General features: G+C 64.8%; 50 protein-coding genes and 2 tRNA genes (2 of these 52 cut by a window edge). 11 read left to right on the top strand and 41 right to left on the bottom strand.

Features of this window, described 5'->3' with window-relative positions; all coding sequences use genetic code 11:
* From GGR61_RS12410 to GGR61_RS12355, 12 genes are all read right to left on the bottom strand, one after another.
* Positions 1–342: the start of a DUF5597 domain-containing protein gene (locus GGR61_RS12410; RefSeq protein WP_260287732.1), read on the bottom strand. The gene continues 1,236 nt to the left of window position 1, outside the view; only the first 342 of its 1,578 coding nucleotides appear in the window; the start codon lies at positions 340–342; the stop codon falls past the left edge of the window.
* A gap of 59 nt (positions 343–401) precedes the next feature.
* The gene (locus GGR61_RS12405) at positions 402–2,738 is read right to left on the bottom strand and encodes a S9 family peptidase (protein ID WP_184621662.1); all 2,337 of its coding nucleotides are present in this window, start codon (positions 2,736–2,738) and stop codon (positions 402–404) included.
* Positions 2,728–4,314 (bottom strand): APC family permease, encoded by a 1,587-nt coding sequence (locus GGR61_RS12400; RefSeq protein WP_184621661.1) that lies wholly within the window; start codon positions 4,312–4,314, stop codon positions 2,728–2,730. Before GGR61_RS12400 ends, GGR61_RS12405 begins: the two co-directional genes overlap by 11 nt.
* A 61-nt stretch (positions 4,315–4,375) precedes the next feature.
* Positions 4,376–6,247 (bottom strand): DUF885 family protein, encoded by a 1,872-nt coding sequence (locus tag GGR61_RS12395; protein WP_184621660.1) that lies wholly within the window; start codon positions 6,245–6,247, stop codon positions 4,376–4,378.
* The gene (locus tag GGR61_RS12390; protein ID WP_184621659.1) at positions 6,244–8,061 is read right to left on the bottom strand and encodes a DUF885 family protein; all 1,818 of its coding nucleotides are present in this window, start codon (positions 8,059–8,061) and stop codon (positions 6,244–6,246) included. The genes GGR61_RS12395 and GGR61_RS12390 overlap by 4 nt, the downstream gene beginning before the upstream one ends.
* Before the next feature lie 142 nt (positions 8,062–8,203).
* Positions 8,204–9,403 (bottom strand): Xaa-Pro peptidase family protein, encoded by a 1,200-nt coding sequence (locus tag GGR61_RS12385; protein ID WP_184621658.1) that lies wholly within the window; start codon positions 9,401–9,403, stop codon positions 8,204–8,206.
* The gene (locus tag GGR61_RS12380) at positions 9,400–10,995 is read right to left on the bottom strand and encodes an aldehyde dehydrogenase family protein (RefSeq protein ID WP_184621656.1); all 1,596 of its coding nucleotides are present in this window, start codon (positions 10,993–10,995) and stop codon (positions 9,400–9,402) included. Before GGR61_RS12380 ends, GGR61_RS12385 begins: the two co-directional genes overlap by 4 nt.
* A 180-nt stretch (positions 10,996–11,175) precedes the next feature.
* Entirely contained in the window at positions 11,176–12,084 is a 909-nt protein-coding gene (locus tag GGR61_RS12375) for a dihydrodipicolinate synthase family protein (protein ID WP_184408377.1), read from the bottom strand.
* A complete protein-coding gene (locus GGR61_RS12370) occupies positions 12,081–13,394 on the bottom strand; it encodes an FAD/NAD(P)-binding oxidoreductase (RefSeq protein ID WP_184621654.1) in 1,314 nt (437 codons plus the stop codon). Before GGR61_RS12370 ends, GGR61_RS12375 begins: the two co-directional genes overlap by 4 nt.
* Positions 13,387–13,632, bottom strand: coding sequence for a 2Fe-2S iron-sulfur cluster-binding protein (locus GGR61_RS12365; RefSeq protein ID WP_184408375.1), 246 nt, complete (start codon positions 13,630–13,632; stop codon positions 13,387–13,389). The genes GGR61_RS12370 and GGR61_RS12365 overlap by 8 nt, the downstream gene beginning before the upstream one ends.
* Positions 13,629–14,780 carry an FAD-dependent oxidoreductase gene (locus tag GGR61_RS12360; RefSeq protein WP_184621754.1) on the bottom strand — a complete coding sequence of 384 codons (1,152 nt, stop codon included), beginning with the start codon at positions 14,778–14,780 and terminating at the stop codon, positions 13,629–13,631. Before GGR61_RS12360 ends, GGR61_RS12365 begins: the two co-directional genes overlap by 4 nt.
* Before the next feature lie 38 nt (positions 14,781–14,818).
* The gene (locus tag GGR61_RS12355; RefSeq protein WP_184408374.1) at positions 14,819–15,757 is read right to left on the bottom strand and encodes a proline racemase family protein; all 939 of its coding nucleotides are present in this window, start codon (positions 15,755–15,757) and stop codon (positions 14,819–14,821) included.
* Positions 15,758–15,917: 160 nt separating this feature from the next.
* Here GGR61_RS12355 and GGR61_RS12350 point away from each other — a divergent pair, with 160 nt between their 5' ends.
* The 5 genes from GGR61_RS12350 (at position 15,918) to GGR61_RS12330 (ending at position 20,178) form a co-directional block, all read left to right on the top strand.
* The gene (locus GGR61_RS12350) at positions 15,918–16,634 is read left to right on the top strand and encodes an AraC family transcriptional regulator (protein ID WP_184408455.1); all 717 of its coding nucleotides are present in this window, start codon (positions 15,918–15,920) and stop codon (positions 16,632–16,634) included.
* Between the two features lie 205 nt (positions 16,635–16,839).
* Complete coding sequence (gene ftsY, locus GGR61_RS12345) at positions 16,840–18,459, top strand: signal recognition particle-docking protein FtsY (RefSeq protein WP_184621651.1); 1,620 nt, start codon at positions 16,840–16,842, stop codon at positions 18,457–18,459.
* A complete protein-coding gene (locus GGR61_RS12340; RefSeq protein ID WP_104536945.1) occupies positions 18,460–18,723 on the top strand; it encodes a hypothetical protein in 264 nt (87 codons plus the stop codon). It begins immediately after the preceding gene.
* A gap of 62 nt (positions 18,724–18,785) precedes the next feature.
* A complete protein-coding gene (mutY, locus tag GGR61_RS12335) occupies positions 18,786–19,859 on the top strand; it encodes an A/G-specific adenine glycosylase (protein WP_184621650.1) in 1,074 nt (357 codons plus the stop codon).
* Positions 19,860–19,899: 40 nt separating this feature from the next.
* Complete coding sequence (locus tag GGR61_RS12330; RefSeq protein WP_184621649.1) at positions 19,900–20,178, top strand: oxidative damage protection protein; 279 nt, start codon at positions 19,900–19,902, stop codon at positions 20,176–20,178.
* 733 nt (positions 20,179–20,911) lie between these two features.
* Here the strand turns inward: GGR61_RS12330 and GGR61_RS12325 are convergent.
* Entirely contained in the window at positions 20,912–22,534 is a 1,623-nt protein-coding gene (locus tag GGR61_RS12325) for a hybrid sensor histidine kinase/response regulator (RefSeq protein ID WP_184408371.1), read from the bottom strand.
* Between the two features lie 307 nt (positions 22,535–22,841).
* On the opposite strand from GGR61_RS12325, the gene GGR61_RS12320 reads away from it, so the two are divergent.
* Positions 22,842–23,507 (top strand): methyltransferase domain-containing protein, encoded by a 666-nt coding sequence (locus GGR61_RS12320; protein WP_184621648.1) that lies wholly within the window; start codon positions 22,842–22,844, stop codon positions 23,505–23,507.
* Between the two features lie 107 nt (positions 23,508–23,614).
* Here the strand turns inward: GGR61_RS12320 and GGR61_RS12315 are convergent, their stop codons facing one another.
* Positions 23,615–23,872 carry a hypothetical protein gene (locus GGR61_RS12315; protein ID WP_184408369.1) on the bottom strand — a complete coding sequence of 86 codons (258 nt, stop codon included), beginning with the start codon at positions 23,870–23,872 and terminating at the stop codon, positions 23,615–23,617.
* A 437-nt stretch (positions 23,873–24,309) separates the two neighbouring features.
* Positions 24,310–24,385: transfer RNA gene (locus GGR61_RS12310), tRNA-Phe, on the bottom strand.
* A 179-nt stretch (positions 24,386–24,564) separates the two neighbouring features.
* Between GGR61_RS12310 and GGR61_RS12305 the strand changes: the two genes are divergently transcribed.
* The 5 genes from GGR61_RS12305 to dxs all read left to right on the top strand — a co-directional run bounded on the left by GGR61_RS12305 (position 24,565) and on the right by dxs (position 30,605).
* A complete protein-coding gene (locus GGR61_RS12305; RefSeq protein WP_184408368.1) occupies positions 24,565–25,101 on the top strand; it encodes a lipocalin family protein in 537 nt (178 codons plus the stop codon).
* Positions 25,102–25,209: 108 nt separating this feature from the next.
* Complete coding sequence (locus tag GGR61_RS12300) at positions 25,210–25,686, top strand: LEA type 2 family protein (RefSeq protein ID WP_184621647.1); 477 nt, start codon at positions 25,210–25,212, stop codon at positions 25,684–25,686.
* 37 nt (positions 25,687–25,723) lie between these two features.
* The gene (locus tag GGR61_RS12295) at positions 25,724–27,517 is read left to right on the top strand and encodes an acyl-CoA dehydrogenase C-terminal domain-containing protein (protein ID WP_184621646.1); all 1,794 of its coding nucleotides are present in this window, start codon (positions 25,724–25,726) and stop codon (positions 27,515–27,517) included.
* Positions 27,518–27,708: 191 nt separating this feature from the next.
* Positions 27,709–28,374, top strand: a complete 666-nt coding sequence (locus GGR61_RS12290; RefSeq protein ID WP_184408365.1) for an HNH endonuclease — start codon at positions 27,709–27,711, stop codon at positions 28,372–28,374.
* Between the two features lie 314 nt (positions 28,375–28,688).
* Positions 28,689–30,605: a 1-deoxy-D-xylulose-5-phosphate synthase gene (dxs, locus tag GGR61_RS12285; protein WP_184621752.1), complete on the top strand. Its 1,917-nt coding sequence runs from the start codon at positions 28,689–28,691 to the stop codon at positions 30,603–30,605.
* 148 nt (positions 30,606–30,753) lie between these two features.
* Here the strand turns inward: dxs and GGR61_RS12280 are convergent, their stop codons facing one another.
* The 26 genes from GGR61_RS12280 to rplT form a co-directional block, all read right to left on the bottom strand.
* Positions 30,754–32,010, bottom strand: a complete 1,257-nt coding sequence (locus GGR61_RS12280; protein ID WP_184621645.1) for a glycosyltransferase — start codon at positions 32,008–32,010, stop codon at positions 30,754–30,756.
* Positions 32,000–32,608 carry a hypothetical protein gene (locus GGR61_RS12275; protein ID WP_184621644.1) on the bottom strand — a complete coding sequence of 203 codons (609 nt, stop codon included), beginning with the start codon at positions 32,606–32,608 and terminating at the stop codon, positions 32,000–32,002. The genes GGR61_RS12280 and GGR61_RS12275 overlap by 11 nt, the downstream gene beginning before the upstream one ends.
* Positions 32,586–33,740 (bottom strand): glycosyltransferase, encoded by a 1,155-nt coding sequence (locus tag GGR61_RS12270; RefSeq protein WP_184621643.1) that lies wholly within the window; start codon positions 33,738–33,740, stop codon positions 32,586–32,588. Before GGR61_RS12270 ends, GGR61_RS12275 begins: the two co-directional genes overlap by 23 nt.
* A complete protein-coding gene (locus GGR61_RS12265; RefSeq protein WP_184408361.1) occupies positions 33,731–34,690 on the bottom strand; it encodes an NAD(P)-dependent oxidoreductase in 960 nt (319 codons plus the stop codon). The genes GGR61_RS12270 and GGR61_RS12265 overlap by 10 nt, the downstream gene beginning before the upstream one ends.
* Positions 34,687–35,535 (bottom strand): MBL fold metallo-hydrolase, encoded by an 849-nt coding sequence (locus GGR61_RS12260; protein WP_184621750.1) that lies wholly within the window; start codon positions 35,533–35,535, stop codon positions 34,687–34,689. Before GGR61_RS12260 ends, GGR61_RS12265 begins: the two co-directional genes overlap by 4 nt.
* A 5-nt stretch (positions 35,536–35,540) precedes the next feature.
* The gene (locus GGR61_RS12255) at positions 35,541–36,572 is read right to left on the bottom strand and encodes a 3-oxoacyl-[acyl-carrier-protein] synthase III C-terminal domain-containing protein (RefSeq protein ID WP_184621642.1); all 1,032 of its coding nucleotides are present in this window, start codon (positions 36,570–36,572) and stop codon (positions 35,541–35,543) included.
* A 237-nt stretch (positions 36,573–36,809) separates the two neighbouring features.
* Positions 36,810–37,826, bottom strand: coding sequence for a TraB/GumN family protein (locus tag GGR61_RS12250; protein WP_184621641.1), 1,017 nt, complete (start codon positions 37,824–37,826; stop codon positions 36,810–36,812).
* A gap of 83 nt (positions 37,827–37,909) precedes the next feature.
* Positions 37,910–38,371: a cupin domain-containing protein gene (locus GGR61_RS12245; protein ID WP_184408358.1), complete on the bottom strand. Its 462-nt coding sequence runs from the start codon at positions 38,369–38,371 to the stop codon at positions 37,910–37,912.
* 88 nt (positions 38,372–38,459) lie between these two features.
* The gene (locus GGR61_RS12240; RefSeq protein ID WP_184408357.1) at positions 38,460–39,254 is read right to left on the bottom strand and encodes a WecB/TagA/CpsF family glycosyltransferase; all 795 of its coding nucleotides are present in this window, start codon (positions 39,252–39,254) and stop codon (positions 38,460–38,462) included.
* Between the two features lie 4 nt (positions 39,255–39,258).
* Positions 39,259–40,053, bottom strand: a complete 795-nt coding sequence (locus tag GGR61_RS12235; protein ID WP_184621639.1) for a polysaccharide pyruvyl transferase family protein — start codon at positions 40,051–40,053, stop codon at positions 39,259–39,261.
* Between the two features lie 37 nt (positions 40,054–40,090).
* Positions 40,091–41,290 carry a glycosyltransferase gene (locus GGR61_RS12230; protein ID WP_184408355.1) on the bottom strand — a complete coding sequence of 400 codons (1,200 nt, stop codon included), beginning with the start codon at positions 41,288–41,290 and terminating at the stop codon, positions 40,091–40,093.
* 67 nt (positions 41,291–41,357) lie between these two features.
* A complete protein-coding gene (locus GGR61_RS12225; protein WP_184621637.1) occupies positions 41,358–42,863 on the bottom strand; it encodes a lipopolysaccharide biosynthesis protein in 1,506 nt (501 codons plus the stop codon).
* On the bottom strand, positions 42,860–43,909 hold the full coding sequence (locus GGR61_RS12220; protein ID WP_184621635.1) for a glycosyltransferase: 1,050 nt from the start codon (positions 43,907–43,909) through the stop codon (positions 42,860–42,862). Before GGR61_RS12220 ends, GGR61_RS12225 begins: the two co-directional genes overlap by 4 nt.
* Complete coding sequence (locus GGR61_RS12215; protein WP_184621633.1) at positions 43,906–45,048, bottom strand: glycosyltransferase family 4 protein; 1,143 nt, start codon at positions 45,046–45,048, stop codon at positions 43,906–43,908. The genes GGR61_RS12220 and GGR61_RS12215 overlap by 4 nt, the downstream gene beginning before the upstream one ends.
* A gap of 67 nt (positions 45,049–45,115) precedes the next feature.
* Entirely contained in the window at positions 45,116–46,240 is a 1,125-nt protein-coding gene (locus GGR61_RS12210; protein ID WP_326520263.1) for an acyltransferase family protein, read from the bottom strand.
* A complete protein-coding gene (locus GGR61_RS12205; protein ID WP_184621630.1) occupies positions 46,218–47,312 on the bottom strand; it encodes an acyltransferase family protein in 1,095 nt (364 codons plus the stop codon). The genes GGR61_RS12210 and GGR61_RS12205 overlap by 23 nt, the downstream gene beginning before the upstream one ends.
* The gene (locus GGR61_RS12200; protein WP_184621748.1) at positions 47,309–48,601 is read right to left on the bottom strand and encodes a polysaccharide biosynthesis protein GumE; all 1,293 of its coding nucleotides are present in this window, start codon (positions 48,599–48,601) and stop codon (positions 47,309–47,311) included. The genes GGR61_RS12205 and GGR61_RS12200 overlap by 4 nt, the downstream gene beginning before the upstream one ends.
* A gap of 94 nt (positions 48,602–48,695) precedes the next feature.
* Entirely contained in the window at positions 48,696–50,150 is a 1,455-nt protein-coding gene (locus GGR61_RS12195) for an undecaprenyl-phosphate glucose phosphotransferase (RefSeq protein WP_184408348.1), read from the bottom strand.
* Positions 50,151–50,393: 243 nt separating this feature from the next.
* A complete protein-coding gene (locus GGR61_RS12190) occupies positions 50,394–51,833 on the bottom strand; it encodes a GumC family protein (protein ID WP_184621628.1) in 1,440 nt (479 codons plus the stop codon).
* A complete protein-coding gene (locus GGR61_RS12185) occupies positions 51,815–52,513 on the bottom strand; it encodes a polysaccharide biosynthesis/export family protein (RefSeq protein ID WP_184408346.1) in 699 nt (232 codons plus the stop codon). Before GGR61_RS12185 ends, GGR61_RS12190 begins: the two co-directional genes overlap by 19 nt.
* A gap of 474 nt (positions 52,514–52,987) precedes the next feature.
* Positions 52,988–53,064 (bottom strand) — tRNA-Pro (locus tag GGR61_RS12180).
* A 60-nt stretch (positions 53,065–53,124) separates the two neighbouring features.
* Positions 53,125–53,481, bottom strand: coding sequence for a MerR family transcriptional regulator (locus GGR61_RS12175; RefSeq protein WP_005995911.1), 357 nt, complete (start codon positions 53,479–53,481; stop codon positions 53,125–53,127).
* The gene (locus GGR61_RS12170) at positions 53,462–53,761 is read right to left on the bottom strand and encodes an integration host factor subunit alpha (protein WP_002811076.1); all 300 of its coding nucleotides are present in this window, start codon (positions 53,759–53,761) and stop codon (positions 53,462–53,464) included. Before GGR61_RS12170 ends, GGR61_RS12175 begins: the two co-directional genes overlap by 20 nt.
* A 21-nt stretch (positions 53,762–53,782) precedes the next feature.
* A complete protein-coding gene (gene pheT, locus GGR61_RS12165) occupies positions 53,783–56,161 on the bottom strand; it encodes a phenylalanine--tRNA ligase subunit beta (RefSeq protein ID WP_184621626.1) in 2,379 nt (792 codons plus the stop codon).
* A gap of 115 nt (positions 56,162–56,276) precedes the next feature.
* Positions 56,277–57,272, bottom strand: coding sequence for a phenylalanine--tRNA ligase subunit alpha (pheS, locus tag GGR61_RS12160; RefSeq protein WP_184621624.1), 996 nt, complete (start codon positions 57,270–57,272; stop codon positions 56,277–56,279).
* A gap of 296 nt (positions 57,273–57,568) precedes the next feature.
* On the bottom strand, positions 57,569–57,671 hold the final stretch of the coding sequence (gene rplT, locus GGR61_RS12155) for a 50S ribosomal protein L20 (protein WP_016903313.1). It continues 257 nt past the right edge of the window; only the last 103 of its 360 coding nucleotides appear in the window; the start codon falls outside the window, past its right edge — the gene reads right to left on this strand; the stop codon is at positions 57,569–57,571.

The raw sequence follows: 57,671 nt of genomic DNA, 5'->3' as shown, positions 1-57,671 counted from the left end.
GTTCTTCCAGCTGCCGAACCACAGCAACGCCACGCGCAGGCCGCGCTTGTGCGCGCCGGCAATCAACGCATCCACGTTGGTGGTATCAAAGCGCCCGGGCGCCGGCTCGAACTGCTCCCAGTACACCGGCGCTTCCACGGTGTTGGCATGCAGCGCGACCACCTCGTCCAATGCCTGCGGCAACACCGCCGGCCATGCGCTGGAATTGTGCAACTGCGCGGCCAGCATCGTATATGGCGCACCATCGACAAACACCGCATGGTGGCCGTTCTGGCTGACGAAGCGTGGCATGTCTTCCGCGCACGCTGCCGGTGTCATCGCGATTGTTAGCAACGACGACATACACAGGAAGACAACCGCGCGGCAACGCGGGCGCATGGCGGACAAACGGGCAAACAGCATCAGCGAGCCTCCGGGGCGGATGAATTCCAATGCGGCGTGGGCTGCCCGAGCAGGTGGCGCACGAAGAAGTCGTACTGGCGGCGTTGCACGTAATCGATCGGCCCGCTGGAGCGGCCCACCGAATGTTCGCCGCCCGGCACGTTGAGCAGGTCGAAGTCCTTGCCCGCCTTGATCAAGGCATCGACCACCTGCGCGGTGGACGCCGGGTCCACATTGCTGTCCTGTTCGCCGACGATCAGCAGCAGGTCGCCCTGCAGCTTGCCCGCATTGACCACGCCCGACGCAGCGGCATAGCTGGCATCCACCGGCCAACCCATCCACTGCTCGTTCCAGCTGATCTTGTCCATGCGGTTGTCGTAGCACCCCGCAAACGCCACGCCCACCTTGTAGAAGTCCGGGTGACGTTCCAGCGCGCCCAGGGTGCTCTGCCCGCCAGCCGAAGCACCGTAAATGCCGACCCGACTGATGTCGTAAGAGGCATCCTTGGCGGCCAGTGCACGATGCCAGGCGATGCGATCGGCAAAGCCGGAATCGCCGAGATTTTTCCACGCAATGTCGTGAAAGGCCTTGGAGCGATTGGCGGTGCCCATGCCGTCGATCATCACCACGATAAAACCCAGGTCCGCCTGCGCCTGCATGCCGATCTGCTTGTCGCCGCCGGCGTGATAGCCGAACGGCCAGAACGTCTTGGGCACGAAGGAGTCGTGCGGGCCGGCGTAGATGTTCTCGATCACCGGATAGCGTTTGCGCGGGTCGTAATCGCGCGGCCGCACCACCATGCCCCAGATGTCGGTGCGGCCGTCGCGGCCCTTGGCGACGAAGGTCTCCGGTGCATGCCAGCCTGCGGCCAGCAACTTGTCGATGTTGCCCTGCTCCACTTGCTGCAGCAGCCGGCCATCGATGGCGTGCAGCTCCATCACCGGTGGCAGATCCGGGCGCGAGTAGGTATCCACGTAATGCCGGCCGTCTTGCGCAATCGCCACATCGTGATCGGCATCGGTCGTGGTCAATCGGGTGAGATGCCGCCCATCGAAGTCCACGCTGTAGAGCTGCCGGTAGTACGGGTCCTTGCCCGCATCCATGCCGCTGGCGGTGAACCAGATGCGCCGCTGCGCATCGTCCACGCGCAGCACATCGCGCACGATCCACTGCCCGTGCGTGATCTGCCGCTTGCGCTTGCCGGTGCGACCATCGAACAGATAGAGATGCCGCCAGCCATCGCGCTCGGAGATCCACAGCACTTCATCGCCGCGCCCATCCACGTCGTGCCGAAAGCTGCGGTCGGCATACACGAAGCTGCGTGCGTCTTCGCCGACCGCCACATGCGCGGTGCCACTATGCGCATCCACCGCAATCACCCGCATGCGTTGAAAGCCGCGTTGCACATACTCGAACGCCACGCTGCGACCGTCGCTGCGCCATTGCAGGGGCGACAGCGCGTACGGGTTGGCGAACAACGCGGTCTGCACGTCCCGGTGCGTGCCATCCACCGCGAACAAGACCGGGCGCTCCACATCCACCGCATCGCCCGGCTTGGGATACAACTGCGTGTGTACCACCGGCTCACCGCCGCCGGCAGGCGCCGCCTCCACGCGCGTCACCCGACGGGCACGCCCCGGGCGTACGCGATACACCGCCAAGCGCTGCGAATCCGGCGACCAGGCGATGCTCTCCGGGTCGAAGTAATCGTCTGCACGGCCGTCGTTGCTGAGCCGGGTGAGTTGACCATCGGCAACCCGGCGCAGGAGCAGGTTCCAGCCATCGGCCAGCACCTCCCAGCGACCGTCGGGCGAGCGACGCGGCGTAGTGTCGGCCGGCACTTGCGGATCGCGCACTACGCCGAAGCCGCGTGGACGCAGTGTCGCGCCCGCGTCGTCGCGTGCGCAGCGGTAGGTGGTCAGCGTGCAGCGCCAGGCATCGTCGTCGAGCTGGAAACGGATCGCGCCATCGCCGCGCTCGCCTTCCTGCGCATACGAAAAACGCTCGAACGGCAACCGTAACGCGGTGTAGGTCTGCCCGGTGGACTCACTCAGCGCCTGCGCGATGCGGGCCTGATCGAAGGCGGCCCGTTTCTGCTGCGTGGCCACCGTTTCGCTGACGAAAGCGAACCCACCAGGCACCGTCTTGCGGTAAAAGAATCTGCCGTTGTCCTGCCATTGCGCCGGCCAGGCGACGTTCTCGGTCAGCGTTATCCAGTGTTCGCGCAGACCGAGCGAACGTTGGTAGTCGGCCACGCTCGGCGCTGCCTGCGCAGAGGCGGAGAGCAGCACGATGCACGCCGCCAGACCGCGTACCCCGTGCATGACCCACGCACGGCGACACGGCTCATTCACCATCGTCCTCCTCCAGCGCCAGTTCGTCGCTGCGCAAGCCACTGCGTGCGCCCCAGTGATAGATGAACAACGCGATCACCGCCACACTCAAGGTGTCGAACGGATGCGCGATCCAGCCATGGCCACCGAACGTCCCGGCCCACGACACCGCCATCACCAGCACGAAGAACACGATCAGCCACAACGAGGCACGCACCTGCCGCAGCAGCCGCGCCCTGCCCTCGCGCGAGGGCAGTCGGTACAGCACGTACAGCGCGAACGCCAGCACCTGCAAACCGAGCAACCACGACAAGGTCGGCCAGGTGGACCAGTACACGATCAACGCCGCCACCATGAACGACAGCGGCCCCAGCACCGCCAGCCCACGCACGCGAAACGGTCGCGGCAGGTCCGGCGCACTCCGACGCAACGCCGCCACCGTCACCGGCGCCACTGCATAGCTCAGCACCAGTGCGGCGGACACCACGCCGATCAAGGTCTCCCACGACGGGAACGGCAGCGTCCAGAAGATCGACAAGCCCAGGCTCAACCACAATGCAGGACGCGGAATGCCCGACGCTGGATCCACCCGCGTCAACACCGGCAGAAATCCGCCGCTACGCGCCCAGCCGTACACCACGCGCGGGGTGGCATTCATGTAGATGTTGCCGGTGCCGCTGGGCGAAACCATCGCGTCGCAGATCACCAGCGCGGCCAACCACGCCATCCCCAACGCCAACGCGATGTCGTGGTACGGCAACGCAAACACCTTGTCGATGCCGCTCCAGCCCTGCGCCAGGTGCGCAGCCGGAATGCTGCCCAGAAAGGCCAGTTGCAGCAGCACGTAGATCACCGTGGACAACGCCACCGACAGGATCAAGGCGATCGGAATATTACGCTGCGGGTCGCGCACCTCGCTGGCCACCGACACGATCGGCGTCAGTCCCAGATACGCAAAGATGATGCCGCCGGCCGAGATCGCCGCCTCCACCCCGGCCATGCCTGCCGGTGCAAACCCGTGCACGCTCAGATTGCCCGGATTGAAGTGTTTCATCAGCAGCACGATCACCAGGATCGGCACCAGGAACTTGAAGATGCTGACGATGTTGTTGGCCAGCGCAAAGGTCTTGACGCTGAAATAGTTGAGCAGGAAGAACAGCACCAGCAAGGCCAGTTGCACCAGCCAGCCCCACACGCTGGGATGCGTGCCGTTGGCCTGGTTGAGCACCGGAAACCACGCCGCCGCATATTGCCGTGCGGCCTCCACTTCGATGGCGATCAGGCTGGAAAACGCGATCAGGGTGATGAAGCCGGTCAGCGAGCCGAGCAAGGCGCCATGCGAATACTCGGGGTAACGCACCACCCCGCCGGCACGTGGCAGCGCTGCGCCGAGCTCGCAATACACCAGGCCAAGCAGCAACACCGCGATGCCGCCGAGAATCCACGACACAATGCCGGCCGGCCCGGCGATCGAGGACACATGGCTGGCCGAGAACAACCACCCCGAGCCGAAGATCGACCCCAGCCCGATAAAGGTCAGGTCGGTCAGGCTCAGTCGCTTGTGGAACTTGCCTTGCGTGGTCGCAGTGTGTGTGGTCATTGGTCACCCCCAAGCATGGAAAGCGCGGTTGCTGCCGTGAACCCTGGCATGGTCGCGCGGGTCAGTCGTCGGCAGCGGCCTTGCCCTCTTCCGCCGGCGACCCTTCCGCGTTGTCATCCGGGTAAGGCGACACGCCACCGTCGGCGATGAAGCGGTCGATACGCGCCTGCAGGACCGGCAACGGCACCGAGCCGGTCTGCAGCACCGCATCGTGGAAGTTGCGCAGATCGAACTTCTCGCCCAGGGCGGTTTCGGCCTTGTGCCGCAGCTCCAGGATCTTCAGCTCGCCCAGGTAATACGACAACGCCTGCCCTGGCCAGGCGATGTAGCGGTCCACCTCGGTGGTGACTTCGTGTTCGCTCAGGGCAGTGTTGTCGCGCAGATAGGCCTGTGCCTGCTCGCGCGTCCAGCCCTTGTGGTGGATGCCTGTGTCGATCACCAGCCGGCAGGCGCGCCACATCTGGTAGGTGAGATAGCCGAAGCGGTCGTAGGGCGTGTCGTACATGCCCATTTCCTGGCCCAGATACTCCGAATACACGGCCCAGCCTTCGCCGTAGGCAGAAATGAACGTATAGCGGCGGAACTCCGGCAACCCCTGCGCTTCCGCTGCCAGCGGCATCTGCAACGCGTGGCCGGGCGATGACTCGTGCAACGTCAAAGCGGTCAGGTTGTACAACGGCCGCGACGGCAGGTTGTAAGTATTGACCAGATAGATGCCGGGGCCGCCACGGCCGCCGGTATAGAACGGCGCCAACTCCGGCGGCACCGGCTCGATGGCGAAGCGACGGCGCGGCAGCCGGCCGATGTAGTTGCCCACCTTCGCATCCACGCGCTTGGCGATCCATGCGGCCTGCTTGAGCAATTCTTCCGGCGTCTTGGCATAGAACTGCGGGTCGGTGCGCAGGAAGTGCAGGAACGCCGGAAACACCGCCTGCACGGCCGGTGGCTTGAAGCCGCTGGCGGCGATGGTCTGATCCATCTGCTTGCGCAGCTTGGCCACTTCCTGCAAGCCGATCTGGTGAATCTGATCGGGGCTCAACTCCAGCGTGGTGAATTCGCGGATCTGCGCGCGGTAATACGCCTGCCCATCGGGCAAGGCTTCACCGGCCAGCGTGGTACGCGCGCGGGGCTGGTACTCGTTGCGGATGAAGTCCAGCAGTTTGGCGTAAGCCGGCAGCACCTGCGCATCGATGGTCTCGACTGCCTGCTGACGCAACTGCGCCTGCACATCGGCAGGCAAGGTCGCCGGCATCTGCTTGAACGGTGCGTAGAACGGATTGGCCTTGCCCCTGGCCTGCACGACATCGGCGATGGATTGGTCGCGTCCGGTGAGCGTGACCCTGGGCTGGCTGAAACCGCGCGCCAGCCCGGCACGCATGTTGTCGGTGTGCTCGGCGAAATACCGCGGGATATCGGCCAGCATCTTCAGATAGCGCTGGTAGTCCTCGCGCGTGCGCAGCGTGGCCTGCGCACTGAACCCCAGGTCACTCCAGAACGCAGAGTCGCTGTTGAACGGCATTTCCCAGGCGCGGAAACGTTGCTGATCCAGCAGCACCGTCAACTGCTGCCGATACACCTGGTAGTTGACCTGATCCTCGGCCGACAATTGCGTCGCAGGAATCGCATCCAGTTCCTTCAATGCCTGCTGCCAGTACGCGGTGCGCAGGTTTTGCGTCGCCACATCGACCTTGGGCAGGTGGTCGGCCTGTCGCTCCTGCGTGGCCTGGTTGTCTTCGTCCACTGCGCCGGACACCTGCGCCTGCCGCCAGCGCCATTCGCGCGTGTACAGCGCCTTGAAACGTGCCGCTGCAGTGTTCTGCATGGCAGGCGTGGATGCGGGTGCGGCGGCCTGCGCCTGCGGCGCCATGCCGCCCAGGCCGGCTCCAATCAACAGGCCCAATGCGCTGGTGCGCAAGATCGTGGCGGTCTTCATCGGCGAATCTCCTGGGTAGCTTTGGACTGAGCAATCCACTGACGCACACGCTGTTGCAGCATCGACAACGGCATCGCGCCGCCGCCAAGCACTGCATCGTGGAAGCCGCGCACATCGAAGCGATCGCCAAGTTCCTTTTCGGCCTCGGCGCGTAGCGCCAGGATCTGCAACTGACCAAGTTTGTAACCCAACGCCTGGCCCGGCCACACGATGTAGCGATCGGTTTCGGACTGGATGCTGGGTTCGTCGTCGGAGGGATGGGCGTGGAAGAAATCCACCATCTGCTGGCGGCTCCAGTGCTTGTAGTGCACACCGGTGTCGAGCACCAGGCGATTGGCGCGCAACAACTCGCCGGACAGGCGTCCGTAATCGTTGTACGGATCCTTGAAGAAACCGATCTCCTTGCCCAGGCGCTCGGCGTACAGCGCCCAGCCTTCGATATACGCGTTGTAGCCGGCCTGCTGGCGGAACGGCGGCAACGGCAGCGTCTGCGCAAGCGAGATCTGCAGATGATGGCCCGGCACGCCCTCGTGATACGCGGTGGTTTCGATATTGATCAGTGTGCGGCTGGCGAAGTCGCTGGTGTTGACCTTCACGATCGCCGGCTTGGTGCCTTCCGGATTGCTCTGCCAGTATTCGGCGCCGGGCGCGCTGCGCCGGAAGGCAGGCATCGCCTGGACCTCCAGCGGCGTCTTCGGCAGATGGCCGAACAGCTTGGGGAGCTCAGGCTGCATCGCGGCGATGTACTGCCGATAGTGCTGCAGGATCTGCTCGCTGGAGGTGGCGAAGTGGCGCTTGTCGGTGTCCACCGCCTTGCGGAAGCTGGCCAGATCGGCAAAGCCCTGCGCCTTGGCGATCACGGTCATTTCGCCTTCGATGCGCGCGACTTCCTTCAGGCCGATCTGATGGATCTCCTCCGGCGCCATGTCGGTGGTGGTCTGGGTGTGGATGGCATAGCGATAACGGCGCTCGCCATCTGGCAGCGACCACAGGCCTTCCTGCGCACGCCCTTGCGCGGCATATTCGTCGCGCACGAACGCAGCCAGCTTGCCGTACGCCGGACGTACCTGCTGGTCGATCGCCGCAAGCAGCTGCGAGCGCAGCGCGGCGCGTTGATCGGCCGGCACGGCGGCATCGAGCTTTTTCAGCGGCGAGGCGAACGGGCTTTGTTCGCCGGTCAACGCCGCGATCTTGTCGATCTGCTCGGGCAGGCGCTGCAGCAGATAACGCGGCTGCACCAGGCCCTCCTTCGCACCCTGGCGCGACACTGCGATCACCTGATCGATCACCGTCGGAATCGTCTGCAGGCGCGTGATGTAGTCCTGGTAGTCCTTGGCGTTTTCGAACGGAAATGCATCACCGTAGCCTGCCAAGGTCAACTGGATGCCGCCGATCGGCTCCAGCGGCATCGCATAGGTCTTCAGGTCGATGCCTTCCAGTTTGTCGCGCAACTGGCCGAGCATCATCTGCAGGCTGAGCTGACGTTGCGCGTCCAGCGCCTTGGCGTCCAGCGCCTCAAATTGCTTGAGCAACTCGGCAGTGGCGGTACGTTCGGCCTGCACGGCGTCGAGCGAGTAGTCGCTCCATCGATCGTTGTAACGCTTGTCACCGATGATGCTGGCGAACTCGGGAGTGTGCTGCAGCTGGAACTGCCATTGCTTGTCCAGCAACGCATCGAACGCCTTGGCGGCCTGCTCGCCAGTCACTGCACCCGTGGTGGCTGCGGCTTTCTCCGGCGCGGGCGGTGCCGGCTTGCAGGCGGTGAACAACCCGGCTGCAAGCAGACCGATGGCAACGGGACGCAGGTGGTTCATGCATACACTCCAAGAGGGCCAATGCGCCGGCAACGCGCGATGCAACAACCTTGTCATCGCGCACTCGAGCGCCAAAGGCGCTACCAGCGGCGTTCTTCGTGCGTCAACGCGCCCTGAATTACTGCGTGGGCGCACAAGGCAGTTATGCAAACGGTCGATCGATCGCCAGCGACGGCGGCGTAAACCACTGCGCGCCTGCCTCGGTGACGTAGAAGTGGTCTTCCAGCCGCACACCGAATTGACCCGGCATCACGATCATCGGTTCGTTGCTGGCGCACATCCCTGGCTGCAGCGGCAAGGCGTTGCCGCGCACCAGATACGGGGCTTCGTGGATGGCCAGGCCACAGCCGTGGCCGGTGCGGTGCGGCAGGCCGGGCAGGCGATAGTCCGGGCCAAGCCCGGCCGCTTCCAGCACGTTGCGCGCAGCCTGGTCCACCGCTTCGCACGCCACGCCTGGGCGAACCGCGGCAAACGCCGCCGCCTGCGCGGCCCGTTCCAGGTCCCAGATACGCCGTTGCGTCTCGCTGGGCGCGCCATAGATCCAGGTGCGGGTGATATCGGAATGGTAGCCCTGCACGGTGCAGCCGGTATCGATCAGCACCAGTTCGCCGTCGCGCAGGTGCTGCACGCCGGGGATGCCGTGCGGAAATGCAGTGGCATGACCGAACTGCACGATGCAGAAGGTCGAGCCGTTGTCCGCACCTAGCGCGCGATGCGCCTCGTCGATGAAGCGCACCAGTTGATCGGTGCCGATGCCGTCGTGGGCGATGCCGGCAGCCAGTTGCTGCACCAGCAAGGTCATGTCGCAGGCCTGTTGCATCAGCGCCAATTCGGCCGGCGACTTGCACATGCGGCAGCCATCGATAATGGCGCCGGCGTCGCGGATCGCCGTGCCCAGATGCGCGCGCAGACCGGTATGCACGGCAAAGGCGATGCCTGGATCCAGCGCCAATGCATGCGCGTGGCGTTCGGCCATGGCCTGCGCCACCAGCGCGTACGGGTCGTGGTGTTCTTCCCACAGCCACTTGGAAACGGGAAGTTGCAGGACCGCATCCAGCGAGCCTTCCTCGAAGGCAGGACAGATCAACACCGGGTCGCCCGTCAAGGTCAGCAACAATGCGACCAGACGCTCGCTCGCCCCCCACGGCACCCCGGTGAAGTACCGCAGCGAGGTGCCGGCACCGACCAGCAACGCATCCACGCCCTGCGCACGCATCAGGCTACGCGCGCGTTCGATACGCCGTTGATATTCGTCCGCGGCGATCGGCGCGGCACGCTGTGCCCACGGCGTCAATTGCGCGCGCGCCTGTTCCAGCGACAGCCCGCCGATCTGGTTGCTCATTTGCCCGCTCCGAGATCGGCCGTGCTCCACTGCCCATCGACCAGACGCGCCACGCCGCCGGGATTGCGCTGGCGCAACTCGGCCGGCAGCAGCGCATCGGGCACCGCATCGTAACTATGCAATGCAGCGAAGCGGCGGATCGAACCGGGCATGCCCACGGCGGTGAATCCCGGATGCCCGGTACTCGGGAACGGGCCGCCATGATTCTGCGCCGCGCTCACCGCCACGCCGGTCGGCATCTTGCTGTTGATCAACCGACCGACGCGTGCGCGCAGCACCGGCGCGATGGCCTGCCAGGCGGCATCGTCGCTGCCATCGGCGGCGCGATACAACGTGCCGGTGAGATTGCCTTCGAATGCAGCCGCCACCTGCACCATTTCGGCCACATCGCGTGCGCGTACCAACAGGCTGACCGGGCCGAACGCTTCGGTCTGCAATGCCTGCGGGTTGGCGATGAACGCCTCTGCATCCACGCGCAGCAAGGTCGGCGCATAGCGGTAACCATCCTCTCCCGTATGCCCGCCGGACAACAGGGCCGCACCGGCAGCGCGCAGGCTCGCCACGCTGTGCTGGACACCGGCCACACCGGCGGCCGAGAACAACACCAGCGGCATCGCCGCATCGAAGTGTTCGGTGGTGGCCTGCACGAACGCATCGCCTGCCTCGCCGTGCGGCACCACCACCACACCTGGATTGGTGCAGAACTGGCCACTGCCCAGGGTGCACGATGCAAAGAATTCCTGCGCCAGGGCTGCGCCGCGTTCGGCCAGCGCGCCCGGCAACAGGAACACCGGGTTGACGCTGGACAGTTCGGCATAGAACGCAACGCCGGCCGCGTCGGCAGCGGCCTTCAGCGCCAGGCCACCGGCGCGGCTGCCGGTGAACCCGATGGCGCCCAACCGCGCATCGCCCGCCAGCCGCAGGCCGATCGCGTTGTCGAAGTGATACAGCAACTGCACCGCCGCAGCCGGCAGGCCCGCCGCGACCAATGCCGCGTGCGCCAGCTGCGCCATACGCTGGCTGGTGGCCGGATGCAGCGGATGCGCCTTGGCGATCACCGGGTTGCGCGCGGCGATGGCAGAGGCAAAATCGCTGCCGGCGATCGCATTGAAGGCAAACGGGAAATTGTTCGGCCCGAACACCAGCACCGGCTTACCGAGCGGGGCCAGATGCGCACGCAGATCGGCAGCGCTGTCGATGATGGGCTGGGTCCAGCTGTAGCTGCGCACCGCCTGCGCGGCCTGACGCAACTGGCCAGTGGTGCGTGGCAGTTCATTGCCACGCAAGCGCGTGGGCGCAGGCAAGGCGGTTTCGGCATGTGCCAGCGCCACCAGCGTGTCGGCATCGGCATCCAGCGCATCGGCGTAGGCATCCAGAAATGCCGCGATGCGTTCGACCGGTGCCGCAGCCAGTTCTGCTGCAACCGCCTGCGCTGCCGCAACCGCAGTCTCCACGTCGTCCGCACCGCTGACCGGGAAGTGCGGCCCGATCGCCTCGCCCGTGCCTGGATCGGCGGCGCGGAAGCTGCCGGTCGCGGCGCGGCTGGGTTGCCACTGCCCGGCCAGCAGGATGGGTTGGATGGTTTCGTTCATTGCGGCACCTTGAGTTGCATGGAATCGGCCACTGCGCACATGGTGACGGTAGCCGACCAACACGTCGAGACGGCTGCACTGTGCTGCAGCCGCATCGACAACCATTTCACTACATCCACCAGCGCTTCACGTGCACTCCGCGCACCGCACGCTTGTCGCGGCGCGCGGCAGAGGCCATTGTCAGGACACCTTCGGCGCAGTGGCGATGGCATGGTCGATGACCTTCAGTGCGGCCTCGCGCTCGGCACCGGCGACCACCAGTCGCGGCGCACGCACGCGCTCGCTGCCCATGCCCACCTTTTCCTGCACCAGTTTGATCAGCTGCACGAAGGTGGGCACGGTATCCAGACGCAGCAGCGGCAGGAACCAGTTGTACAACTCCTTGGCCGCCGGGTAGCCGCCATCGCGCGCGAGTTCGAACAGGCGCACCGACTCCTTGGGATAGGCGTTGACCAGACCCGCGATCCAGCCCTTGGCGCCCATGCTCAGACCTTCGACGATGGCATCGTCCATGCCGACCAGCAGCGACAGACGCGCGCCCAGCAGTTCCTGCAGCGCGGCAAAACGGCGCACGTCGCCGGAAGATTCCTTCACTGCCTGCAGATTGGGAAATTCCGCCGCCAGCTCGGCGATCTGCGCCGGACCGAAGTCGGTCTTGTAGGCCACCGGGTTGTTGTACAGGATCACCGGCAGATCGGTGGCGCCGATCACCGCACGCACGTGCGCGCCCATCTCGCGCCAATCGGTGGAGTACACGTAAGGCGGCAACACCATCAGCCCGCCGCAACCGAGCTCCTTGGCCGCCTTGGCCAGCGCCACCGCTTCACCGGTGGCCAGGCTGGCGATACCCGGCACCACCGGCACGCGGCCGTTCAATGCGGTAATCAACGTCTTGAGCACGGCCAGTTTGTCGTCCACGCTCAAGGTGGCCGCCTCGCCCAGCGAACCCAGCGGCACGATCGCGGTGCAGCCGGCGTCCACCAGTTGATTGGCGTGCTTGCCCAGGAAGTCGTGGTCGATCTCGCCGGAGGCGGTGAACGGGGTGGTGATGGCCGGCAACACGCCGTGCCAGAACGCAGCAATACTCATGGATGATTCCCTTGCGAGTCGGAAGTGAACGAGTCGGCCAGCGCCGCGAGGCGGACCGGGAACAACGGCGGCCGGCGGCCGGCGTCGGTGGAAAGCTCGGGCGGACAACGCCCCAGTTCGGTCAGCGCGGTGCCGCAGATGCGGCCCTGGCAGGCGCCCATGCCGCAGCGCGAGGCCAGCTTGGCCTCGCGTGCATCGTTGAAGTTGTCCAACGCAGCCAGCGACACGTCTTCGCAGCGGCACACCAGCGTGTCGGGCTGTGCCAGCCTGCGGATCCGTGGATCCAGTGCGAACTGCTGTTGCAAGAGGTGCGCGAACGCACGCGCGGCTTTTCGCCGGGGCTGCAGGCGCAATGCGGCGTCCGGGGCATCGGCCGCCATATGTCCGGCCATCGCGCCTTCGATCAACGCGCAATCGCGCCCGCCGATACCGCAGGCTTCGCCGGCCGCGAAGACCTGGGTCACGCTGGTGCGCAGCAGCGCATCCACCTGCACCTGTTGATGCGCGCCGCACGCGTCCAGCTGGCACCCCAGCAATTGCGCCAGTTCGGTATTGGGCACCAGGCCATAGCCCACCGCCAGTTGATCGCAGGCGATACGCGTGCGGCCCGCGCGCCCTTCGATCTCGACCTCGCGCAATTGCGTATCGCCATGTGCGGCAACCACCCAACTGCCGGCGCGATACGCCACCGCGCGTAGCTGCAGCCGCAGCGCCACCGCCTGCGCGGCCTTGCCCGGCCAGCGCCACAACTGCAGCGCGAACTGCTGCAATGCAGTGGCAGAGGCCTGTTCATGGATGCCGAGCACCCGTGCGCCATGCCGTTGCAGCGTGGCCGCACTCGCCAGCAGCAGCGGGCCGCTGCCAGCGACGACCACGCGCTTGCCGGCCAGCGGCCAGCCCTGTTTGGCCAGCGCCTGCGCCGCGCCGGCACCGGTGACACCGGGCAAGGTCCAGCCCGGAAATGGCAGCAGCAATTCACGTGCGCCGGTGGCCAGCACCAAGGCAGCGTAATGCAGTTGCAGCGTGCCGTCCGGGCCATCGGCCAACAGCCAACCCGGCTGCGCCAACAGAATCTGCGTCTGCGTCAACAGCGTGATCGATGCATCGCCCAGCACCTGCTGCAGCAACGCGCGCGCATCGGCTGGCGCGCCATGCCGCACATCACTGCGCCACACCTGCCCGCCGGCACGCGGCTGCATGTCCACCACGCCCACCCGCATGCCATGACTGGCCGCCGCCTGCGCCGCCGCCAGGCCGGCCGGACCGGCGCCGATCACCAGCACATCGAAATGCTGCACGCGCTCAGCCATCGGTGCGCACCTGCATGCCGTCGCGCGCATCCACCATGCACGCGCGTTGCTGGCCAATGCCGTCGATGCGCACCCGGCATTCGAAACACACCCCCATGCCGCACAACGGCGCACGTGGCTGGCCGCTGCACGATTGTCGAAAGTGCAGCGTTGCCAGCGCCACTGCGGCCGCGACGCTGGCACCGGCCGGCACGTCGACCGGCTGCGCATCCACGTACAGGCGCACGGTCGCGCTCATGCCGCCGCGCCGTGCACGGCGCGCGCCGGCGCGTACGGCGCCGGGTCGATCGCCGGGGTGCGTCCGAGCAGGCTGTCCACGATCACCCGTGCGCTCCCCAGCGCCGTGGTGACACCCAGGCCCTCGTGACCGGCGGCCACCCACACATCGCGCCGGCCGGGCACTGCCCCCAGATACGGGCGCCCGTCCGGCGTGGCCGGACGCAGACCGGTCCACACCCGGATCGCCTGCAACTCGCGCAATATCGGCAGATACGCGAATGCGCGCTGCAGCATCTGCTGCAACACCGGCATCGACAGCGCGCGATCGTCCTCGCCGAACTGGCGCGAGGAGCCGATCAGGATCTGCCCGGTCGGTCGCGGCTGCACATTGAACGCCACGCTGGTGTCGTCGGCGCCATGCGCCGAATCGGCGTAGCCCAACTCCAGCAACTGATGCCGGATCACCCCCGGATGGCGATCGGTGATGACCAGATGGCCCTTGCGCGGACGCACCGCCAGCTCCGGCAGCAACTGCGGCAAGGCCACGCCGCTGGCCACCAGCACCGGCCCGGCCAGCACCTGTCCATCATCCAGACGCACCCCATGCGCCTGCAGCTGCTCCACCTTGCGGCCGGCAAACAGCTGCGCGCCGGCCCTGCAGGCCAGGCTCACCAGATGCCGCGCCACCCGTGGCGGATACACCACGGCTTCATCGGGTACGCGCATGCCGCCGGCCAGACCCGGCACCAGCTGCGGCTCCAGTGCGTACAACTGCGTCGCATCGACGGCCTCGGCATGCAGATCGGCCGCAGCCAGCCGGGCGATCTTGGCCGGCACCGCCGCCAGTTCGCGCGCATCGCGGGCCACCCACAGCGTGCCGCAGCGGCTGAATTCGGCCTCGTTCAAGTGCGCAAACCGTTCCCACAACCGCAGCGAGTAGGCCGACAACGCCAGCTCGGCCGGGTCGTCGTCCATCGCCACCAGGTGCCCCATCGCCGCAGCGGTGGAACCGCCGCCGATCGACCCCGGCTCGACGATCGCCACGCGCAGGCCTTCGCCAGCCGCTGCCTCGGCACAGGCTGCGCCGACAATGCCTGCGCCCACCACAATCAGGTCGTAGCTGCGGCGTGTGGACACAGCGGCCGGCACGGCATCGGCGGCCGGCATGCCGCCAACGCCCTCCGATGCTGGCCGCAGCGTGTCCATCAGGCAACGATGCCCCACGCGAACGGGTCGGCCGGGTCGATCACCAACTGCGAGCGCGCCGTGACATGGGCATGCCCGCTGATGCGCGGTGCAATGCCGCGCCCGCTCAGGCGATAGCTGCCCTCGAACGCACTGCCCAGAATGCCCTGCTGCACCCAGCGCTCGCCCTCGCCCAGCTTGCCGTCGGCGGCCAGACAGGCCAGCTTGGCGCTGGTGCCGGTGCCGCAGGGCGAGCGGTCATAGGCCAGCCCTGGGCACAGTACGAAGTTGCGCGCCACGCCGCTGCCGTCGGGCGCGGCGCCGTTGACTTCGATATGGTCGATCTCGCCACCGGCCTCGCCGGTGATGCCGGCCGCGTCCAGCGCCAGCCGGACCGCCTCGGTGTACGCGGTCAACTCGCGCTGATGCGCCAGATCGAGCACGCACGGCGCCTGTTCGGTGATGAAGAACCAGTTGCCGCCCCAGGCCACGTCGCCGCGCACCCGGCCGTGTCCGGGCACGTCCACCTCCACACCCGCCGCAAAGCGGTAGCTCTCGACATTGTCCACCGACACCGTGCCGTCGGCGGCCAGTTCCACGCCTACCGTGCCGACCGGGGTCTCGATGCGGTGCTGGCCAGGGCCGATGCGCCCCAGCTCGGCCAGGGTGCGGACCACCCCGATGGTGCCGTGCCCGCACATGCCCAGATAGCCGACGTTATTGAAGAAGATCACCCCGGTGCAGGCAGCAGGGTCGCGCGCCGGCAGCAACAAGGCGCCGACCATGGTGTCCGAGCCGCGCGGCTCGCAGGCGATCGCGCTGCGCCACTGGTCGAAATCGCCGCGGAAACGCTCGCGGCACTGCGCCAGATCGCCGTCGCCCAGATCGGGGAAACCGGAGAGGACCACGCGGGTGGGTTCGCCGGCCGTATGGGAGTCGATGACGTCGATGGTGTGCATGACGCATGCTCCCATTGCCGACCCGCGGGCGACTAGCGTCCAATGCGAAGTGCAAATGCGGAAATCCGCACAATCGACAACCTGATTCACAGCCTCGCGTTTGCGCTAGGATCATCGCTGGGCCGCACCTTCGTGCAGCCGTCAAATCGTGACCGCCACCATGACGCCGATGGACCTCAACCTTCCCGCGCTGGAAATGCAGACGCTGTTCGATGCACTGCCGGACGTGGTGTTCTTCATCAAGGACAGCGAGGGCCGCTACAGCCATTGCAACCTGACCCTGGTGCGCCGGCTCGGGCGCAAGCTGCGCAGCGAAATCATCGGCCGCTCGCCGCTGGAAGTGTTCCCGCTGCCGCTGGGCGGCAGCTACATGATGCAGGACCGCCGCGTGCTGTGCGGCGAGCTCATCGACAACCAGCTCGAAGTGCATCTGTATCCCAACCGCCTGCCCGGCTGGTGCCTGACGTTCAAGCGCCCGCTGTGCGAGGCAAACGAGGTGATCGGCGTGGTCGGTATTTCGCGCGACCTGGGCCAGCCCGACAGCCGCCACTCGGCATACGAGCGCCTGAGCCAGGTGATGGAGCACATGCAGGCCAATTTCGGCGACAACCTGCGCGTACAGAGTCTGGCCGATCTGGCCGGGCTGTCGGTGGCGCAGCTGGAGCGGCACTTCCGCCGCGTGTTTCAGGTCACCCCGCAGCAACTGCTGACCAAGCTGCGCATCGAATCGGCGATGCGGCTGCTGTACGGCGACGACAGCATCGCCAGCATCGGGCAACGCTGCGGCTTCGCCGACCAGAGCGCCTTCGCGCGTCAGTTCAAGGCCACGGTCGGCATGACCCCGCGCGATTACCGCGCGCTCAAGGGCCAGTTGTAGGCCCGACAGCGCGCGTTGCCACATGCCTGGCACAAATGCCGAATTCGGCAGGATATACGGCAAGCCGGCATCGCAATTTACCGCGCATTCCTGACGCCGATGCAGCACGCGGCGCGATGCCGCGCAGAGGACGCCACTGAAGGACGCGTCAAGGCGGCACGGGACCCGGATGGTAGAATGTCGGGTTTCCCCTACTGCGTTGCCAATGGCCAGCTTTTTCCGCCGTAACAAGCCAACCACGCCCGACAGCGCGCGTACCTCGCGCTACAGCCTGGAAGAACTGGCAGCCGCCTTCCCGACTGCGCCATCCACCGCCACGCCGGTGTCGCCGGTCGAGGCGATGCCGACTGCGGATCCCGACACGGCATCGACCACAGCGCCGGCCGCGCCTGCGTCCCTCGCACCCGCAGCGCCCGCGACGACGACGACGACACCGCCGCCGCTCGCGGCGCCGGCCGAACAGCTTGCGCAGGACATCGCCGCGCGCACTGGCCAGGCGCAAAGCATCGCCGCGGTGCCGACTGCCCCCGCGCCGCGGGCAACGCCCGCGCCGTCGGCATTGCAGGCGCTGCCCGATCCAACCCCGGCTTCCATCCCCAGCGCTCCACCGCAGGTGGTGGTGCCGTCGATTGTCGCGCAGCCGCAACGCGCGCCCGCACCGCCACCGAGCACGCCGGCGACGCCCTCACACGGCTCGGCTCCGGCGGCTGCGCCAGCCGCCCCGTCCCCTGCACCGCCTGCCACACCGCCTGTCGTTGCGCCGGCTGCCGCGACACCTGCGCATCCCGTGTTGCCGCCCGTCGCTGCGCCCGTCGTCGCCCCCGCCGTTATCAGCACCCCGTCGCCGGCCACGTCCGACACCGACAGCATCGACGGCCGGGGCGACGCGCTACCGGCCGCCCCGGCCGGAAAACCGGGCTGGCGCGACCGCCTGCGCAACAGCACGTTCGCGCGCAGCTTCGGCGGTCTGTTCTCGCGCAATCCCAAGCTCGACGACGATCTGCTCGACGAGATCGAAACCGCGCTGATCACCGCCGACGTCGGCATCGGCGCGACCACCGCCTTGGTCGAAGGGCTGCGCAAGCGCATGAAGTCGCGCGAATTCGTCGATGCGCAGGCGATGTTCAAGGCCTTGCGCGCCGATCTCATCGCGCTGCTGCAGCCGGTGTCCAAGCCGCTGGTCATCGACCGCTCGGCCAAGCCATTCGTAGTACTCACCGTCGGCGTCAACGGCGTCGGCAAGACCACTACCATCGGCAAGCTGGCCAAGCGATTCAAGGACGATGGCAATAGCCTGATGCTGGCCGCCGGCGACACCTTTCGCGCCGCTGCGGTGGCGCAATTGCAGGCCTGGGGTGATCGCAACGGCGTGGCCGTGATCGCGCAGGGACAGAACGCCGATGCCGCCTCGGTGGCATTCGACGCATTGCAGGCCGCCAAAGCGCGCGGCACCGAGGTGTTGATCGCCGACACCGCCGGCCGCCTGCACACCCAGACCGGCCTGATGAACGAGCTGGGCAAGATCCGCCGCGTGCTCGGCAAGATCGACCCCGCCGCACCACACGAGGTGCTGATGGTCATCGACGGCACCACCGGCCAGAACGCCATCTCGCAGCTGCGCCAGTTCCATGCCGCGGTTGGCGTCACCGGCCTGGTGGTGACCAAGCTCGATGGCACCGCCAAGGGCGGCGTGGTGTTCGCGCTGGCGCGCGAGTTCAATATTCCGATCCGTTTTGCCGGCATCGGCGAACGCCCGGAAGACCTCCGCGTGTTCGACCCGGTCGCCTTCGTCGATGCCTTGCTGCCGGAAGCATTGGGCAGCTGAATGGAAGACGCCTGCCCGCATCTGCAGCCACTGTACGCAAGCGCGTTGCAGGCCGGCTGCGCGGTGCAGCAGGTGTCGCACGGCTGGTCGCGTGCCAAACGCGTGCTGGAGTTCGCGCGCCCCATGCCCGCCGCGCTGCGTGCAACACAGTGCAGCGATGCTGCGGTGTCTTACTACCACGCACCTCAGGCGCCGCATTGGCCTGGCGATGAAGGATTCTTCTGCCAGCAGTGCCTGGTCTGCATTGCGTTTCCATTGCGCTGAGATCGCCACCGCAACACCGCGCTTGTGCCCAGCACCGCCCTCCTTCACCGCCAGCAGACCTCATGCCCGCAGATCTCGCCGCTTCATCCGCTGACGCCTTCGTCGCCCCGTTGCTGCACTGGTTCGACGGCCACGGGCGTCACGACCTGCCCTGGCAACATCCGCGCGCGCCATACCGGGTCTGGCTGTCGGAAATCATGCTGCAGCAGACCCAGGTCGCGGTGGTCATTCCGTACTTCCAGAAGTTCGTCGCCAGCTTCCCGACCCTGGCCGATCTGGCTGCGGCCGACAACGACACGGTGATGGCGCATTGGGCGGGGCTGGGCTACTACGCACGCGCACGCAATCTGCATGCCGCTGCCAGGCAGTGCGTCGCCCTGCACGGTGGCGAGCTGCCGCGCGATTTCGATGCGCTGCTGGCGCTGCCCGGCATCGGCCGCAGCACCGCTGGCGCCATCCTCAGCCAGGCCTGGAACGACCGCTTCGCGATCATGGACGGCAACGTCAAACGCGTGCTGACGCGCTTCCATGGCATTGCAGGTTATCCCGGCCTGCCGCTGATCGAAAAACAGTTGTGGCAACTGGCGACGACGCATGTCGCGCAGGTTCCAGCCGGCCGCCTGGCCGACTACACCCAGGCGCAGATGGATTTCGGCGCCACGCTGTGCACACGTGCAAAACCGGCCTGCGTGCTATGCCCGCTGCAGGACGATTGCGTGGCGCGCCGCGATGGGCTGGTCGAGGCACTGCCCACGCCCAAGCCCGGCAAGCAATTACCCGAGCGCGAAGCCACCGCCTTGCTGCTGGAAAACGCCGACAGGCAGATCCTGCTGCAGCGCCGCCCGCCGAGCGGCATCTGGGCCTCGCTGTGGACGCTACCGCAGGCCGAGACCGATAGCGGCATGCGCGCATGGTTCGCTGCGCATGTGGATGGCAACTACGAACGCGCCGACGAAATGCCACTGATCGTGCATACCTTCAGCCATTACCGCCTGCATCTGCAGCCGTTGCGCATCCGCCAGGTCGCGCTGCGCCCGGCGGTACGCGACAATGACGATCTGCGCTGGGTCGCCCGCGCCGATCTCGCATCGCTGGGCCTGCCGGCGCCGATCCGCAAACTGCTAGACGCCCTCTAGAGCGCCGGCCCTATCAGGCGCACTCTTCAAAGGAATTCGCATGTCCCGCACCGTGTTCTGTCAGTACCAGCAATGCGACACCGAAGGCCTGGATTTTGTGCCCTATCCCGGCGAGCTTGGCCAGCGCGTGTTCGCGCAGATCGGCAAGTCCGCATGGCAGGCATGGTTGGCGCACCAGACCATGCTGATCAACGAAAACCGGCTCTCTCCGCGCGACCCCAAGCACCGCGCATTCCTCGAAGCCGAGCTGCAGAAGTTCCTGTTCGAGCGCAACGCCGACAAGCCGGATGGCTATGTCTCGCCGATGAGCGAAGAGTAAGAGCGGCTAACAAGACGACTTCGCGTCAGCCTACTGCAGGCCGGCTGATCTGCGGCCTGGCTGCAGGGCCCTTGCCCATCCAGCGTCGCGGGACCTTACGCGGCATGGATGCCGCGTAAGCGCTGACAAGGACGTACTTGCAGCGTATCCCGCGACGCTGGGCGGGCAAGGACCAGTCGAGATGGTCGGCATGCATGGTTTTGAACAAAGCAACCAGCGGAGTCTCTGCTGCGGTGTCCTCGCCGCTTGCGGGACCGTGTGGCGGCATGGATGCCGCCACCGAGCCTCCAGGGATGGATTCACGGCGTGTCCCGCGAGCGGTGAGGGCACCGCGCATTCGACCCACTCGGTGTTTGATCTGGACTTCTGACTGCATCCCCAAGATACGGCCGACAAAACCACTGCACTCACTGACAGGCGCTCGCTAGGTTTTGTTAGCTGCTCTAAGTACGCCAAGATTCAGAGCACCCGGCAGACGACTGCGCTCACTCGTCGGGCCAACGCGGCCAACGCCCGGGATTGACGGGCATCACGTGCGCCTTGCGGATCCTGCGCGCCGTCCATGTCCACCCGAGAACTGCTCGCAAGGGCTAGCTTCGGCTCGCTGGCCGCTCCTTAGGCGCGACAAGCGGAGCGCAGCGCATACCGGCGACGCAGCCGCCGCACGATCGCATTGACCAGCGGCGCGCGATATCCGGGCATTGCACATTGCACTGCCCGGATGCATGCATCCTCAGCCGACTCCGGTCGGCCCGTCCAGCAACATGCGGACCCGCTTGAGCAACTCCTTCTGGGTATACGGCTTGTTGACCACGCCGAATTCCGCACCGCCCACATCGGTGCGCTGAATGCTGGCATCGGCGTAACCGGTGGTGAGCAGGATCTTGATCCTGGGCAGCATGCGGCGTGCTTCCCGCGCCAGCACCACGCCATTCATGCCGCCGGGCATGATCAGATCGGTAAACAACGCATCCACTTCCGGATGCTGCTCCAGCACCTCGATCGCCTCGCGTCCGCTGGATGCGGTCAGGATGCGATAACCGGCACCTTCCAGAAACATCTGCGCCACCACCGACACATCCTGCTTGTCTTCCACGATCAGAATGGTTTCGTTGCCGCCCTTGTCGATCGCACGACTCTTGACGGCCTGCAGATCGTTGGCAAATTCGCTGGATGCGGGGAAATACAACCGCACCGTGGTACCTTCGCCCACTTCGCTGTAGATGCGCACGGTGCCGCCAGACTGCTTGACGAAGCCGTACACCATCGACAGCCCAAGTCCGGTGCCCTGTCCTTCGTCCTTGGTGGTGAAGAACGGCTCCATCACCCGGCTGACGACATCCGGCGGCATGCCGGAACCGGTATCGCTCACCGCCAGGCTCACATAACGGCCTGGCGCCAGCTGGTGGTACATCGCCAGATCGTGGCTGGTGATCTCCACATTCTGCGTCTGCACGGTGACCCGCTTGCGCTCGGCCTGCGCCATCGCATCGCGCGCGTTGATCAATACATTCAACAACGCCACCTCGGCCTGCGTGGTGTCGATCTGACAATTCCACAGCCGCTCTTCCAGCGCCTGATGCATGGTGATGCCGCCACCCAGCACGCGCTCGGCCATGTTGTTCATGCCCGACACCAGGCCATTGAGGTTGACCACGCGCCCGCGCAGCTTCTGCTTGCGCGAAAACGCCAGCAATTGCTGGGTCAACGTCGCCGCCTTGGCCGCCGCGGCTGCCGCGTGCTCGGCACTGAACGCGATGCGCTGGGTATTGTCACCGCCCTTGTTGACCATCATCTGGATCACCTCCAGATGCCCGGACATCACCTGCAACAGGTTGTTGAAATCGTGTGCAATGCCGCCGGTCAGCTGTCCCAACGCTTCCATCTTCTGTGCCTGCCGCAATGCATCCTCAGCGTCACGGCGGCGGCTCACGTCCAGCTGCGAGCCGAAGAAATAGACCAGGTTGCCCTTGTCGTCGAACACCGGCGAGACGAACAACGCATTCCAGAACGACGACCCATCCTTGCGGTAATTCAGCACCTCGGTGGCGAATTCGCGTCGGGTTTGAATCGATTCGCGCACATCGTCGACGCTGGACCGGTCGGTTTCCGGCCCCTGCAAGAATCGACAGTTCTTACCAATGATCTCATCGGCCGCATATCCGGTCATTTCCAGGAATGCGCGGTTGGCGAAGACGATCGGGTTATCCGGCAGATGCGGGTCGGTGACCGTCATCGGCATCCGCGTGGTTTCCACTGCGGCGAAGAAGATATCCGAGCGATGCTTCTCGACAGGAAGACTCCGCGATTGGCTGATGTGAGGCGCCCGTAGCTCTCCGTGACCGGGATCGTTCAAGTGATGTTCTCCGCGGGGCCATTCCCGTGGCCACAGTCTAGTGGTGCGCGGTGAGCTGATTCCTCACATCCGTGAGCCTTTCCCATACGGCTGCAGTCGCCAATGCGATCGGCCATGGAGCAGTGCGTGATCGCTCGACGAGGCCCACCATGCGCGATGCCGCGGGCAGCGCTGGACAACACGCGCCCGGCGTGTTTGCCGTAGCATGCGCGGGCAGCAAGCAGCTCTTGCGCTTCGTCCGGCCGTCCTGGCGCCGTTGCGCGCGTTTTCCAGCCAGCGCGGGTTCTGGCGACCATGCGATGCCATCATGCCGGGCTATCAGACCCAGATTCACACGTTGACCTTCGGGCAACTGACCTATGTCATCCGCGCGCTGGCCGATAAACAGCAATACGCCGACCCCGACGACAGTGCCGCAGACGCAGGCATTTCGTCGGCGCAGTGGAGCCTGTTCGGACAGGTCTGGCCTGCCGGTCAATTCCTGGCCGAAGCGATGGCCACGCATCCGATCGAAGGCAAGCGCATCCTCGAGCTCGGGTGCGGCCTGGGGCTGGCGAGTCTGGTGCTGCGCAGGCGCGGCGCCGATGTGGTCGCAAGCGACCACCATCCGTTGGCGGAAGTCTTCCTGGCCTACAACGCCGCGCTCAACGCACTGGACTCGGTGCCGTATCGGCGGCTGGACTGGGACACCGGTGCGTCGAACATGGGCCAGTTCGACATGATCATCGCCAGCGACGTGCTCTACGAAACACGTCACGCCACCATGCTGGCCAAGTTGATTCCCGCGCTGGCCAGGCCCTCCTGCGAGATCGTCATCAGCGACCCGGGCCGGGGCAATGCCAACGCGCTGTCGCGCATGCTGGCCGATATCGGGTTCTCATTCACTGCCGGCGAACGCCAGGTCGCAGCCAAGGCGCCACGCTTGTTCGTCTATCGGCGCGAGGCGAACAACGACACGCACGCGGGCAGTTAATGGTCTCGGCGTGCGTTGCTGTTTCAGCGCCCGACGATGTGTCGGCACGATCGCCAGGCGCGCGCCTTCGACACAGCTGCCAGCCTTCCCCTTACCGAGGCCGGCTCTCAGGGCCGGTATTCCTTTGGATCCAGGAATTCCGCCAGACAGGAGCCGACACGGAGCGCTTGCTCGCGTGCATCACCGCGATATTCGCCCTGCCCCGCACCTTCGATCGTTGCAATCGGGGAGGCGCGATCGCGGTGATACACAAATGCGGTCGACAGCCACAGCGTCGCGCCAGGAGCCTGACTTTCCATCGTCTCCACGCGGAATTCGCCGCAATACCCGTGAATCAATGTGCGTCGAAGTGTCTTGTGCGTCATGCGCGCAAGTATCGCTGCAGGCGGTTGAAGACCACGTGGAAATACCGCGGGTTTCCAAAGCTGCCGCCGGCATTCAAACCACGGTCCTGCTTGCTGATCGCGCAAGCCGCGCAGCGTTGCCCGATCACGCGCAGAGCGCAGGCGCGCGCAGCGACACCGCATCCGCAACACGGTGCAAAATCGACGCCATCGCATGGCGCTATACAGAGAGGCGGCGGATCCGGCGATAACCGGGAAGCCTTGCCAACGCAGGCCCGGCGGAGGGCGCCCGTATCAATCGGTGCTGCGAGACGCAACCTGTCGCCGTAGCAACTTGCAGTGGACGCAACGCAACTGCCCATTCCTGCAACGGGTGCAAAAACGGATCACATTCAAAACCGGGGGTTAACTCGATCGCAGCACCAAGGGGAAAACACCTGCGCTGCAAGACTTTCAAATGGTGGCCGAGGACGGAATCGAACCGCCGACACGGGGATTTTCAATCCCCTGCTCTACCAACTGAGCTACTCGGCCACTATCGCAACATGCTGCCTGCGTTGCGAGGACGCGCATCATAGCGAGCAGGCGCAGTTTGGGCAAGCGTTGCGACGAACTTTGTTGCGCGCCGACACGGCAGCGGCGGATTCTTGCGCCGGTTCACGCCGCGCGGCGGGCGGCATGGCCTAGCCTGCGCGCGTCCCAAGGAGATTGTCATGTCCCTGCCCCGCCTGCTGTTGTCGTTCGTTGTCCTGCTGCCATTGGCCGCCTTTGCCCAACAGCCGGTGCGTGCGGTGCCGCACCTGGACATCTCCCGCTACGCAGGCCAGTGGCACGAGATCGCGCATTTGCCGGTGTCTTTCCAGAAGAAATGCCGCAGCGACATCACCGCCCGCTACACCTTGCGCGACGATGGCTTGATCGGCGTGCACAACGGCTGCCGCACCACCAAAGGCGCATTGACCCAGGCCGATGGCGTGGCGCGACCGGTCGATGGCCACCCCGGGCAGTTGCAGGTGCGCTTCGCCCCGGATTGGCTGAGCTGGTTGCCGCTGGTATGGGCAGACTATTGGGTGATCGCGCTCGACCCGGATTACCAATGGGCAGTGGTCGGTGAGCCGGATCGCCAGTACCTGTGGATCCTGTCGCGCTCGCCACAGATGCAACGCGCGCAGTTCGAGCAGCTCAAGGCCAAGGCCACCCAGATGGGATACGACCTGTCGCCACTGATCGTGGCCGCGCCGCTGCTGTGACCGCGCGACCTGATTGGCCCGCTGCAGCGGCCCGTCGCGCGCGGCGAGGCAGCGACCGTACTGCGTAGTATTCTGGGCGCCGCCTCATTCCGCCAAGGACTTCCGTACATGCGCCGTGCCTATCGCCTCCTGATCGTATCCCTGGCCTGCGGCCTGCTGCTGAGCGCCTGCGGCGGCGCGGTACGCCGCGTGTCCGAACCGGCTGCCAGCATCCAGCAGCTCACCGTGCGTGCCGACGGCTCGTGGTCGGTCGATCTGCGGCTGCAGAACTACAGCAGCATCCCGATGCAGTTCGAGCGCGTGGCGCTGGAAATGTCTGCAGGCGACCAGCTGGCGGGCAAGCTCGACCAGACCGTGGGCATCTCGATCGGCCCGGAAACCGCCGACGTGGTGACGCTCAGCGTGCAACCCACCTCGCTGGGACGCCTCACCATTGCCGACGTGCTCGCTGGTGGCCGCTCGCTGCCTTACACACTTAAGGGCACGGTGTGGGCGACGCCGCAGGACAAGAAACAGCGCGGCTTCCCTGTCGAGTCGCACAACACGCTCAGCCCGGCCCCCGGCCTCAACGGCGTGCTGCGCTGACGCGCACGCCCTTCCGCACCCGTTTGAAGGACCCCGCATGAGCAGCTACACCGCCCCGCTGACCGATTTCCGTTTTGCCCTGCACGACGTGCTCGGCGCACAAGCCTTGTTCGCGCGGCTTGGCTATCCCGACGCCAGCACCGACATCATCGACGCCGTGCTCGAAGAGGCCGCCCGCTTCACCTCGCAGGTGCTTGCGCCGCTCAACAGCATCGGCGATGAAATCGGCTGCGCGTTCGACAAGAGCACCCACGCGGTGACCACCCCGCCCGGCTTCCGTGCGGCCTACGACCAGTTCGTCGAAGGCGGCTGGAACGGGCTTACCGCCGAGCCACAATTCGGTGGTCAGGGCATGCCGCACACGCTGGGCGTGCCGTTGAGCGAAATGATCAACTCGGCCAACCTGGCCTGGGGCAACTTCCCGCTGCTCTCGCACGGCGCGATGGAAGCGCTGCGTCAGCACGGCGAGGCCTGGCAGCAGGAGGCGTTCCTCAAACCGCTGACCGACGGCCGCTGGACCGGCACCATGTGCCTGACCGAGCCGCATTGCGGCACCGACCTGGGCCTGCTCAAGACCCGCGCCGACCCCAACGCCGACGGCAGCTACGCCATCACCGGCACCAAGATCTTCATCACTGCCGGCGAACACGACCTCACCGACAACATCGTGCATCTGGTGCTGGCCAAATTGCCGGATGCGCCGGCCGGTGCCAAGGGCATCTCGTTGTTCGTCACCCCTAAATTCAAGGTGGGCCGCGACGGCAGCGTGGGCGAGCGCAACGCGCTGCAGTGCGGTTCGATCGAGCACAAGATGGGCATCAAGGGCTCGGTGACCTGCGTGATGAACTTCGATGGTGCGCAAGGCTATCTGGTCGGGCAGCTGCACAAGGGCCTGCAGGCGATGTTTACGATGATGAATACCGCACGCCTGAGCGTGGGCCTGCAGGGCATCGGCCTATCCGAGCGCGCCTATCAAAATGCCCTGCGTTACAGCCGCGAGCGTCTGCAATCGCGCGCGCTGAGCGGCGCCAAGTTCCCCGATAAACCGGCAGACCCGCTCATCGTGCACCCGGACGTGCGCCGCATGCTGCTGACCATCAAGTCGCTGACCGAAGGCAGCCGCCTGCTGGCGTTGCATGCGGCCAGCCTGGTCGATGTGTCGCACCGTGGCGCCACCGAGCAGGAGCGCGCCGATGCCGAGACATTGGTGAGCTTCCTCACCCCGATTTCCAAGGCCTGCCAGACCGAGTGGTCGATCGAGAACACCTACCACGCACTGCAATGCTTCGGCGGCCACGGCTACATCCGCGAATACGGCATGGAGCAGCTGGCCCGCGATGCGCGCATCACCACCATCTACGAAGGCACCACCGGCATCCAGGCGCTGGATCTGATCGGCCGCAAGACCGCCGCCAACCAGGCCGCCGGGTTGAAACTGTTCCTGGCCGAGGTGGAAACCTTTGCCAATGCGCAGCAAGGCAACGCAGCGCTGGCCGAATTCATCAAGCCGCTGCGCGACAAGTGCAGCGAGTGGGCGATGCTGACCCGCGACGTGCTCGATCGCGCCACCCGCAACCCGGACGAACTCGGCGCCGCCAGCTACGACTATCTGTTCTATTCGGGCTATGTGGTGCTGGCGTATTGGTGGGCACGCAGCGTGGCCGCTGCCGAGACCTCCGCGCACGGCGAGGATTTCAAACGCGCCAAGCGCGAAACCGCGCGCTTCTACTTCGCCCGCGTGCTGCCGCGTACGCTGACCCATGCCGCCACCATTCGTAGCGGCGCGACGCCGTTGATGACACTGGAAGCGGAGCTGTTCGGCGACAGCTGAGCCATCTCGTGTTGATGTGTTTGCCGCATGCAGCACGAAGGCTGGCGCGGCAAGCACGTGCGGGGTGGCAGCGCTCATGCACGCGACGATCACCCTGGTGTGGCGCGGCGCGCCCCCCGCAACCCGCCCGAAGCGATCAGTCCAGCTGCGATACACAAACTGTCAATGATCGGGTATAAGCTGTTTTCCCGATGGAGACAGACACGCACGCAGGTGATGTGATCGTCCCGGGAGGCAGCTACGCCCCGGTCGCGGGCACCGCTGTCGCTGCGATCCAGCAACGTCCCGCACTGCGCCTGCTGTCGCTCGATGCGCATGGCCGGGTGCTGGACTGGATCAACTGGCAAGATGCCGCCTGCCTGTATGCCCGCGATGCGGTGTCCTGGACGCTGGGCGAGCCCTGCATGGAGATCCACGGTGGCATTTCGCGGCTGACCGGCGAGCGCAGCACGCTGGCGTTGCATCCCATCATCGCAGCGCGCGGGCATGCCCGTTCGCGTGCGCTGGACCCGACTCCGACCCTCAGCAACACCGCCCTGTTCGCGCGCGACTCGCAGTTGTGCATGTACTGCGGCCAGCACTTCAGCCGCCCGCACCTGACCCGCGACCACGTCATGCCGGTTTCCAAGGGCGGCCGCGACAGCTGGGAAAACGTGGTCACCGCTTGTTTCCAGTGCAATTCGCGCAAGGCCAACCGCACCCCGCAGCAGGCGTCGATGCCGTTGCTGGCGGTGCCATACCGGCCGAGCTGGATCGAGCATCTGATCCTGTCCAACCGCAACATCCTCTCCGACCAGATGGCGTTTCTGCGCGCGCAGCTGCCCAAGCGCTCCAAGCTGTCGTTATCAGCTGGCTGATCCGCCGCTGCCCATCACCGGTGATGGCGGTACGCAGGTCGTCCGTGGCAATGCCTGGCTGACAACACGGCTCTGGCGACGTGCCATGTGTAATGCCAACCGCGCTCTGTGCCAGCGCCCGCATGGATCTCGCGCCTGCGGTTGCGCCCGGGTGCGGCAAATTGCCGCAGCCAACTGCCGGCATCGCACCTGCCCGCATCATCGTGCCTCTATTGACACCGGCGTGTCGTCACCGCCCGCTGACAGCTGAACCGGTTTGCTTGCCGGGCCTTCGCATGGGGAGGACAATGGAGTTTCAGAACAGTGACACGATGATGATCGACTCCACCCGCTATCCGCGCCTGTCCCGCATCCAGACCCCCGACGATCTGCGTCGCTTCGACGAGGCCGACCTCACGACGATCGCGGAAGAACTGCGCGCCTATCTCATCGAGTCGGTGGGCAAGAGCGGCGGGCACTTTGCGGCCGGCCTGGGCGTGATCGAACTCACCGTCGCCCTGCACTACCTGTATCAGACCCCGGTCGATCAGCTGGTATGGGATGTCGGTCATCAGACCTACCCGCACAAGATCCTCACCGGCCGGCGCGACCAGATCCACACGGTCAAGCAGAAGGACGGCGTGGCGCCGTTCCCCAAGCGCGAAGAGAGCATTTACGACACCTTCGGCGTCGGCCATTCGTCGACCTCGATCTCGGCCGCGCTCGGCATGGCGATCGCCGCGCAACGCAATGGCGACGACCGCAAGGTGGTGGCGGTGATCGGCGACGGCGCGATGACCGCCGGCATGGTCTACGAAGCACTCAACCATGCCGGCGGCATGGACCCGGAACCGAACCTGCTGGTGATCCTCAACGACAACCGCATGTCGATCTCCGAAGCGGTGGGCGGGCTGACCAAGATGCTGGGCCGCGCCAGCGGCAGCCGCACGCTCAACGCCATCCGCGAGGGCGGCAAGAAGATCCTCGGCGACAAGAAGAACAACCCCACTGCGCGCTTCGTGCGGCGCTGGGAAGAGCACTGGAAAGGCATGTTCGTGCCCTCCACGCTGTTCGAGGAAATGGGCTTCCATTACACCGGCCCGATCGACGGTCACGACCTGCCCGCCCTGGTTGGCGCACTGAAGACCTTGAAGACCCTCAAGGGCCCGCAGTTGCTGCATGTCATCACCACCAAGGGCAAGGGCTACGAACTGGCCGAGGGCGATCAGATCGGCTACCACGCCGTCGGCCCGTTCGATCCGAGCAAGGGCCTGGTCGCCAAGGCCGGTGCCAAGAAGCCGACCTATACCGACGTCTTCAGTGACTGGGTCTGCGACATGGCTGCCGCCGAGCCCAAGCTGCTGGTGATCACCCCGGCGATGCGCGAAGGCTCGGGCCTGGTGCGCTTCAGCAAGGACTATCCGCAACGCTATTTCGACGTGGCGATCGCCGAGCAGCATGCGGTGACGCTGGCAGCCGGCATGGCCACGCAGGGAGCCAAGCCGGTCGTGGCGATCTATTCCACCTTCCTGCAACGCGGCTACGACCAGCTGGTGCATGACGTGGCGGTGCAAAAACTCGACGTGCTGTTTGCGATCGATCGCGGCGGCGTGGTCGGTCCCGACGGCGCCACCCATGCCGGAAATCTCGATCTGAGCTTCCTGCGCTGCGTGCCGCACATGGTGGTGATGGCGCCGGCCGACGAAGCCGAGTGCCGGCAGATGCTGAGTACCGGCGTGCGTTACGAAGGCCCGGCCGCCGTGCGCTATCCGCGTGGCACCGGTCCTGGCGTTGCGCTCGACACCACGCTCGCCATCCTGCCGATCGGCAAGGCGCAGCTGCGCCACGGCGGCGCGCGCATTGCCCTGCTGGGCTTTGGCGCGAGCGTGGATGCGGCAGAAGCGGTCGGGCGCGAACTCGGCCTGACCGTGGTCAACATGCGCTTCGTCAAGCCACTCGACAAGACGATGCTGCTGGAACTGGCCAAGACCCACGAAGGCTTCGTCACCATCGAAGACAACGTGGTTGCCGGTGGTGCCGGCTCGGGCGTGGCGGAACTGCTCAACGCCGAAGCTATCACCATGCCGATCCTGCACCTGGGCCTGCCCGATAGCTTCCAGCATCACGCCAGCCGCGAAGACCTGCTGGCCGAGGCCGGCATCGACCAGGCCGGCATCCGCGCCGCCGTGCTCAAGCGCTGGCCACAGCTGATGGCCCGCAAGGCGCCGTCGTTGAATGCCGCTGCAGGCTGAGGCCTGCGCTGGTCACGAACACAGCGATCACGATGCCGGGCCGATGCATCGGATCGCCTGACTGCCTCTGGCATAGCCCTGGCCCTGCATTGCACTGACGCAGTTGGGCTGCTGCCCCGGGCAATCGCGCATCACGTGCGCAACCGCGTTACAACGACGGCACTGCACCCGCCTGCGCAACTGCATCCACCAACCGCACAATGCGCGCCTGTGCAGCGATGGCATGCAGCTCGGTCTGCAAGCGATGCACGCCCGGTAACGTCCCGGTCGCGCCAAGCGCCTGCTGCAGCATCGCCGGCAGGCCGTCCAGATCGCGCAACCACCATGAGGCGCCGGCGCTCTGCAATCGCGCGGCATGGTCGAACTGATCGTAGTCCAGCGGATACACGATCGACGGCAGCCCGGCGGCCAGGCAGGCATACAGGATGCCGGCACCGCCGTGATGAACCACCAGCGCGTAGCGATGCACGTGCTGCGCGTAATCCACGTACGGCAAACGCCGATAGTTGCCCTGGCCGGGACGTTGCGGCGCGGCGGTATCGCCATCGCTGAAGTGGAAGATCACCTCCGGGAACTGCGGTGCCACCGCACGCAGCATCTCGTCCATGCGCTGCTTGACCCATTGCAGGTGCGTGCCCAGCGTCACCAGCACATGCCGACGACCGGGAACGAAGTCCGGCGGCGCTACTGTCGATGGCGGCGTGCAAAGCTGCGGCCCGACAAAGCGTACTGCCGCCGGCCAACGTCGCGCAAACTCGAACGACGGCAACCCCAACGCCAGGATGCAGTGCGGCGAATACACGGCCTCGCTGCGATCGCTGCGATACAGCGACGGCAATCCGCAGGCACGCATCCGAGACCGATAACAGGCATGCAAGCTGCGTTTGAAGCCACGGGTGAGCCGGCGCGCCAGTGCATGCCAGAGCCGCTGCCTCGCATGGGCGGCAGGAAGCAATCCCCCGAAGTAGGCGGGCGGCCCGTCGCTGGTCTCGATGACGCAAGGCGACGGCATGCTGGTCCACCAGGCGACTCCCATCGCCTGCGCTGCCAACCCCGCGCTTGGCAGCGTGAAGTCGACGATCACCAGCTCTGGCCGTCTGTCGCGCCAGTGCGCTTTCAGCGTGTCGCCCAGCCGCGCCATCAGCCCAAGCGCGCTGTGCAATTGTCGGCGCAGCCGCAGCGGATTGTGGCCCACCGCATGCGGTGGGTTGGCGATGTCGAGCAACAGTCCATCGGCTTGCGCATCCAATACGCTGACCGCAACCAACCCGCATGCGTGGATACGTGCGCGTGCTGCCGGCGTGCTGATGATGCGCACATCGTGCTGCGGCGCCAGCTGCCGGGCGATCGCCAGGATCGGATGCAGATGCCCGCTATAGGGCGGCGCGACCAGATCAATGCGCATGGACGCTTGCCTGCCCTGCCTGCTCGATCCCGGCGATAAAGCGCTTGCAGTCGGCGAGGACCGTTGCCTCGCGCAGATAGTCCATGTGACCGCAGGCCGGCGCCAGATCGACCGTGCCGGCGAACAGCGCGCGCGAAATCCAATCGGCGCGCCCTTGCACGAGACGCAACTGCCCGAACGATGCCGGCGCGCTGCACACCGGGCCATAGGCAAACACCGCCAGGCGCGCACGTATGGCTTGCGGCAACTGCAACGCGGTCAGCAACTGCAGGCCACAGCTGCCGGCCAGCAGCACCGTCAACGGCGTCCGCTCCAGCAATGTCGCCACGCGCGTGCGATCTGCATCTGCGACGCGTGCGGCGCGTGCAGCCAGGTACTGGCCCGCGTTGGACACACTCGCGCGCCATAGCGGTGTGCGCTGGTATGGCGCGTTATCGCAACGATACGGGTAATTGCCGTCGACCAGTTGACGGCCCGGCCCGCGCAACTGCTGCAGGAAAGCGTCTTGCTCCGCACTCAAGGCGCAGCGTGCGGGATCGCTTTGCCCGGTCAGGAAGGCGATCTGCATCGTCATCTCACTCGGCACGGAAGCACCCATTGGCTAGCACGCGGTAACGGCGCGTGCGCCAGCGAATCGTCCGCACCAAGGCAGCGTGCAACAGGTGCAACGGCTGCAGAAGTTCGGCGCATAGCGACAGGAGCGGACGATGACGAACCGCACCGCTGACACGCCATTGCACATGGCACAGCAGGAGCGCGCGCAGCAACAGCGTGATGAGCAAGCAGGTCACCGCTGACAACGCCGGCTGCATGCAGACGCAGATCGCCAAGGCCGACAACAGCAACGGCGGCAATCCCTGCAACACACCGATGGCCAGACCAGTACCCATTGTCTGCCGACGCAGCAGGATCAATGCAAACAGCATCCAGCGATGCATCTGGCGGGCGTAGCTGGCCAGATCCGGCATCGCGGTGCGCATGGCCACCGGGGCGGTGGATTGGCATACCCGTCCGCCGCGTTCACGCACGAGCGTGGCGAAAGCCAGATCGTCGGTGAGCTGCTCCAGCAGCGGGGCAAACCCGCCCCACGCGCGCAATTGCTCGGTACGCACGGCATAACACATGCCATTGATGGTCAGTGGTGCGGCGAACGGCACCCAGCCCAGATACGTGAGCACGGCATTGTTGTTGACGAACTGCGACAACAAACGGCCGGCCAGGGTGCTGCTGTCGCGGTAATACGGCAGCGCGGTGACCACATCGGCCTGCGTCAGATCCTGCAGCAGCCGCGCCAGCGCGTCATTGCTCAGATGCGCATCGTCGTCGAGGATCAAGCTGATCGGTGCATGCACCTGCGCAAGCGCGTCGTCGAGCTTCCACGCCTTGGGGTTGATGCCGGGCGGCGCAGGAGATACCTGCCTGCGTGTAATGCGCAAGTGCGGATGCAGCGCAACCAGGCCATCGGCAACTGCATTTCCCGCACCATCGTCTGCATCCAGCAACCAGATGAAGTGTGCGTGCGGCAGCGTCTGCAGGTTGGCGGCAAGCACCTGTTGCAGATGCGCATCGCCGCCAAGGATCGGCTGCAGGATCGCCACCTCGGCCTGTGTTGCAACGGGGTTGCCAGCTGGCCGCAAGCGCTCGCTGCGCATGACCCACAACGCTGCAGACGTCTTGACCAACAGCACCAGCAGATAAACCGCTGCCAGTGTCGGTGCGACTAGGCCCATTGCGCCGCCTGCCAACGCACGAACGCGTCCACGCCCGCTTCCAGGCCGACGCTGGGTTGGCCAAGATCGGCAAGCGTACGCCGTGGATCGAACGTCTTGGAATAGGCGAAGACACCAACGCCAAAGCGCGTTATCGGCGGCTCCCCCCGTAGCTGCAGCAGGCGGTAGACGCCCTCCACCATACTGGCCATACGCAACGCGGTGCCGATACGCACGTCGCGCCGTGGCAGTGGCAACTCCAGACGTGCCAGTACATCCAGCAACAGGTGCTGCAGATCCACCGGCTGCGCATTGGTGAGGTTGTAGGCACGCTGCAGCTGCGTGGCCGTGGCCGCGCGGTAGAGGTAATCGCACAGCGCATCGATATAGATCAGATCGCCGATCACCGGCTGCGTCTGGCCGACAAAGCGCGGCAGCGCCCCCTTGCGCGCGGCGGCAATCACGCGCGGGAACAGCACCGTATCTCCCGGCCCGAATACCGCACGCGGACGCAATACGCAGGCTTCGCCCGGATAACCGTCAAGCAAGGTCTCCCCCAGGTATTTGGTACGCGCGTAGGTGTTGACGAAGTCCGGCCCGATCGGGCTGTCTTCGTTGAGGTCGTATTGATGCGCTTCGCGATAGAACACCGAACTCGACGACACATACAGCAGACGCGGGCAGCCATTGCGTTTGCAGAAATCGATGACGTTGGCGGTGGCCTGCACGTTGTGCAACTGGAACTGCGCGCGCGTGCCCCATGGCGAGGCCAGGGCTGCAGCGTGGATCACCACATCCGGACGCCAATCCAGCGAGAACGGTTGGCTCAGATCGATGCGGTGGTAATTGGGGAGATCGCTGGCGCGGCGCCCGATGCCGTGCATCTCCACACCCGGCCGGCCGTGGAAACGCCGCAGGAAGGAACCACCGACAAAACCGGACGCGCCGGTCACGAGAATGCGCAGCGTCATCGCCACTCCGGTTGATAACGGTCCAGACTGGGCTGGCAATGCGAGGGCAGGATTGCCAACTCCGGATGCGCCTGCGACAGCCCATGCAAGGCATGCACGGTCTGCCGAAATGCCGCCCAATCGTGCATCAGCAGGCGCGTGGGCCAGGCCGGCCACTGCAATGTGGCCCAGGTTGCCGACGACCACACCGCGTCGGCGCACAACAGCACCTCGCGGTCGTGCTGGTCGCGCAACCACAGTCCCATCTGCCCGGGCACGTGTCCGGGCAACGGCACCGCCAGGACGCTGCCGTCCTCGAACAGATCGTATGCCGCGCCCAGCCCCTGCCAGGCACCCGTCAGCGCGCGCAACGGTGCGTGCTCGGCAAACTGCAGGCGTCGATCGAAATCCGCCGGCAGCAGCTGCGGCAACAAGGCGCGGCGCAAGCCGCCGATGCGCGAACAACCACGCAGCTGCTGGTAGTCCGCACGCAGGCAGATGAAACGCGCGTTCGGCAGATCGCGCAGACCGCCGACATGGTCGGCATGGAAGTGCGAGATCAGGCACCAGGCGATGTCGTCGAGCGCGACATCGCGTCTGGCCAATTGCGCCGCCAGGGTTTGGTGTGCGGGCAGGGTCACCGGCGTGGTCCAGCGATACAGTCGCTCCGGCCAGGGATCGGTGGCACGAAAAAAATGCGCGGCATAGCCGGTGTCGTACAGCAGCGCGCCGCGTTGCGGGTGCCGGATCAACACGCTCAATGCCGGGAATTCCACCGCGTGCCAGTGGCCATCCGCACGCACCATGCGTTCGCAATGGCGACAGTGACCGACGCGCAGCAATGCGAGCGAGACGCGCGTTGGCATCCGCATCAGTACCGCAACACCATGCCGCCGATCGCCAGCCCGGCGCCGGTGCCCAGCAATGCGAACAGATCGCCACGCTGCAACTGCTGCTCGACCCGCGCGTGATGCAGCGCGTGTGGCAACGACGCGGCAACCTGGTTGCCGGTGGCATGCAGGATGCGCACCACTTGATCGGGACGCAATGCCAGCGCCTGCACCACATGATCCAGGCCGCCGCCGGAGGCTTGATGCGGGACCAGGTAGCGCAATGCCGCCGTGGTGGTTCCGGCATCGCGCAGCAGCTGGTCCCAGAACGCAGGCAGATGCCGCGCGGCAAAGCGGTAGGCGCCGCGTCCATCCATGCGGAACACGCGTGCGGCACCGGGTGCGCTGTCCTCGCCATGCGGATAGCGCGTCCCGCCACCGCGGACACTGCACAGATCGGCGCCATTGCCATAACTGGACAGGCGACTGGACAGCAACGCCGAGCCCTCGTTCGCCGCGCTACGCGCCACCACCACGGCAGCGGCGCCATCGCCGAACAGGCCGGCCGTGGCCGGTGTCGATGCGTCCAACCCGGCCGATGCAACCTCGCTGGAGACGATCAGCATGCGGCGATAGCGGCCAAGAGCCAGCGCATTGGCGGCCATGTCCAGTGCGACCAGAAAGCTCAGGCAGGTTGCGTTGACGTCGAATGCCGGGATACCGGAATCGCCCAGGCCGAGTGCGCGCTGGATCAGCACCGCCTGGCAGGGAATCGGCTGCTCCATGACACCGCATGCCGAGATCAGGCAGTCGATCTGGCTGGCATCGATGCCGGCGCTTGCCAGTGCCTGCTGCGCGGCGGCCGCCCCCATCGATGAGGCGGTCTCGCCCTCGCCCACGTAATGCCGCGTGGCCACGCCCAGGCGCGTGAAGGTGGTGCCCGCCGGTAACTGCCAGCGCTCGTCCAACTGTTGCGAGGTCACCTCCGTCGCAGGAACGTGGCACCCGGTACCCAGAATGCGCAGCGGCAATGCGTTCAACAGGAAGGTCTCATCGGACAAGGCGCGCAGCATACCGTGGCCGGCAGTGGCTGACCCATTCGGACGTCCCCGGGTGTCGCCTCGCCATTCTCCGGGCGAGGGGTCGAAACCACTGGGCCATTGCCTCAACGAAACGGCTGGCTGCGCCCATGTTGCACCGGCCCGTCAGCTGCCTGCAGACGGCGCGCAAGAGACGTCAGGACACCCGGACATGTCGCGTGTCGAGCCCACCGGGCTCCCAGACTGCGGCTTTTTACGATCCCTGTTGGCTCAAGGTGCCTCCACTGTGTAGCCCAACGCCTGCAACCGCGCCAGATAGCCGTCCGCTGCCGTCATGCGGCTGATCGGCAGCACCGCGAAGGTGCTGCGATTGCGTTGCAACGCGGTGGTGGCGATGCTCAGCCAGTGCTCGCGCATGCGCCGCTCCAGATCGTCGATGCCGCGCTTCCGGGCGGCGCCGGAGCTGGCCATCGCACTCATGCAGGCCGCCTGCGGATCTTCGCGCGGCAGGTGCCGCAACGCCTCGATATCGCCGACCGACCATGCGTTGGCACGCTCGACCATCGTCGGCAGGTCGCGTTCCACCGTGACCAGGATACTACGGAAGCACGCGGTATCGTCCATGCCGCCGGCGCGGAATTCCTTGATCGCCTGACGCGGGTCGCTGATCTTGTAGTCCAGTGCCGTGGGCGTCGGCGTGATGCCCGCACGCTTGGCGGCACGCTCCACCACCGACCAGACCAGCGGCGCACGCGCGAGGCCGGAGCGTTTGAGTGCGGCCTGATACAACTCACCGGCGGCCAGCATCGGGCGCTTGCGTTCCACGCCACGATCGCTGCCGATGTAACGCGCCTTGGCCACGCTCCAGCGCGCATACAGATCGGCCGGCAGCACCTCGCGCAGCTGGCGGCCGTCCTCGTTCTTCATCGCCTTCATCGCCGACGGCAGCAAGGTCAGCTTGCCGAAGAATCCCATGTCCGCATCCACCTGCACGGTCGGCGCCATCAGCACCTGCTGGGACTGGCCGATGATCGCCTCCACCTCGGCCGATTGCCATTGCAGACGCTTCGGCAATGGCGACAAGGTGCCCAGGATCCACAACACATGATCGCCCTTGCTGACCTTCCACAGGCCCGGACCGGGCTGCACGCCGCGCACCACCATCGCTTCCAGATCGACCACCGGCGGTGGCGGCACAGCCGCGTTAGGCGTCGCACTATCGCTGGCTGCCGCCAGCATCGACACCAGCATCAAGCCCGCTCCCCACACCGCTGCCTTGCGTCGCATCGCGTAGTGCCCCCTTGTTTGCGCGGACACTACGCCAAGCCAGCGCGCGCTGCGTTAGCGAAGCGTTCAACGCCGCAGCTCGCTCAGGCACGAACCAGCGTTGCAAGATGCGCCGCCAGGGGCGAGGCAGCATCGAGCAGGGAGAAGCCTTCCCAAACGAATCCCGGCGACACCGTGCAGCCCACCAGGGTGAAGTGGCCGAGCGAGCGCGCCGCCTGCCAGCACCCGGCAGGCACCACCTGCATCGGTTCGCCGCGCTCGGCGGCATCCAGGACCACACGCTGCAATTGCCCGATCGCCTCATCGTAAATCAACAACTCCAGCGCATCGCCCTGCTGCCAATGCCAGCTCTCCTCCGCATCGACGCGATGCCAGGCGCTACGTTCACCGGCGTTGAGCAGGAAGCGGATCGCCGTCAGCGCCGGACGCGCCTGCCCGTTGTCGGCGACCTGACGTGCCGAGGCATAGACACGGCGAAAGTGCCCGCCTTCCGGGTGCGGGGCGAGGTCCAGCGAGCGAATCAGCGCAGCGGCAGTCGGATGCATGGGCGCATGCTAGAGCGGATTACACGTGTCGAGGTGAGTGCGAAGCAGCCGGTGGCCCTTCCAGACAAGCGGGCGCTACCACCGTGGATCAGGGCAGATACTTGCCGGCACGCAGGCAGGTGCGGAAGAACACCAGCAGATCCCAGCTATAGCGCTTGAGCAACCGGCGCGGCTCGTTGAGCAGCCGGTACATCCATTCCATATGCAGGCGCCGCACCCAGTTGGGTGCACGTTTGGCGGTACCGGACAGAAAATCCAGCAGCGCACCCACGCCGAACACCAGCGGCACGCTCAGGGCATGGCTGTGATCGAGAATCCAGCGTTCCTGCAGCGGATTACCGAACGCCACCAGCAATACATCGGCGCCGGAACGATTGATGCGTTCGGCCAGGCCTTCGCCCGCTGCGGCGAACTCGCCATAACCATCGCACATGCCGACCACCTGCTGACCCAGCGTGCCGGTCAGGGTGGCGGCAGCGGTCTTGCCCACACCGGGACGCCCGCCCAGCAGGAAGAACTTGAGCGGTTGTGCGCTCTCGCGGCACAGATACGGAATCAGATCGGTGCCATTGAGATTGCCGGCGAAGCGACGGCCGTGGATCAGCCGCGCCGCCAGGTCCATCCCGATGCCATCGTTGACGATGCGCACGGCGGGCTCGCGCATGCGCATCCGCAGCGCCTGGCACTGCACGATGAAATTGGTATTGGCAAAGAACACCCGACGCGGCTGATGCGCTGCCAGTGCATGAAACAGATCCAGCGCAAAGGCTTCCTGCGTCGTGGACAACACCGGAAATCCGCCGAGTGGAATCACCACACCCGGCGGTACCGCAACGTTGTCGACGCCGGTCGTACCCACATCCGCGCGCTGGCCCTGCATCATCGAATCACCAAAGGTCGTAAGGGAACGCGGCCAGCAACCCGGCCTGCAGTTTTTCCAGATCGAACGCGCCGTTGCCGCCCAGATCCAGACACTCTTCCACGCTGTTGCCCGAATGCCACTGCATGCGTCCGGTGCCGTTGTAGTAGTCGTCGTACTTGAAACGATCCTCGCCGTTGCCCCAGTCCAGGTACACCGCCGGAATTCCGTACGCTTCGGCAAGAATCAGCCCGTGCAGGGAGCTGCTGATCACCAACTCGGCGCCCAGCAATGCGCTCATGAAAGTCGCAGGCTTGACGTTGGGAAACACCAGGTGATCTGCATAGGCGCTGTACTTCTCGACCGGCTCATTGAAGTGCGGGACGATGGCGAAGGGACGCTTCTTCACCGTTCCCAGCGCATCGCCGGGAAAGAACATCGGCGTCAGCAGGCCAGGGTCGCCGTAGACCTCGGGCACCGCGATGCCGCGATCCATCAGGAATTTACGCGTTTTCGGCCCACGCACCGCACGCACGTCGAGCGTACTGAAGGTATTGCGCTCGGCGGGAATCTTGCCGTTGATGCCACTGCCCCAGACGGTGTCGCCGTCTTTTGCGAAGTGCAACACCGACCCGATGGCGATCAGCTTCTTGCTCAGATCGCGCTTCTCGATCAGGGTTTTGTCCTGCAAGGAGAGCACACAGGACACGATCACCTTGGACAGGTGATCGCCCATGTTCACGCCAGCGTTCTTGGGCTGCCACCAGAAAAGTGCACGACGTTCTGCATGTTCAATCCATTTCTGCAGCAAGACGTTGGCCATAACTAAGGTGTCTCCTTCTAAAAGTTGAATGCGCCGCTCAATGCGAGAGCGCGGCCTCCGCCGAAGCATGCACGGCTGCGCCGTTCTGTTGCGGGTACAAACGGGTTTCCGGATACGCGCCGGGATTGAGCACGCGATCGGTGGTGTCGGACCAGTTCAAGCACTGCCGGTAACGCACGCGTGGCGCTTCCAGAGCGCGACCGATGGCTGCAATGACCGCGTCAGCGTTACCCGGAGTGTAGCCGAAACGCGACTGATACGGCCCGACGACCGCATTCGGGCACACCGCTGGCAAGCCGAAAAAGTCGTATTGCAGCAGCTTCATCGAACTATCGGCCAGATAGACCGGCACCTGCTCGGATGCATACGGTGCGATGCCGAAACGGGCGTGCTTGATGTAGCCGATGGTCTCGGCATGCTTCATCTCGCCGTAAACGATCACGTTATCGCCATAGCCGGGATGACGGCCCATGCCCGAGCCGATCACATGGAAGGTGACGTGCGGAAACGCCTTGCTGGCAACGACGAAGAAATCCGGATCGAACAACATCGAGCCCACCGCAACGGCGTGGATGCCCTCGCCGTAGGGAGACGGATCGCCCAACTGGTCGAGGTTGTGATCCACACCGTGACCGACGTGATAGACGTTGTCGCGGCTGGCAACTTCTTCGGCCATCGCCGGCGACACCAGCGCGATCACATCCAGCGTCGGCGCCACGCGGTCGAACTCGCGCTCGATATAGGACGCCACATTGATCGTGCTCAGCCCATCGGAAGCGCGATACACCAGCTTTGCCGCCGGGTTGATGCGCTTGGCCAGCTCGATGAAGGCCACGGCGATACCGCTTTCGAACACGATCACATCCGCCTCGCGCATCCAGTCCAGCAGCTGGCGCGGAGGATGCGCGGCGTACCACCGGAACATCGCATCTTCGACCGAACGCAGCCACGCGCGGCGCGTGTTGAACGGATGCACGGTCGTCCGCCACAGATAGCAATCGACACCCTTGTGCGACACCACCGTATTTGCGGTGGCGTCCAGCGGCAGCCGCATATCGCCCTTCATGCGCGACAACCGGCTATAACGCAGCGAAAAAAAGCGCGTCGTCCCGCGTAGCGCGAGTTGGTCGGTGATGAAGTGGATATTGGCGCGACGTGGCGTGCGGTAATCGTGAGCGGACAAGACCAGATAGCAAGGCCGGCGAATGCCGGAAGCGGCGGCGGAGGTGTCGCTCATGGGCCGTGTCCTATGAATGAATGAAAGAAAGCATGACCGAACGCAGGCGAAGACATTGTCGATCTCATCAGCGTGCCTTGGCTTGTTTCAACAACTTGCGAATGTTGAGGATGGAGATCACATCGCGGCGGAAGGCCGGCCAGATCGCCAACGCCAGCAGGCACACTGCCGCCATGGCCACCGCACCGGCGGCCAGTTGTTCCCAAAGCGGGCCACCGACCGTGATCGATGCGTAGTACGCGCAAGCACCGGCCACGCCATAGGCCAGCATCGCGCGCACGGCATTGTTGAACAACGCCCCTACCGGGGTGTCGGAAATCCTGCCGACCCAGACCAACGACAACGGCCAGGTCACGAGCAGACCGAACGAATAGCCGATCGCCACGCCCATCGCGCCCCAGTGCGAGCCGACAAAGATGCAGCCGATCAGCACGATGCGGCTGACCAGCGAAAACAGCAGCTGCGCGCGCATCAAGCCTCTGGCAAGAAACACCCAGTAGGTGGCATAGGACGCGGTCTGGAAAATGCCGCCCAGCGTCAGCACCTGGAACAACGGGACCGCCTCGCGCCACTGTTCGCCGAGCACCAGCACGATCAGCGGCATCGCCAGCGCACAGGCGAACGCGAACAGTGCCACGATCAAATGCACCATCACCGTCTGCCCACGCAGCAGGAACGCGCTGAAGCGCTCGCGATCGTCCTGCAGCTGCGACAGCACCGGCAACGCCACGCTGGTGGCAGGCGCATTGATCTGGTTCAACGGCATCATCAGCAACTGGAAGGCGCGGTTGTACAGACCCAGCGCATCCGGGCCGGTGCGCCACCCGATGATCACCTGGCCCACGTTGCGGCTGGCATATCCCAGCAGCTGCGCAGCCATCAGGTTCCAGCCGAAGCTCATAAAGTCGCGCATTGGCGCGGCGCGCTGATACCCGCCCGGCAACCAGCGTGCGCAGCTTGCGGCGATGACAAAATTGACCAGCGCCTGCACGACCTGCTGCACCACCAGCGCCCAATAGCCCCAGCCCAGCAATGCGGCAGCAACGGCCGCGCCCAGGCCCAGCACCTGCGATCCCACGTCGCTGAGCGCAACCTGCCCGAAACGCAGATCACGGCTCAGATGCGCGCGGTACTGCGTGGTCATGCCGTTGATCAGGAAGGTGACCGCCAGCGCCTGGGAAATCGTCACCAGCGCCGGTTCGTTGTAGAAGTTCGCAATCACATGCGCCGATGCGAACACCAGCACCGACAGCAACAAGCCGATGCCGCTGTTGATCCAGAACAGGTTGTCGCGCTGTTCGCGGCTGACATGCTTGGCCTGTACCGCAGCGGCGGACAGGCCGAAATCCCGCAGGATTTCGGCAGCACCGACGATCGCGGTCACCATGGCCATCAGGCCGTAGTCATAAGGCGTCAGCAACCGCGCCAGCAGGATGATGCCGCCGAACTGCACGACCATCTTCGACGACTGGCCGATCATGGTCACCGCTGCGCCACCGGCAGCGCGCGAGCCGAGGCTGCGCTGTGGTGGTGGCGGCGTGGAAGATGTCGTCGGCGGGGTCTGTGTGGTCACAGCGCGAGATCTCCATCCTGGCCGAGCGCTTCCAGATAGGTGCGGTAATGCAACTGCCCGATCCGCGGCCAGTCACGCTGCGACAGATCCGGCGCAGGCCCACGCGGCGCCGCGCGCACCTTGTCCAGCATGCCGGTCAGCAACGCCGCATCGAACTCGCCTTCGTAGAGAAACACCCAGCCAGGGCCGACCTCCTCGGCGATGGCGGCATTGGATTCGCTCCACGGCGCCAACACCGGACGTGCCAGCGACAACGCCAGCAGCAGCGTGCCGGAGTTGTGCATCTGCCGATACGGCAACACCACCAGCTCTGCTGCGCTGACTTCGCGCGCCAGTACCGGTTCTTCGACATAGGCCAGCAATGCGCTGACGCGTGGGTCCTGTGCGCAGGCTTCCTCGACCAGGGTCCGCATCTGTGGCGTCGCCGGGTTACCGACGATGCGTAGGTTCAACCGCGGATCGTTCACCTTGCCCATGACCTCCAGCAAGGTCTCCACGCCCTTGTACGGACGGATCAGACCGAAGTGCAGCAACCGCCCCGGAACCGGGCTTCCCTGCTCCATCGTCGCGAACCAGTCGCGATAGTGGCCGTGCAGGATGGTGTCGGTGAACGGCGGACGCGGTGGCGTGGTCGCGTTGATGCGGATCCAGCGGCGCGTCAGGCGGTCGATCCAGCGCAACAGGCTGCGCTCGCGCCAACCACGATCTTCGTGCGGCGCCAGATTGTGCAAGGTGCGCACCACCGGTGTTCCGGTCAGTTGCAGTTTGAGCAGCAACAGTGCCGCGCACACCTGCTTGGCCAACGTGCCCGCCGCGCTCGGATGGCGCAGCAGATACTCCGGCCAATGCAGATGCAGCACGTCGTAGCGCGACAGCAGCGCATCGCGCATCGAAAAGAAACGCAGCTGCACCGCGTCGGGCAACGCGTCATAGAGCTGGGTTAGATACGGATTGGTGCTGGCGTTGGGTTTTTCGGTGGAAAACAGCACCGTGACCTGCGGCTTGGTTGCCGCACGGGGTATCGATGGGGACGCGAGCGCGCTCATCGCACTGCCTCCTGCGGGCGACGCGTGCCCAGCGCCGTGTGATATTCGTCGATATAGCGCCCGACCACATGCTTCCAGTCATAGCGGCTCACGTAGGCCATCGACGCCGCACGCCGCGTGTGGAAGTCTGCATCGGCCTGCAGCGCAAGCGCCTGCACCTGATCTGCGGCAACCGGGATCTTGTCGCGATTGACGATCACACCCTGCGCCGACTCAGTGGCAAGCCGCACGAACGGCGGGATATCGCTGAGGATCGGGATCAGCCCCGCGCTCATCGCCTCGACCGCCGCAATGCCAAACCCTTCATGCCGCGACAGGCACACGAAGAACTGCGCCTGCTGCATCAACGCACGCAGCTGTTCCTGCGAAGGCGACATGCTCAGCTGCACCTTGTCCTGTAGCCCACGCTCGGCGATCGCCTTGCGCAGGTCGGCCTCGTTCAAATCGTATTCGCGGCCGGCAATGATCAGCCGCCACTGCGGGTCGCGCGTGAGTGCGGCCTGCAGCAACTCCAGCGTTTCAATCAGCCCCTTGTTCACCGACCAACGCCCGAAGTAGAGCATCGTCCGGCCGGGCACCGTCGCGCCCTGCCCGGCATACTTCTCCACGTCCACCCCGTTCTCGATCACCCGCAAACGCGCCGGCGCAACCACTTTTGCGAACAGATCGCCATCGTTTTCGCTGGTGGCGATCACTCGTGCATAGGCCAACGCAGAGGCCCGCGTCAGGGTCTGGAACCAGACCTGCTTCATGCGCGATGCGTACGCGGTATGAAAGAACCCGCCGTGCGTGGAGACCACCATCGGCTTGCCGTGCAGCGGCTTGGTCAACGCAAGATAGTCGTAGAAAAAATCGATGCCATGCAAATGCACCAGGTCCGCCGAGCGAATCGCACCCAGCACCGACGGCGCCAGCGGATAACGCGACGAACCGCGATAGCCGATACGGCTGATCGGCAAGCCTTCAAACGTTTCCTGCGCAGCAAGCTGCGCGCCGGGGTCGGTGAACACACGATCCAACGTGACGACCTCTACCGTATCGGCGCTATTGGCCTGATGCTGGCGAGCCACATTGAGAACGACTTCCTCCATACCCCCGATCGAGGGGTGGAATTGGCGGACGACATGCACCACTTTCATTACGCCAATCTCCTTTGCCAACGACACACACTTGATTGCTGCGACGGCTGATGATTCTGGAAGTGCATCATTTCCCTTTCAATCCCAACATCCACGGCGCGATTCGCACCAATACCGCACGCATCGGGACGCACGCGGCAACGGCAACCACGCAGAGCCCCATCGCCCAGATCGGCGTACCGATCACATGGCGATCGATCACCCCCGTTCGCGCCACCACACTGGTGACCACCAAGAACACCAGCGTATGCGTACACAGGATCAGCAAGGTGTTGGTGCCAATCCACTGCACCCAGCGCCAGTGCCGGATGAAATACGCCACACACAAGGTCATCGCGGTTCCCAGCAGGCTGACCAGCAAGAACACTGCGGCCGACTGCCCGAACTGCAGATTGTTGACGTCCACCTGCCCGTTCGCAGCGGCCAGCCACCACCACGTCACAGCCACCACAGGCAATGCCGCTGCCCAGACGCGCATGCCAAGCGAGCGCAGCGCATCGGCAAAGCGCGACAGCCAACCACCGATGGCGATGAAGAACAGTGCGACGGGCAAGACGTCCAACGCAAACGGTAACCGCAGATGCAGCGACGGAAACCAACCAGCCCACACCAACGCGAGTGGCACGCTGAGCACGGCAACCATGGCCGTGCTGAGGCGTGCACGCAGCGCAATGTAGGCGAGCGTTGTGACAAACAGCGCAGGCAGGAACCACAGCGCAGGAAGCACATACAAGCTGGAGCCATTGGACCAGAACAGCCCGGCGAACGGGTCCCACCAGGAGTGCGCATTGGGTTGATGCAGCGCGCCGTTGAGCGCGGCGGTCAGCAACCAGTACCCATACGCCACCAGGAAGAAGGCCAGGTAAGGAAGCAGCAACGTCCGCGCCAGTTTTTGCGTGGTCGCGACGTTGAGTGCGCGGCTGCCAAAACGTTCGCCGACCCAGCCGGAAAGCACAAAGAACAACGGCACGTGGAAACTGTAGGCGAACAACTTGTACGCCGGTGGCATCCCGCTGGCGTGCCCCAACATCACCAGAACGATGGCGAGCGCCTTGGCGGCATCGATCTGCCAGTCGCGCGTCAACGCGGGCGCCGGCCCGGCTTTTGCTGGAGCACTGTTGTGTCCGGCGTTGGCGGAATACGCTGCGGTGGTCATGCTGCGGCGCCGGTCATGCCGCCACCGGGCGCGCACCCAAGGTCCACGGCGCAAAGCGCATCAGCAACCAGCGCAACGGAACGCACGCAGCCAACGCGAACACCGTAACGAACACCGCCCAGCCCAGCCCGGGACGCCAGGCACCGAAGATGCCCGACACGGCGGCAACGCCGGACAACACAAAGAACACCAGCATGTGCGTGCACAAGATCAACAAGGTGTTGCGGCCGATCCACTGCACCCACGCCCAGCCCTGTACCAATCGTGCAGCGCAGATCACCATCAACGAACCCAGCACTGCACTCAGCACGAACGCGGCGTGGTCACGGCCAAATTCCAGCATATTGACGTCGATGCGTCCGTTGGTCTGGGCAAGCCACGCCACCGGCAGCGCCAACAGCACCGTTGCCAGCGCACTGCCCGGCAAGGACGTCGGCAGACGCGGCGAGAGATAGATCAACAAGGCGCCAAGTGCGTAGAAACACAACGACACCGGCAACACGTCCAGTCCGAAGAACAGCCGCAGCTGCTGCGCCGGAAACCAGCCCATCCACAACCACGCCAGTAGCAACGATGCCAGCGCGATCACCATCGGCGACATCCACCGGCGTAGCAGCGCGTAACCGATCACCGTCACCAACATCACCGGCAGAAACCACAGGGGCGGCTGCACATACAGGTCCGGGCCGATGCCGGTGAACATCGAAACGATCGGCTCCCACCACGGGTGACTGCCCCAGCGGGCGGCCTTCTCGCCGATGTTGCGGGTCAGCAACCAGTAAACGTAACCCACTAGATAGAACGTCGCATACGGCACCAACAGACTGCGTGCATGCCGGCTCAGTGAACGCCGGTCAAGCCCGGTGGTGCGTGAGGCATAGCCGGATGCCAGCCAGCCGGACACCAGGAAGAACAGCGGCACATGGAAGCTGTACGCAAACAAGGTCATGCCGTGCGGCACGCCCTTGGCATGGCAGAACACCACCAGCAGGATGGCGATGGCCTTGGTGGCATCGATGCGTGGATCACGCGCACGTCCAGTGGTCGCGACATGCGCGCCAGCCGTCGGCGCTGCCGACGATTGCGTTTGCATCGCCGCTACGCTCACCGCGCCCCTCCCGCAGGCAATGGCAACTGCGCGCCATCTGCCGTTGGATCGTCCTTGATCAGCGTGCCAGGTGTACCCGTCGCCGCAGACCAGGTCGGCAGCATGTGCCACAGGTAGCCGCAGACGAACCACCACAGCGCCGAGGTCTTGATCGAGAAGTAGCCGTTGGACACCAGCAGACTCAGCGCAAATGCAAAGATGGCCAGGTTCTTGAACAGCTGCCCCTCCTTACTCGGCATCAGCAACAGGAACGAGTAAGACAGCAGGAATGCCAGCACGCCGACGATCGACTGCGATGCAATGAAATACGCAATGCCGCTATCGAAGTAGCGATACGCCTGCGCAAAATCCAGACCCATCCAGGACTCGAACGACAGGTTGTTCATCGAGTAAACGGTGAAGAACACCCGCCCCATCGTGGTGTCCTGATAGGCGGTGATTCCGGTCATCCACACCAGCAACCACGCCGTCATGATCACCAGCAGGAACACCAGGAACGCCAATCGCTGATCCAGGCGTTTCAATAGCGGCGTCAACAGGACCATCAGCACGCAGGTGCCCGCAGCCAGGCGTCCATCCGAGGCCACGACCATGAAACCGATCAGTCCCACCGACAGGATCAGCATCGATGGCCGCATCCAGCGCCAGAACACCAGCAGGATGGCGGTGAAGAAGCAGATGTAGTTACCCATCGTCACCGGCTCGATGAACATCGAGGAGGCACGTGGAAGATTGGAGCCAGGCAAAAAATTACGCTCGCCCGGGCGCGTCGCACTGACGAACAGATTGCTGTCTTCGTTCCAGAAGCCCTCGGCGCTCATGCCGCGCGCATTGACGAAGAAGCTCTTGGGGTTGACCAGATCGCCGTATGCGGTGGGCATTGCCAATTCGAACGCAGCCACCAGCGACACGATGATGGTCATGCGCAAGAACAACTTGGGCACCGACCCCGTGTAGGCAGACCCCAGCACGACAAAAGCAAACACCACCAATGCGTCGCGGAAGAACTTCGGTTCGATCTCCCAGTTCACCAGGAAACGCACGAACATCAGGGTGACAATCAGCCCCAATCCGCTGACGATCAACGCGATGCGCTTTCGGCTCAGCGAGCCGAGGCCGAGCAGAAAGCAGGCCGCGTAGACCATGAACTCGACTGCATAAGTGACCACCGGGCGGACGGTGAATACGTTCGCGTTGATCAACGCCAGTACAAGGTTGTAACCCACGCCGACCAGGAGCGTCAGCTCGATCAGCAGGTTGTGCAGGCGCACGCGCGTTGCATCGCTCATTCGGATCAGCATGCAGACGCCTGCTTGAAAAGGGCGGCTGCAATGCAGCCGCCCGCAGCGCCGGACGCGCCAAGTCGCACGCTCCCCGCCATCATCAGTACGCGGTCTTCTGTCCGAGCACCCGCACCGCGGTGAGCACGATGATGCGGATATCCAGCCACAGCGACCAACGACGGATGTAATCGAGGTCGTACTGGATACGCTTCTTCATCGTCCGCAGCTCGGGCGTTTCGCCACGGAAGCCGTTGACCTGCGCCCAACCGGTGATGCCCGGCTTGACGTAATGGCGCTGCATGTAGTGATTGATCAGCTTTTCGTAATGGGTATTGTGCTGCGCGGCATGCGGACGCGGACCGACGATCGACATGCTGCCACCGAGCACGTTGAAGATCTGCGGCAACTCGTCCAGGCTGCTGCGGCGCAGGAACGCACCGAACCGGGTGATACGGGTGTCGTTCTTGGTCGCCTGCTGGATGGTGGTGCCATGATCGTCATGCACGCGCATCGAGCGGAACTTGAACATATAGAACTCACGACCACCCAACCCATGGCGGCGCTGACGGAAGAACACCGGACCGGGCGAGCTCATCTTGACGCCCACTGCAATCGCAGCCATCAGCGGCCAGAGGCCCATCAACGCGATCACGGCCAGGATCTTGTCCTGCAATGCCTTGGCAACCACGAAGTAGTTGTCGCGATCGACACCGCCCTGGCGCAGGTTGATCACCGGCACGTTGCCGATCTGCTCACCGGATTGATTCAACAGGCCGAAGTCGAACAGGTCCGGCACCAGCTTCACATTGATCGGATAACGATCCAGACGCTGCAGCAGCTGCTTGATGTGATCGCGCTCGCCCAGCGGCAGCGAAATCCACACCTGCTCGACCTGGTTGTCCTTCAGATACTCGATCAACGCGTCCGGGTCGCCCAGACATGGCAGCGACTGGCGCTGCTCGGTCACGGCGATGTCGTACGGCGTGCGGAAATAACCGACCAGGTTCATGCCGACCCACGGATTACGGCTCAGGTAGTGATTGATCTTCATCACCGGATGGCGCAGACCGACCACCACCACACGCTGTACGTCCACGCCCTGGGTGCGCAGATGGTTCAAGAAACCGCGCAGCAAGGTGCGCGCCGCCACCAGCGATGCCAGACCGCCGACAAACCACAGCCCGATCCAGCCGCGCGACACCTGCTCGCCGACCTGCACGATCAGCGCGTGCACCGCAAACAGCGCGAACACGCCGCCGAACGCACCACCGAGCACCATCAGCTCGCTCAACAGTCCGCGCCCGCGCCAGCTGCGATACAACGGGAACAACGCAAAGCAGATCACCGAGTACAGCAGCGTGGTGGCGATGGCGACCCGGTACGGTGCCGCAGGCACCCAGGAGCCGAAGACGATACGGTAGGCAATCAGCCCGGAGACCACGACCATGGTCAGGTCGAAGACGCGCAGGACCAGATCGGCCGCAGCCGAGTATTTCGACAACAGGCGCGGCGAGGATGTCGTGTAGGTCGCGCTACTCAAGTCTGCCAAAAGCATGGGGATGTCCTCCAAACCCGATACGGCGCATGCGGGGGAACATGCGAAACGCAAGCGAGCTTTCAATCATCTCCGCCGGGTGATCACCGCGGTAATACTTACCGACCCCAGATCACTCGACAGCCATTTGTTTCAACAGAGACAAACTTTCAAACGAAGGAGCCCAGAACATACGGGATCCGACCTTTTCCACGCTGAATCAGTTGTCACTTAAATTAACCACCGTTCTGGAACGGCGCATTCTCAGTTCAACCGCGTTTCCGCCGTATTACCGCGCAGGAAGTAACGCACAAGCGCCACCGCCACACCCAGGAATACGCCAAAGATGAAGCCCAAAGCGAGGTTCAATTTGATTTTCGGCGAGGTCTTCGACGTAGGCACATCTGCGGTATCGACGATGGTCACGTTGTTGGCTGCAATGTTGCCGGCCACACCGATCTCCTTGTAGCGCTGCAGGAGCGCATCGTAGAGCTGGCGGTTGGTATCGACGTCGCGCTTGAGCATGTTGTAGTGGATGCTGCGGCTCTGCAGATCCAGTTCGCTGTTGCGCAGACCGGCAATACGTTGGTTGAGCAGTTCTTCCTGATGCACCGACGCGTCGTAGGTCGCCTTCAGCGACTGGCGGATGTTGATCACCTCGCCATTGATCTGACGACGCGATTCTTCGATCTGCGCCTTGAGGCGCTGCATTTCCGGGTAATCGGGCTTGAAGGTCGACAGCTTCTGCTGATACTCGGTGGTCAGACGGATCTGTTCGCCGCGCAGGCTCTGGATGAGCGGATTGCTGAGTACCTGCGGCAGCGACATGGAATCGCCGCTCGCAGCCTGGCGCCACGCCGCCTCGGCCTTGATGCGGGTGTCCTGCGCCGATGCCAGCAACGCGTTGAGGTCGGTCAGGTTCTGAGCAGGCAACGAGGGCTTGTCATCGCCCACCGACACGATCTGCTCCTCGGTCGAATAGGAGACCAGGTTCTTCTCGGAGTCTTCGACCTTTGCGCGCAACTGCTCCAGACGTTCGGCCAGAAACTGGGTCGCGAACGAAGACGCCTTCATGCGGCGCTCCTGGGTGCTGACGATGAACACCTTGGGATAGGTGTTGGCGATCTTGGCTGCCAGCACCGGGTCGGGCGAATCGTAGTTGACGTACACCAGGCGCGAATTGAGGATCGGCTCGACCACCAGTCCGGCCAGCAGGGTATCGGTGAGGCTGCGCTCGATGATCGCCTGACGCGAGTCCAACGACTTGCCGGCTTCCGGATTCTTGGCGGCCGCCTTTTCCAGCGCTTCCTCGACCTGCTCCTTGAAGGCCGGCTCCTGATCGAGCTTGGCTTCGCGAATCACCGCGCGCGCCAGCGAACGGCTCTGCAGCAACTGGTACTGGGTCTGGTAAAAGTCACGATCCTGCGGCGACTCCACCGGCATCAGGTTCGCCACGTTCACCACGTTGAGCGAGTCGCGCTCGATCTGCAGCGTGCTGGTGGCACGGTACTTCTCGGGCATCAGCAAGGTGACGCCAAGCGCCAGCAACACCGCACCCAGGATGATCAGAAGGATCAACCAGCGCTGCGACACCAAGGCGCGCCAGTAGTCGAGCAGGCTCACATCCGCCAGCTCGAGATGCCCGTGACGATGAGACGAAGAGGAACGATTGTCGGAATTCATACTCATCGGTAAGCGCGCCACACCATCACAAGAGGAGTCAGTTCCAGCATGGTGCGCAACCAAACGCGCGCATCCGAGCGGTACACCACGATAATGTCGCCGCCGTAAATCTCAGGATCGGGATTGGCTCCCTTCTCGATCTCGGTCAGGTCGAATCGCGCAATCATCTTTTGCCCGTTGACCATGCGGAATACGATGACGTTGCCACGGCTGGCCACCGTACTCACGCCCTTGGCCTGGGCAATGGCCTGCTGCAGGGTGAGGTTGGAGCCGATCACCGGGTAGATGCCCGGCTCGTCGACCGCGCCGGTCACGGTGACGCGACGGCCATTGGACTCCTGCACGAACACCGACACCTGCGGATTCTGCAAGTAGCCGGAGCGGTAGCGGTCGGCCACGATCTTTTCAAATTCACCCACGCCCATGCCGGCGGCGTTGATGTCGCCGATCAGCGGCAACGAGATATGGCCGTTCTGATCGATGCGGACCTGACGCTCCAGATCATCGATCTGGAACACCTTGACCAGCAGCAAGTCGCCTGGGGAGAGTCGGTACTCGGGCTGCACAGCGGACATTGCGAGCGGGTCGGGAAGCGGCAATGACGACGCCATGCCCTTCCCGGTGCTGCAAGCGCCCAGTGTCATCGAGCAGATCAACGCCAGGCTGATACCTTGGCAGAATCGTCCGATCAGTTTCTTCATGCGTGTGGCTGGCTGCCTCGGTTGGGTGGGACAGGACCTCGCGCAGCATTCAACCGGCCAAACGCGCCAGCACGAACGTACGACAGAGAGTTGCTTCCCGAGCAGATCGGGATCACGACAGGTGTGACGTGTTGCAGTGCACTATGGCATAGAACCAACGCATCGCAAGCTGCTGCACGCCATTTTTTTGACGGCGTTGGACCATTGATTCAAGTTCGTCATTGCCGCGTTAACAGAACGTGATCCAGATCCGGATTCAATCGCAATGATTCGGAGCATTTTCTGACACTTAGCAGCATTCCGTGAACCAGGTCCATCGCGGATTCAGCTGCACAGGAACGGTCTCTACAGAACGGATCCCGCATGGCTCCACTATGCCGATCCGCATACTAAGTCACCCGTATGACAACCCGGAAACATCGTGCTGCGTCGCAACAAAAAAGCCCACGTCCGTGAAGACATGGGCCTTATGTTTGGTCGGGGTAGCCGGATTCGAACCGACGACCACTAGTCCCCCAGACTAGTGCGCTACCAGGCTGCGCTATACCCCGAAGATGCTGCATCCGCCGCGAGGGCGGCCTGCGAGTATAGCGGCTTTGTGAAGCGTTTTCCTAGCGTCGCAGCAGTTGCAGCACTTCTTCCAGTTCCATGCGCACCTGCTTGATGATCTGATTGCTCAATGCCGACTCGCTCTTGGCACCATCGCCTTCCAGACGCAGACGCGCGCCACCGATGGTGTAGCCCTGCTCGTAGAGCAGGCCACGAATCTGCCGCACCATCAGCACGTCGTGGCGCTGGTAGTAGCGTCGATTGCCGCGTCGCTTGACCGGCTCCAGGCTCGGAAACTCGGTTTCCCAATAGCGCAGCACGTGCGGTTTGACGTCGCACAACTCGCTGACCTCGCCGATGGTGAAGTAGCGCTTGGCCGGAATCGGCGGTAGCTCGCGATTACTGCCCGGATCCAGCATAAGCCTCCACCCGCTCCTTGAGCTTCTGGCCAGGACGGAAGGTCACCACCGTGCGTGCCGAAATCGGAATTTCTTCGCCGGTCTTGGGGTTGCGACCGGGCCGTTGATTCTTGCGCCGCAGATCGAAGTTGCCGAACCCGGACAGCTTCACCTGACGGCCCTGCTCCAGCGCATCGCGCAGCACATCGAAAAACGCATCGACAAATTCCTTTGCCTCGCGCTTGTTCAGACCGACCTCGTCGAACAGACGTTCGGCCATCTCCGCTTTCGTCAATGCCATGCCAATCCCCTGGTTACCGCCTCAACTCCGGATCCGGGCGCGGTGCTCGCGCTCGATCACGGCCACCACATCGGTAACGACCGCATCCACGTCCCGGTCGGTGAGAGTGCGCGAGTTATCCTGCAAAATCAAGCCCATAGCCAGACTCTTGAAACCTGGCTCGACCCCCTGCCCGACATAACGGTCGAACAGCTGCACCTCGCGCAACAACGGCCCCACCGAGGTGCGTACGCTGGCCGACAGCGCCGCCCAGCTCACCTCTTCCGGCACCAGGAAGGCCAGATCGCGGCGCACCGATGGGAACCGCGACAGTTCGCCGGCGCGCGGCAGCGCACGCTGCACCAGCGGGGCAAGCTGCAGCTCGAATGCGATCACGTCCACGTCGATGTCCAGCGCCTTGGCCAGGCGCGGGTGCACCTGCCCGATCCAGCCGATGCGCACGCCGTCGCGATGGATATCGGCCGAGCGCCCCGGGTGCCCGAACGGCTCGGTGGAAGGCTGGAACTCCAGCACCGCACCACTGGCCGCAGCCAGCGCCATCAGGTCGCCTTTCAGGTCATGGAAGTCCACCTTGCGCGCGGGTTCGCCCCATTGCAGCGCCAAGGCATCGCCACAGACGGCAGCGGCGACATGCTGCGCCTCCAGCGGCGCGGCGCCGGTGTCGGCAGCCGCCGCGAACACCTTGCCCAATTCGAACAGGCGCACGCGCCCGGCCTGGCGGGCGGCGTTGCGGCCCAGTGTCGCCACCAGGCCGGGCAACAGGCGCGGGCGCATGATCGCAAGCTCGGCACTGAGCGGATTGGCCAACGGCACCAGGCCATCGGCCAGCTTCCAGCGCTCCAGCAACGTGGCATCGACGAAGGCGTAATTGATGGTTTCCTGCAGCTCGCGCGCCACCAGTTGGCGTCGCACGCTGAGCTCATCGAGCTGGGTCTCGCTCGGCATGGCGATGCGACTGGCACCGCCAGGCAATGTGGTCGGTATCCGGTCGTAACCGTGAATCCGCGCCAGCTCTTCGATCAGATCCTCTTCGATGGCGATATCGAAGCGGCGGCTCGGCGCCATCACCTGCCAGCCTTCGGCCACCGCCTCGAGCTGCATGCCGAGCGCGCTCAGAATGCGCGCAACCTCGGCATCGTCGATCTGGATGCCGAGCACGCGCGTGATCCGCGCACGCCGCAGCAGGATGCGCGCCGGCTGCGGCAGATGCTGCGGCAATTGCGCATGCACGACCGGGCCCGGCGTGCCGCCCGCAAGTTCCAGCACCAACCGCGTGGCCTCCTCGATCGCTTGCGGCGGCAATGCTGGATCCACACCGCGTTCGAAGCGATGGCCGGCATCGGTATGCAGGCCTAACTTGCGGCCACGGCCCATGATCGCGGCCGGGTCGAAGTACGCCGACTCCAGAAACACATTGCGCGTGGCCTCTGTGACGCGCGTGTCCAGCCCGCCCATCAGACCAGCCAATGCGACGGGGCGATCGGCATCGGTGATGGTCAGGAAGCTGTCGTCCAGCGTGACCTGCCGTCCATCCAGCAGCGCGAGTTGTTCACCGCTGCGCGATCGGCGTACGCCGATCGGGCCTTGCAGCGTGTCCAGATCGAACGCATGCATCGGCTGGCCCAGTTCCAGCATCACGTACTGAGTGATATCCACCAGCAGCGAGACCGGCCGCACACCGCTGCGGCGCAGCCGCTCGGCCAACCACACTGGCGTTTTGGCCGTTGGGTCGATGCCTTCGATCACGCGCCCGCAATAACGCGGCGCCTCGCTGCCGGCATGCAATTCCACCGCCAGCGTGCGCATCGACACCGGCGCTACCGCAGCCGCATCGAAGGCCACCACTTGGCTGGCGCATGCGGCCGCCACATCGAAGGCGATGCCGCGCACGCTGAAACAATCGGCGCGATTGGGCGTGAGTTTGATCTCGATGCTGGCGTCGGGCAGCCCCAGATACTCGGCCAGCGCCTGACCCACCGGCGCATCGTCCGGCAACTCGAACAGCCCGGACGCATCGCTATCAAGCCCCAGCTCCTTGGCCGAACACAACATGCCATTGGACGCCACCCCGCGCAGCTTGGCGGCAGTGATGGTCAGCTCGCCGATCCGCGCACCGACCAGCGCCAACGGCGCTACCAGACCGGCGCGCGCATTGGGCGCGCCACACACGATCTGCAGCAACTCGCCCTGCCCTGCATCGACGCTGCACACCTGCAAACGATCGGCTTCCGGGTGACGCACCGCCTCGACGATGCGCGCTACCACCACCTGCCCCAGGGCCTCGCCCAACGGCGTGACCTCTTCGACCTCCAGACCGATCGCCGTCAGCGTCGCGGCAAGCTCGTCGCGGGTCGCCTGGATGGGAACGTGGCTGCGTAGCCAATTTTCAGAGAATTTCATGAGAAGCCGGGATTCGGGAATCGGGATTGGGGATTCGTAAAAAACAGTCGTCGGAGATGGTGCGGAACAAGGGCGCTGTTGCGAATCCCGAATCCCGAATCACCATTCCCGGCCGTCAAGCAAACTGCCTGAGAAAGCGCACATCGTTTTCGAAGAACGCGCGCAGGTCGTTGACGCCATAGCGCAGCATCGCAAAGCGCTCCACGCCCAGGCCGAACGCGAAGCCGGTGTAGCGCTCCGGGTCGATGCCGACGCTGCGCAGCACGTTCGGATGCACCATGCCGCAGCCGAGCACTTCCAGCCAGCGCGTGCTGCCGTCGGGCTGCTGCCAGGCGATATCCACTTCCGCGCCCGGTTCCACGAACGGGAAATAGCTGGGGCGGAAGCGCATTTCGAAATCGCGCTCGAAAAACGCCCGCACGAACTCGGACAAGGTGCCCTTGAGATCGGCGAAAGTGGAATGCTCGTCCACCAGCAGGCCTTCGACCTGATGGAACATCGGCGAGTGGGTCTGGTCCGAGTCGGAGCGATACACCTTGCCGGCCGCGATCATGCGCAGCGGCGGTTTGTGCGCATCCATGTAGCGCACCTGCACGCCGGAAGTGTGGGTGCGCAACAGGCGGCCATCGCCGAAATAGAACGTGTCGTGCATCGCACGCGCCGGATGGTGCGGCGGAAAGTTCAACGCTTCGAAGTTGTGCCAGTCGTCCTCGATCTCCGGACCATCGGACAACTCATAGCCCAGGCGCGCAAATATCTCGACGATGCGCTCAAGCGTGCGCGTGACCGGATGCAACCCGCCACGTTCGCTGCGACGACCCGGCAAGGTGACATCGATCCGCTCTCCGGCCAGACGTGCGTCCAGCGCGGCATTTTCCAGCGTGTGTTTGCGCTCGGCCAATGCAGCGGTCAGCGCATCGCGCGACAGGTTGATCGCTTCGCCAGCGGCTTTGCGCTGATCGGCTGGCAGCGTGCCGAGCTGCTTGAGCTGTGCGGTGATGCTGCCGCTCTTGCCCAGCAACGCGACGCGCAAGGCCTCCAGTTGGTCCGGCGTCTGCGCGGCGGCGACATCGGCCAGCGCACGCTCGGTCAGGGATTGAATCTCACTCATTGCACTCGCGCCTCAACTGCGTCAACCGAACGATGTTTCCGGATGCACCGGAACGCATTGCCACTCAAATCTCGTCTTGCCATGCACCCAAGCAACGATGCCTGTCGTCTAAAACGCAAAAGGGGAAGGACTCGCGCCCTTCCCCCCTGCATATCTGCGTTTCATCACCAAAAGCAGGCACACGAGTGTGCGGCTGCTCGAGACGATCTACCCCTTCAACAGTCCGCACATGGATGTGCGGGCTCTTGCGAAGGACTCGCACCAACCACGTGCGGGCTCTTGCGAGGGACTCGCACCTATGCCGCCAGCGCACCCTTGGCTTTCTCGGCCAGCGCAGCAAAGCCGGCGGCGTCGTGCACGGCGATATCGGCCAGCACCTTGCGGTCCAGGGTGATACCG

Origin of the sequence: Xanthomonas sp. 3058, assembly GCF_014199765.1 — a bacterium.
Classification (GTDB): Bacteria; Pseudomonadota; Gammaproteobacteria; order Xanthomonadales; family Xanthomonadaceae; genus Xanthomonas; species Xanthomonas campestris_B.
Note: the sequence above shows the minus strand (reverse complement) of the source record. Positions and strands in the feature narration are given on the sequence as shown.

What these genes read in the sequence shown, in the direction of transcription:
- GGR61_RS12405 (WP_184621662.1), bottom strand. Translation starts at nt 2,738, where the DNA reads ATGGTGAATGAGCCGTGTCGCCGTGCGTGGGTCATGCACGGGGTACGC.
- GGR61_RS12400 (WP_184621661.1), bottom strand. Translation starts at nt 4,314, where the DNA reads ATGACCACACACACTGCGACCACGCAAGGCAAGTTCCACAAGCGACTG.
- GGR61_RS12395 (WP_184621660.1), bottom strand. Translation starts at nt 6,247, where the DNA reads ATGAAGACCGCCACGATCTTGCGCACCAGCGCATTGGGCCTGTTGATT.
- GGR61_RS12390 (WP_184621659.1), bottom strand. Translation starts at nt 8,061, where the DNA reads ATGAACCACCTGCGTCCCGTTGCCATCGGTCTGCTTGCAGCCGGGTTG.
- GGR61_RS12385 (WP_184621658.1), bottom strand. Translation starts at nt 9,403, where the DNA reads ATGAGCAACCAGATCGGCGGGCTGTCGCTGGAACAGGCGCGCGCGCAA.
- GGR61_RS12380 (WP_184621656.1), bottom strand. Translation starts at nt 10,995, where the DNA reads ATGAACGAAACCATCCAACCCATCCTGCTGGCCGGGCAGTGGCAACCC.
- GGR61_RS12375 (WP_184408377.1), bottom strand. Translation starts at nt 12,084, where the DNA reads ATGAGTATTGCTGCGTTCTGGCACGGCGTGTTGCCGGCCATCACCACC.
- GGR61_RS12370 (WP_184621654.1), bottom strand. Translation starts at nt 13,394, where the DNA reads ATGGCTGAGCGCGTGCAGCATTTCGATGTGCTGGTGATCGGCGCCGGT.
- GGR61_RS12365 (WP_184408375.1), bottom strand. Translation starts at nt 13,632, where the DNA reads ATGAGCGCGACCGTGCGCCTGTACGTGGATGCGCAGCCGGTCGACGTG.
- GGR61_RS12360 (WP_184621754.1), bottom strand. Translation starts at nt 14,780, where the DNA reads ATGCCGGCCGCCGATGCCGTGCCGGCCGCTGTGTCCACACGCCGCAGC.
- GGR61_RS12355 (WP_184408374.1), bottom strand. Translation starts at nt 15,757, where the DNA reads ATGCACACCATCGACGTCATCGACTCCCATACGGCCGGCGAACCCACC.
- GGR61_RS12350 (WP_184408455.1), top strand. Translation starts at nt 15,918, where the DNA reads ATGACGCCGATGGACCTCAACCTTCCCGCGCTGGAAATGCAGACGCTG.
- ftsY (WP_184621651.1), top strand. Translation starts at nt 16,840, where the DNA reads ATGGCCAGCTTTTTCCGCCGTAACAAGCCAACCACGCCCGACAGCGCG.
- GGR61_RS12340 (WP_104536945.1), top strand. Translation starts at nt 18,460, where the DNA reads ATGGAAGACGCCTGCCCGCATCTGCAGCCACTGTACGCAAGCGCGTTG.
- mutY (WP_184621650.1), top strand. Translation starts at nt 18,786, where the DNA reads ATGCCCGCAGATCTCGCCGCTTCATCCGCTGACGCCTTCGTCGCCCCG.
- GGR61_RS12330 (WP_184621649.1), top strand. Translation starts at nt 19,900, where the DNA reads ATGTCCCGCACCGTGTTCTGTCAGTACCAGCAATGCGACACCGAAGGC.
- GGR61_RS12320 (WP_184621648.1), top strand. Translation starts at nt 22,842, where the DNA reads ATGCCGGGCTATCAGACCCAGATTCACACGTTGACCTTCGGGCAACTG.
- GGR61_RS12315 (WP_184408369.1), bottom strand. Translation starts at nt 23,872, where the DNA reads ATGACGCACAAGACACTTCGACGCACATTGATTCACGGGTATTGCGGC.
- GGR61_RS12305 (WP_184408368.1), top strand. Translation starts at nt 24,565, where the DNA reads ATGTCCCTGCCCCGCCTGCTGTTGTCGTTCGTTGTCCTGCTGCCATTG.
- GGR61_RS12300 (WP_184621647.1), top strand. Translation starts at nt 25,210, where the DNA reads ATGCGCCGTGCCTATCGCCTCCTGATCGTATCCCTGGCCTGCGGCCTG.
- GGR61_RS12295 (WP_184621646.1), top strand. Translation starts at nt 25,724, where the DNA reads ATGAGCAGCTACACCGCCCCGCTGACCGATTTCCGTTTTGCCCTGCAC.
- GGR61_RS12290 (WP_184408365.1), top strand. Translation starts at nt 27,709, where the DNA reads ATGGAGACAGACACGCACGCAGGTGATGTGATCGTCCCGGGAGGCAGC.
- dxs (WP_184621752.1), top strand. Translation starts at nt 28,689, where the DNA reads ATGATCGACTCCACCCGCTATCCGCGCCTGTCCCGCATCCAGACCCCC.
- GGR61_RS12280 (WP_184621645.1), bottom strand. Translation starts at nt 32,010, where the DNA reads ATGCGCATTGATCTGGTCGCGCCGCCCTATAGCGGGCATCTGCATCCG.
- GGR61_RS12275 (WP_184621644.1), bottom strand. Translation starts at nt 32,608, where the DNA reads ATGGGTGCTTCCGTGCCGAGTGAGATGACGATGCAGATCGCCTTCCTG.
- GGR61_RS12270 (WP_184621643.1), bottom strand. Translation starts at nt 33,740, where the DNA reads ATGGGCCTAGTCGCACCGACACTGGCAGCGGTTTATCTGCTGGTGCTG.
- GGR61_RS12265 (WP_184408361.1), bottom strand. Translation starts at nt 34,690, where the DNA reads ATGACGCTGCGCATTCTCGTGACCGGCGCGTCCGGTTTTGTCGGTGGT.
- GGR61_RS12260 (WP_184621750.1), bottom strand. Translation starts at nt 35,535, where the DNA reads ATGCCAACGCGCGTCTCGCTCGCATTGCTGCGCGTCGGTCACTGTCGC.
- GGR61_RS12255 (WP_184621642.1), bottom strand. Translation starts at nt 36,572, where the DNA reads ATGCTGCGCGCCTTGTCCGATGAGACCTTCCTGTTGAACGCATTGCCG.
- GGR61_RS12250 (WP_184621641.1), bottom strand. Translation starts at nt 37,826, where the DNA reads ATGCGACGCAAGGCAGCGGTGTGGGGAGCGGGCTTGATGCTGGTGTCG.
- GGR61_RS12245 (WP_184408358.1), bottom strand. Translation starts at nt 38,371, where the DNA reads ATGCATCCGACTGCCGCTGCGCTGATTCGCTCGCTGGACCTCGCCCCG.
- GGR61_RS12240 (WP_184408357.1), bottom strand. Translation starts at nt 39,254, where the DNA reads ATGATGCAGGGCCAGCGCGCGGATGTGGGTACGACCGGCGTCGACAAC.
- GGR61_RS12235 (WP_184621639.1), bottom strand. Translation starts at nt 40,053, where the DNA reads ATGGCCAACGTCTTGCTGCAGAAATGGATTGAACATGCAGAACGTCGT.
- GGR61_RS12230 (WP_184408355.1), bottom strand. Translation starts at nt 41,290, where the DNA reads ATGAGCGACACCTCCGCCGCCGCTTCCGGCATTCGCCGGCCTTGCTAT.
- GGR61_RS12220 (WP_184621635.1), bottom strand. Translation starts at nt 43,909, where the DNA reads ATGAGCGCGCTCGCGTCCCCATCGATACCCCGTGCGGCAACCAAGCCG.
- GGR61_RS12215 (WP_184621633.1), bottom strand. Translation starts at nt 45,048, where the DNA reads ATGAAAGTGGTGCATGTCGTCCGCCAATTCCACCCCTCGATCGGGGGT.
- GGR61_RS12200 (WP_184621748.1), bottom strand. Translation starts at nt 48,601, where the DNA reads ATGAGCGATGCAACGCGCGTGCGCCTGCACAACCTGCTGATCGAGCTG.
- GGR61_RS12195 (WP_184408348.1), bottom strand. Translation starts at nt 50,150, where the DNA reads ATGCTTTTGGCAGACTTGAGTAGCGCGACCTACACGACATCCTCGCCG.
- GGR61_RS12185 (WP_184408346.1), bottom strand. Translation starts at nt 52,513, where the DNA reads ATGAAGAAACTGATCGGACGATTCTGCCAAGGTATCAGCCTGGCGTTG.
- GGR61_RS12175 (WP_005995911.1), bottom strand. Translation starts at nt 53,481, where the DNA reads ATGCTGGATCCGGGCAGTAATCGCGAGCTACCGCCGATTCCGGCCAAG.
- GGR61_RS12170 (WP_002811076.1), bottom strand. Translation starts at nt 53,761, where the DNA reads ATGGCATTGACGAAAGCGGAGATGGCCGAACGTCTGTTCGACGAGGTC.
- pheT (WP_184621626.1), bottom strand. Translation starts at nt 56,161, where the DNA reads ATGAAATTCTCTGAAAATTGGCTACGCAGCCACGTTCCCATCCAGGCG.
- pheS (WP_184621624.1), bottom strand. Translation starts at nt 57,272, where the DNA reads ATGAGTGAGATTCAATCCCTGACCGAGCGTGCGCTGGCCGATGTCGCC.